Source organism: Amycolatopsis circi, assembly GCF_003385235.1.
Classification (GTDB): domain Bacteria; phylum Actinomycetota; class Actinomycetes; order Mycobacteriales; family Pseudonocardiaceae; genus Amycolatopsis; species Amycolatopsis circi.
The window spans coordinates 1-50,781 of record NZ_PQIA01000061.1 but is presented as its reverse complement, the minus strand read 5'-3'; the positions used below and the strand labels follow the sequence as shown (position 1 = coordinate 50,781).

The window sequence follows — 50,781 nt, the reverse complement described above, 5'->3', positions numbered from 1 at the left end:
CCCCAAGCACCGGCCCCGGACCGAACGTCGGCAAGCACCCGCCGATCACCGGCGGCACGGCAGATTTCGCGCAGCACCACAAGAACTTCAAGTTCACCGTCGTGCACGAAACCGGCATCATCGGCGACCTCGGCACCCGCAACGAGAACAACCGGGACGGCATCGGCGTCGTAGCCACCGTCGCGGCGACTCCGAACGACAATCTCCAGACCATCGCCGAGAAGTACTCCACCGGCTTCACCGGGAACTCCTCCGACGGGCGTTTCGCTCTCGTCATCGGCATCAACGGCACGCCAGGATCCGAACAGGCGATCAACCACAAAATCCAGCAATTCCAGAATACCTGGGACAACCGCTTCCCGGTAGCGGTAATCGGGTTCACCTGGAAGCACCCGAGCAACCCGAACATCGACCAGAAAACCATCCCCTACGGCGGCATCCGCGAAACGATCGCCCGCAACCCGGTCACGGAAAAGCTCATCGGGCAGATCCGCGAAGCCGGCGGCGACAACGAGGTCTACCTGCACACCGGAGACGCCGACGTCCACTCCCTCAACACCCGCAACGGCCCCCTGTTCGACGCGGTCAACACCGCGGTACGCCAGAATCCCGAGGGGCCGCCGGAACTGATCAGCGGCGGTTACCATGTCCGGCCGGAGGACGGGGATCTCGCGAACCGGGCCGCGCAATTAGATCTCGACGTTCGCCAGGCATTGGCCGGAGTCGATCCTCGGGCAGTGTATTTCCCGGAGCCGAACACCTTTGTCCGAATGCCGGGAAACAAGCTCGAGAACGACGCGACGTTCGGCACCAAAAACCCGAACACCGGAAACTTCGACTACGGCGCGAAGGAAGGACAGGGCCTGGCCGATTCGGTCCTGTCGCAACGCAACCCGAGCTGGCAATACAGCGATCATCCGACCGCGATCGCGAATTTCTCCTCCGATCTCGCCATCCAGACCGACGGAACGCGCATCGCGGGCAAGGTCGGCACCGACCCGAACGGCATCACCGCGCTGAACCAGAGCCACGCCAACGAGACGATCTGGTCCGACCTGATCGGCCATTACCTCGGCAATCACACGACTCTGGACCCGAATCTGGCGAAGATAGCCGCGAAAGCCGCGTTTCACGACATCACGCCGAGCGGGCCGACTCCGCCCAGGCCGGAGGTGTTCTCCGAGGTCGCCGCGAATCTGCCCAAGAACGAGCGTACCTCGCTGGGCAAGGGCATGAAGGAAAATGTCGAGGACGGCAAGAAGCTCGCCGCTCTGACGCTCGCCACTCGTCAAGCATTGGTTGACAACCTCAGCGGAAACCGTCCAGCGAACCCGCAGACTCCTGCTGCCGCACCAAAAAACAACGGCCAGGCGAAGGAAGCACCGAAGCCAGCTCCGAAGACTCTGCCGGGGCCGAAGGACTGGAACGGGCGCCGCGACACCGCGCCGGTCACGAGGTTCTCCTCCGAGCGGTTCGACCCGATCAAGAAGATCGCCGAGCAGTTCACCGGCAACCGCGCGGGGCTCAAGGGCGGGCAGCTCGCCGGCGCGATGGCGCACATCCGATTCGACGTGCGCCGGTTCGAGATCGCGCCGGGCCAGTGGGTGCGCGAGCACACCATCCCGATCGACTTGACCTCGCATTCCGGCTCGGTATCGCCTGAGCAGCGAGAGCAGTTCATCCAGGACCTGCGGGCCCACCTCGACGAATGGGTCAATCAGAACGCCCGGCTGCCCGGCGGCGACCAGGTGCACGTCCGCCTCGACGTCCGCGTCGCCGACGACATCCACCCCGGCGACACCAGCTGGCAATCCGACCCCCGCCGCCGGATCCCGGTGAACCTGCACGATTCCGCTGTGGACCCGGACACCCCGGAAACGAACCAGCTCAACTGGGACGTCCATGACTCGGCCTTCGGCGTCACGCACGAGCTGATGCATTTCCTCGGCCTCGGCGACGGCTACAAGAACAACGAAATGCTGTTCAACCGCGGCGACCAGCCTGGCGTGATGGGGCCGGACGCGTGGCACGATTCGCGGTTCAACCCGGGCAATCTCGATCAGCTCGAGCAGGTGTCGAACACCGCGAACATCCGCGACCACCACCTCGGCGACGCCCCGGCGCCGAATCCGCCGCCGCACCAGGAAAGCCACCATTCACAGCCCGAGCCGGACGGCAAGCCGAACCTGCACACCCCCATCAAAGCCCCGCAGGACCCGAACTCCGAGCAGAACCAGACACCGCAGCACTACGCGGTACTGGTCGCGGACGAGCAAACCGAGGAGCAACCCGACAACCGTCCCTTCTCCGAGCGGCTGCCCGAGTTCGTCCGCGACGGCAAAGCGCTCGGCTCAGTGGTCCCGGTCGACGTCCGCGGCGCGAAAGACGTCGGCACCGGCATCGAAAACCTGATCCGTCGTCTGAACCCGAAACAGCAGAACCCGCCGCAACCGCGCGGCATCGACGCTATCACCGATTCCCTGTCCGGCCCCGAGTTCGAGTCCTTTATGGGCGACGGCCGCAAGTCGATGGTGCGAGTCGGCGAGAAGTGGTACGAGGTGCACGTCACCGCGGAGCCGGACTTCAATGCGGTCAACGCCGACCAGATCACGAAACTCCCGCAGCCGACCATCGGCGACGTCAAGAACGAGGTCAAGACCACCCACGCGAGCCCGAACACCGACACCACCGCGAAAGTCGTCGGCAGCTCGTACTTCGGGATGTTCCCCGCTGGTCCGTACGCCTCGGTCGGCGGCACCGCGCAACTCGCCAGCCCGTCCGCGGAGCACACCGGCACCACAACCGGCACCGAACAGCGCGTGATCCGCACCGCCGGCGACATGCAGAAGGCCGACGCTCCGGTGACCTACCGGATCACGGTGCGCAACGAAACCGGCGGTCTGGTCGGATCCACTGTGGACGGCCACGTTGGACTGGTTCTCTCCACTGACCTGGCCAACCTCAAACAAGAACAGACCGTCGGGCCCGCGGAGCCTAAACCGGACTGGGCCAAGAAGATCGAGTTCCTCTCGCCGGAAGCAGTCGACTTCGACGAGAACGCGCTATTCGATCAAGTAAGCAAGAACCTGCATCCCTCGGTGACGAAATTCGGCGCGCCGGGCCGTACCTCGCTGCGGGAATTCCTCAGCCGCGGCGGGGTGCGCAGTATGCTCGGCACCGCGATGCAGGGCAGCCCGGTGGTGTCGAACGACCTGCTCAGCCCTCACGGCGCGCATCGCGACGCCGTGCAGCTGGCGGTGCGGCCAACGAACGTCGAATACCTCGGCACGATTCCTGGCGACAGCGAACTGCGGTTCAACGATTCCGCGGTGAACGGCGGAAGCACCACCGTCTCCTCCAAGTACGGAGGGGAGGTAAACGCGATCTTCGGCGGCGGGTCCTATGTGCCCGGTACCGCCGGTGGCGTCGCCGGGGTCAGCGGCAGCTACTCCCGGAAGGTCAACCAGCAGTCCACCAGCGGCACCAGCTTCACCAACAAGTCCACAGTGAACGCGAAGGGAGACATCGGCCTGTACAAGGTCACCGCCGATCTCGAAGTGACCACCTCAACCGGTGAAAAGACCACCGTACAGGCCACTTCTTACACGCGAATGGGCCTGCCCGAAGCGAAAGCCCAGGGCCTGCCGGTTCCGAAGAACACCCCGACGAAGTTCAAAGACGTCGGCGCGCGCTACGAACCGCCGTATCTGGCGGCGGCTGTGGCGGCAGGCACCGCTCGGCCTGGATCATTCGAGCCGGCGACCCGCGTCCAGCCGCAGATCGAAAACGCGCTGCGGAACCTGCCCGGCGCGGACAAGTTCCTGCCGCGCTGGGATCAATTCCAGAGCGACAAACAAGGCTCCAGCCGGGACATCGCCGAACGGTTCGCGAACCTGCGGAAGATCACGTCCAAGTTCTCGGCCGCTTCGCTGCGCGGCAAAATGGACAGTCTGTTCACGCAAGGCGTTTCCGCGCAACTGAAGCGGCGCGGGCTGTTCACCGACGAATACCTCAACGTGACGGTGAAGGCGAAGCCCGGCCCGGGTCGCCATCTCGGTCAGGCGGACGGCCGTTCGGTCAAGAACAGCAACGAAACGAGTCCGTCGCTGACCAGCGCGACCACCACCGAACGAGGCTGGTCGGCCGGTCTCGAAGGCCGGGTGATCGTTCCGGGCGGCACGACGGTCGCGAACCTCGGCATCAGCCCGACCGTCAGCCCGCTGCAGTACTCGGACAACCGGACCTGGAAGAACTCCGGCGGCCCGACGGTGACCACGACGACCGGCAAGGGCGGCAGCCCGGATTCGCAGGTCTTCGAGCACGACGTCGAGTTCGAGGTCGAGATCACCAGCTACACCCGCAACCGGCCGTGGGTGCGGCGGCTGACGCCCGGGTCGCCGTTCCGGATCACGCCGAAGGTGTCCACTGTGGCCAAAACCGGCGACCCCGATTTGCCGCCCATCTCCGGCAAAGTCGATTTGTGGATCAACGACGGCGCCGCGCTGACCAAGGACCCGTCCGAATTCGCGCCGGGCAAGCCGGGCGTCGTTTCGATGACGCCGAACGAAACCCCGAGCATCGACGACCTGCTGACCCAGCAGCAGAACCAGACGACGCCGAAGTTCCTGCACGTGGAGGCATTCGCCAACACCGAGGCCCTGCGCGACGAGGCGCTGCGCCAACTCCAGCGCGCAGCCGGCGGCGACGCCGTGCTCGGACTGTCCGGCAGCGAAGCACGCGCCCGTGTGGATCGAATCTTCTCGCCGGAGAACTTCCGCGGATTGACGCCGAAGCTGCTGAAACAAGGCGTGACGGCGAACGGATTCCGCTACGAACGCCGCGTCGCTGACCGGGTCGGCGGCCTCGGCATGGGCATCTCGCTGAGCAATCCGAAACTCGTCGCGGTCTCCGAAACCGGCGGCGGCGACCGGACGTACTCCGGCGGTTCGAAGGCCAGTTACGAAGGCTCGCACAAACAATCCATCGAAGCCAACGTGCAGCTCGGCCTCACCGTCCGGCCCACCGGCACCGACACGCACGGCCAAGGCCAGCTGTTCGGCACCGCGAAGTGGAGTCCGTGGCAGCGCAGTTCCGGTTCGTCCCATGAGGTCACCGCTAGCATCGATCACACCAACCGGTCCTCTTCGGACAGTCGCACAGTCTTGGTGCAATACGACACAAATGTCCGGCTGATCGCGGAAAGCCGTCAGGAAGGCCTGATCAACGGATCGATTTCGCGGGCGGGCGCGGACGTTCACCTGCCGGGCTCGGTCTTCGTTGCGATGACCGAAGACGAGGCTCGTGCGGAAGGGCTGCTGCCTCCCGTCGCGCCGCGAAACCCGGCCCCGGGCAAGCTTTCCGCTCCGCCGATGGTCGGCGGCAAGTCCAGCTCACTCGGCTCTGCGGTGCTGGAAGACGCTCCCAACCTGGCGAAGCTGGTGCAGGACGCCAGGCAGCAGCTCGGAAAGCTCGGCGACAAACTGCTGCCGAAATCCGTGCTGGACGATTCGGTGAACAACCTCCAGCGGACGCTCGACACCGCCTCTCCGGAAGCAGTCACCTCCCTTGTGGACGGTGCGCTGGACGGTGGCGTGTCCTTGCTGGCTCAGGATCCGGGCGTGCTCTGGACCGACAATTACCAGTTGCTGCTCAAAGCGAAGATCCTCGACACACAGTTCCTCGACGTGAAGCACGACGGCACCGAGGTCGACCACGTCGCCAACGCGACCCGCACGGACAAAGAGAATTCCGGTCACGGTTCGTCCTACGGCGGACAGATCCGCGGCGCCGGCCGCGGCCTGTTCCAGGACAGCCAGCCCAAAGTCAGCGGCTACGACGGCGCGTACCTCGGAGCTTCCGGAACGCGCGCGAAGAGCGACCAGACGGTCGAGAACAAGACCACGACCACGGCGCTGACCTCGTCCTCCAGCGGACCGTCGGCGCGGTACCAGCACCAGTTCCAGTTCGAATTGGTTGTCGCCAGGGACGGGCACACCTACCCGGTCGCTTCGCAGGAGGCGACCGTGACGTCGCGGTCGTCCGCGGACGATCACAAGATCTCCGGCGACGAGCAGTACCACACCAAGCTGTACGGATCGCGGACCACGGAACTCAACGCCGCGGAGTCCACTCCGGACCGTCTCGCCGCCTGGCAGCAGGAAGGTTTCGGTCCCCTGCCGAAGTCGTCGACTGTCGAAGGGCTCCGCGGCGCCGCGGACGTACGAGCCGCCGCGATCCGTGCTTTGCGGCTGGCCGGCGCGGGCAACGGCCTCACCGGCCCCGGGACCGGCGCGCACAACACGCTCTCGTCCTCGATCACCAACGAGACGCTGCAGGCGCATCTGCCGGACATGGTCGGCAAACCGTTCGCGATCCCGGACCTGCACTCCTCCGCGTTGACCGGCAGCAGCCACGCCTCGGTGCAGGTCTATACCCGCGTGGTGAAACCGGATCTGGTCGGGCTGAGCGATTCGGTGAAATTGGAGCGTTCGGATCAATCCGGATCCACTTTCACTGGCGAGGCCAAGGAAACCGTCACCGGCGAGCAGCAGGGCAACATCGGCACCGGCGGAATCACCGACCCCGGCCGGAACACACACGCCTGGGGCGGGGTTGACGTGCGCGGCCCGGTCGGCCAGAACGATCCGTCGTCCAGCACCGCCGCCGCGCAGCGTTCCGTCGTCGGCAAGGACAAGGGCCGGACCGGACTGGTCGGGTTGGACGTCGAGTACCGGGTCGTCGCGACGATCGACGGCAAGACCGCTGCCGTCGAAGTGCGAGTGCCGCAGTCTTCGCGGACGCGGATGAGCGAAACTGACCTGGAGCAGTCGCTCGGCCAGCCGTTGCCCGAGACTCTCTCTTCGGCACAAGACAACGTGAAGAAAGCCGCCGAGGATTGGCGCACCGCAGAAGAGGAACTGGAGAAGGCGCAGCGCGATTTCGATGACGCGTGGCTGTCCGAAAACGACAATGTGCGCACTGCGACCGACGGTGCCCGCGGGCTGAACCTCCCGGTCGACAACAACCCGGTGCAGCAGATGCGGCAAGCGGTGCAGACGGCGCAGAACGAGGCCCGCGACGTGGGCCAGGCTCTGCGCGCGGGCAACGACGAAATCACTCGGCTCAACGAACTCGACGAACAGCTTCTTTCGCTCGCTCTCGGCGAAGAACCGGGTTCTGTCGCGCAAAGCGATCTGGTCGCGCGCGCGTGGGACACGCAACGCCAGGTCCAGCAGATCCGGAACGAGCAGGCCGAACTGGTCCAGCAGCGGCAGACGGCGCAGGACCGCGCCGCCGAGATCCTGGCCGTGCTGGACGAGTACCGCAACAATCACACCGACCACTCCGCGCGGCAGGACGACGCGAACAACCGGATCCAGGAAGCCCGGGAGAAAGCCGACGAAGCCCTGCGCAAGTGGTGGCAGGCCAAGTCCGATGTGGACAACCAACTAGCTGCGCACGCCTGGCCGCGTCCGCCGGAGACAACCCCGGAGCAGCACCGCGAAGGCACTGTCGAGGCGAACGACACCGTGTCCGGTTTGGACACCGACACCGATCGCCCGTACAGCTTCGACCCGGCCGAGATCCAGGTCCGGAAGATCACCGACAGCTCCGGCCGGGTACGCGCCGTCTCGTTCCTCCCGGCGAATGAGCACACCGAGAGCGTCGAACGAGAATGGGTCGCCCACAACTCCGGAAAGGTCAGCACGCTTCCGGAAGGCGCGACGCCGGACAAGTTCGACCCGCTGTTGAAGCAGGCCAACGAGACCGGTGCCACCCCGGAACTCTCCGGACGCCGGTTCGGCGAATGGGCCGACCAGACCGCGGCTCCGTGGGACGACGACTCCCTCTTCGTCTTCGCCCATGGCCGCGAGCAGTCGGTCAAGGTGACCCTGCTGGGCGGCCGGACGGTGCGGGTCGACGGCGATACGTTCGCCCGGATCGTGGCCCAAGCCGCTCCGCTGGCCCAATCCCCTTCGGTCACGCTCATCGCGTGCAGCACCGGCCAGACCGACGGTCCGGGTGGTCTGGCCCACGACTTCCAGCGCGCACTCAGCGAACTCGGCGGACCGTCCACAGTGCACGCCCCGACGAAGCCCGCGTTGTTCGGCCGGGATTCGGCGACCCTGGGCAAGGCGATCGGCGCGACGCACGGATTCACCGCGGTCACCGATGGTGGTCATTTCCGCACCTTCGGCGATTCCCCAGTACCGTCCACAACAGACACCGCGCCACGAGCCGAGGAACACCACTACTCCTCGCCGGAAGACCTGGTGTCGGACCTGCGGCAGACCGCCGTCAACAACCCGCCGCCAGCGCCGCTGCTGGGACCGGACCTGTTCGGCCTGTACCGCGCCCCCGAACCGCCGGAATTCCTGCGCGGGCACGACTTCCGCAACCTCACCGCCGGACAGGGCATCAGCTTCCTGGACCTGCTGGACCTCACCAAGGGCTACCAGCGGAGCAGCGAACACTTTGATCCCGCGAACTTGGACGACAATCGCGATTGGACCTTGGAGAAGGAGCGCCCGGACGACCAACTGGCCAAGTGGGCGCCCGGCGACGTCGAACCGCTCGCCAAGACCACCTCGACGCCGCTGCTGATGCACGCCATCTGGCTGGGCGGCCCGCTGAAAGACACCGGCACCATGCACACCTTCCGCCGGAACTTCGGCGACGCCGCGGACCGGCTCGGCGACGGCATCGTCCCGATACTGTGGACGGACGTGCCGCGCTGGCAGACCGAACTGGCGTTGACCACCGCAGCCCCGGAAGAGGGCCCGGATCCGCTGCACGACGTCCGGGACATGCTGCGATGGGCGACGGAGCATCGCATCCAACTGGCCAATGTGGACGAAGTGTTCACCAGCGAGCACCCCATGCGGACGCAGGAGTTCTACCTGTCCGAGCTGGCCAAACAGACCGGCCCGGGCTACGCGGCGGCGAGCGACATCCTGCGGCTCGAGCTGATGCACCGGTTCGGCGGCCTCTACACCGACGGCGACAACGTCGTGCACGGCCTGGACGACGTCGTCCGCGCCGTCGAGTCCGACACCGGTTACGCGGTGCACCGGGTCGGCGGGAACATCGCGAACTCGGCGTTCACCATGTCGAAAGGACACCCGTTCGCCGCGTCCTATTTGGACCAGCTGCGGGACAACTACGGGCAGACGCAAGCGAACCTGATGCCGCGCGAAGTCGACTCGCTAGGCCAGGGTTTCTTCGCCACGCCGATGGGCCGGGTGCACCGGCAGTCGGTGATGTACCGCTCGGGTCCGGTCGCGATGACCGAAACGGCCCGGCGGATCGGCCTGAACTCCGCGCTCGAACTTCCGGGCATGACGGAGATCCGGATGAACAGCGACCACAGCTGGCTCCTGCCGCCGCAGGGCGATCCGGCCCCGCTGTCGGACCGGTTCGAGACGCTGGAACTGACCCAGCGCGTGATCCAGACGCTGGTGCGCGGCCTGCACAACCGGGACGGCGACCTGCATCTGACCGCCGTCGAGCCCGCCGTCCGCCGACACGCCAATCCGGACCTGGTGTGGCATGCGGCGTTGTCCTATATCGCGGCCGACCCGGATCTGTCCGCTCTCGTGCGTACAGTGACCGACCGCAGCAGTTACACCGGCGAGATACACGACGTTCCGCTGCCGCCAGCTGCCCGCGCGCTGTTGGCTATCGACGACAGCCGCGTGCACTACCACTTGGGCGAAGTCCAGCGCGCCGCCACGATGCAGGCCGCCGACGCCGTCCTGGTGGCAGATACACCGCTGGAAAACCTGATCTCCCGTCTTCGTTCGACCGATGGCCCGGTGCCGCCGATCGAGGTCACCGGAACCGGACCGGACGGCCGAGCGAACGCGACCGCCGCGGCACGCGATCTGGCCGGGCATCTCGCCGACGCCTTGGGCGCCGACGTGCTGGACCGCGTCCCAGTGAAGATCCGAGTGTCCGAAGGAGACGGTCGTGTCAGGATCTCTTTCCGCACAGGCGTCGAGATGTCGGTACCCACTCCGCGAGTGTTCCGAGGCCTGGACGACGGCCCGGCACCTGGGACGCCGCAGCCCTGGACGCACAACGGCCGCACTGTGGGGATGCACTACTCACCGTCCAATGTGTCCGTCCCTAATGGAGTGTCTTTCCTGACCACCGACGCGACCGCAACCCGAGCCTTCACTGAGCAGTTGCGCACCGACGGCACCGACCGCCCAGCCGACGCGGTCACCGTCCGGCTGTCAGCCGCCGAACACCCGACGGCCGACTACTTGCTCAGCGGCACCGCCGATGCGGATCTGTTGCTCGAAGAACTGGTGCGAACCGCGACGCACCGCTGGTGGTTCCGCCCGACGCCGCCAGCCGGGCCGATCGCGCTGAGCGACCGGGACGGCACCGCCAAGCTCCTCGGCTGGGTCCTCGCGGAACTCGGCCGCGGCGAATCGGCGGCGTCGATCGCCGAGGACGTCGCCCGGCACGAACGGCCGGATCTGATCTGGACCGCCGCGCGTGAACTGGCCGCGCTCCACGACGACCTCACCGAGCAGCATGCCGTCTTGCACCTGCACGGCGTGACCGACACGTTGCTGGGCAAACCGGACGCCGCCGCGGTGCTCTCCGACCTGGCCAAAGCAACCCGCGACGGCGCGGACGTCACGCGAATCGCCGAGGCAGTCGAGGTCCTGGACCGGCACGGCGCCCCGGACGCCGTCCTGAACGCCCCCGGTGGCCGGGCCTTGCTGCTCGAAGAGATCGCCCGGCTCGCCGACCACCCGAACCCCGACGGCTACGCCCGCGACCTGGCCGCCGTCATCCAGAAACTGGCCACGGAAGACCTGTCCGCGGACGCGTTCCGTACTGCCCTGCGGAATGCTCTCGACGGCCCGAGGACGCGACCGACCTTGCACCGCCTGAGCGTCGTCGGCCTGGGGTGGCTGGACCGCTGGCACACGGCTGCCGCCATCCGCCGGTACCAGGCGGAGGAACGCGCGGCGGCCGCCCGCCAAGCCGCTGAACTGGCCGGACTGGCGGACGGGAGTCCCCGCCATGGGTGAGTCCGGACCGGTAGATTCACCGGACGCGAAGGAGGTACCGGCGATGTCCGAGGACCAGTGGGTGCTGCTGGTCGACCCGGCGTGGCAACCGGCGTCGACGGCCGACGGCGCCGAGGCGCCGAGCCCGCCGCCGCAGGCCGTGGTCGGCGGCTGGCTCGCGCGCGAGGACGGGTCTGTCAGCCGCTTCGAGCCCAACCCGGCCTACGAACCGGCGGCGGAAGACTCCCCGACCGACCCGCTGGACGCCGTGCTCCGCCTGACCGCCCGCGGCGAAGCCGATTTCGACCAGCTGGCCGCCGTCTTCCGCGAGTCGGCCTTCGCGGTGGCCGTGGACACCGACGAATCCCCGCTCGTCGCGCCGTCGCCGGACAACATCCCGTGCCTGCTCGTCACGACGGCCCCGGCGCACCGCCGCCGAGTCCGCGCCGCTGGCTGGCGTCCGGCTGCCCCCGCCGAGCTGACGCGCCTGCTGGACGGTTACGACGACGTCGACCTCCTGCTGAACCCTGGCGCGCCGGGGTGCCTCCGGTTGCTGGCCGACAGCGTCCGGGAGATCACTGCCTGACCGGGTCTGCTCCATTCGGTGATTTCGCTTTGCCCGCTTCGAAAGTGCCCCCATACCGCCACTTCCCCAGCACTTCGGACCTGGCGAAGCGCGCATGCTCCGGTTTTTGTCGGTGCCGCGCGCGATGATGTCCCGGACAGCAGCCGACTTGGGGAGGAACGGCGATGCGAGTGTTGATGAGCGGCGAAGCTCCGGTGAGCTATGCGCAGATCTACGTCCAGAGCGGGCCGGGGCTCCCGGATCTCGCCGAATCCTTCGGCGGCCAGCGAAACGGACTGTGCGGCGGCGCGGTGCCGGGCGCGCTGTCGCTGATCACCGGCCGGAACGCCGGACGCGTCGGCTTCCGTGTGGAAACGCACGACGAGGCGCCGCCGCTGGACGAAAGCTGGGAGGAGATCGTCGAGGTTTCGTTCCGCCCGGCCGGCGAGGTTTCCCTGGTCGCCTGGGGCGGTGCCGCCGTTTGGCCGCTGGATCTGGACGCGATCGGCTATCGGGTCCGCTACAGCGGAACGCGCATGGAAGAGGCACGCCGGCTGGGCATTCCGGAGGGCGAGGTTTTCGAGCCGGACCGCTACCTGCTCCAATTCTGGCCTGGTCCGCCGGAACCGGACCGGGTGGTCAAGCAGACCAGTAAGACCGCCGCCTACCAGCATCGGGCAGCCAGCGAAAAGCCACCGCCTACGCCGCGGGAAGAGAAGCCCCAGCGACTCTCGCGGGCAAGGCGAGTACGAGACTCCCGGGGCACGCCTGATCGCGCCTAACGCGCGAACAACCGTCTCGGCTCACAACGGCACCGACCGCACCGCAGACACCCCGGGCTGGGCATCCACCGAAAGCCAGTCGTTCCGCGTCGCGTGCAACGCCAGCTGGAACCGGTTCGCCGCCCCCGTCCGGGCCATCAGGTTCTCCAGATACCGGAACATCGTCCGTCTGCTCACCCCGAGCACGCGGGCCGCCTGGTCGTCCGTCAGACCGGCGGCGAGAAGGGCGAGCAACCGCCGTTCGCTGGGCCGGATCGCGGGGCCCGAGGTGTCGTCGGCGAGGCCGAGGGGCAGCGCGACCTGCCAGCACATGTCGAACAGCCCGGCCAGCGCGTCGAACAGGCCGCACGAGCGGATCAGCAGCACGGTGCGGTCCGCGCCGGACAGGGCCGCGCAGTCGTCGACGATCAGGAGTTTCACCGGGACCTCCGGCAGAACCCGGGCCTCCTCCCCGCTTTTCCCGCAGGGCAGGATGTTTTCCGCGACGTACTCGGGCCGCTCCAGCGCGAGCCTGCCGTAGACGGCGCGGTAGCGGACGCCCCGGGCCAGGTTCTCCAGTTCGATCTCGTTGGCGTCCGCGTCGGCGTAGTACGGCGGTGAGTCCAATCCGCGTACCTCCGTTCGCGCCGCTCGCTCCAGCTGCTGCACCCGTTCGGCGGCCGTGGTTCCGCTGACCACCTCGATCATCGGGTCGGCGTCGTAGCGGACCGAGTGTCTTCGGTACTGCTCGTACAGCCGGGTCATCGCCGCCCGGGCTCCGGCGAGTTCGGCCTCGCGTTGCCTGGTCAGCACTTCCAGCACCGGTTCCGGGCGCAGCGCGGACATCGGCGAGCCGGGACCGTCGACCGGGCCGGCCAGTCCGATCCCGGCCAGCACCGCCAGCACGCGGCGCACCTCGCCGGGGTCGCGGCAGGTGTCGCGAGCCAGTCGATCGGGCGGAACCGGTCCCGACGAAAGTAGGTCGAGATAGATTTCTGCTTCGTCCGCTTTGAGCCCGAGCGTCAGGAGATGGCCGATTGCTTCGGGAACCATTCGGAGGCACCTCCACCGGGCTGGCCGACACCATTGCGCCACTGGCACCAGCGCGTCACCGCCAGGGCTGAACGAACTGTAGACAACGGGGCACCGAATGGCCCGACGCCGTTCGCAGGAAATTCCCTGGGAGGGATAGTGTCCCGTTCAGCCCGAAGAATCCTTGCCATGGCCGGTTTCGCGGCCTTGGCCTTGACCGCCCCGGCCCTGCCCGCCGTGGCCTCGCCCGCCGCGGCGCATCCGACCGCCCGAGTCTGCGCCGAGAAGGCGAAGCCCGGCATGGTCACGTGTTTCGCCGAACGCCAGACCGACACCATGCGCGCGCTGCTTTCCCCGGGCGCGCTGCCCGGCGGGTTCGGCCCCTCGGACCTGCGCTCCGCCTACAACCTCACCGCCGCGGGCAGCGCCTCGGCCACCGTGGCCATCGTCGATTCCAACGACGACCCGAACGCTGAATCGGACCTCGCGAGCTACCGTTCCACCTACGGGCTCCCGGCCTGCACCACCGCGAACGGCTGCTTCAAAAAGGTGAACGAAAACGGGCAAACCAGCCCGCTCCCGACCGCGGATTCCGGCTGGGCGGGCGAAATCTCGCTCGACGTCGACATGGTTTCGGCGATCTGCCCGAATTGCCACATTCTGCTCGTCGAAGCGAACCAGCCGAGCATGGCCGATCTCGGCACCGCGGTGAACACCGCCGTGTCGATGGGCGCGAAGTACGTGTCCAACAGCTACGGCGGCGGCGAGGACGGCAGCGAACCCTCCTCCGACTCCAGCTACTTCCACCACCCCGGCGTCGCGATCACCGCGAGCACCGGCGACAACGGCTACGGCATCAGCTACCCCGCCTCGTCGCAGTACGTGACCGCGGTCGGCGGCACCTCGCTGAGCCGCAACAGCAGCGCCCGCGGCTGGGGCGAAACCGCGTGGAGCGGCGCGGGCAGCGGCTGCTCGGGCTACGTGGCCAAGCCGTCGTTCCAGAACGTGACCACCGCCTGCAGCAAGCGCGCGGTCGCCGACGTCTCCGCCGTGGCCGACCCGCAGACCGGCGTCGCGGTGTACCAGACCTACGGCGGCAGCGGCTGGGCCGTGTACGGCGGCACCAGCGCGTCCTCCCCGATCATCGCTTCCGTGTACGCCCTCGCCGGCACGCCCGGCGCGTCCGACACCCCCGCCGCCTACCCCTACTCGCACACCGGCAACCTCAACGACGTGACGTCCGGCAGCAACGGCAGCTGCTCCTCTTCGGTGCAGTGCAACGCCGGCCCCGGCTGGGACGGCCCGACCGGTCTCGGCACCCCCAACGGCACCGCGGCGTTCACCTCGGGCACTCCGAGCGGCGGCGTCACGGCGGCCAACCCGGGCAGCCAGAACGGCGTCGTCGGCACCGCGGCGCGCCTGCAGCTGTCCGCATCCGGCGGAAGCGGCGGCTACACCTGGACCGCCAGCGGCCTGCCCGCCGGATTGTCGATCAGTTCCAGCGGCCTGATCTCCGGGACGCCGACCACCGCGGGCACGTACTCGGTGACCGCGACCGCCAAGGACTCCTCCGGGGCCACCGGCTCCACCACGTTCGGCTGGACGATCACCCCGACCGGCGGCGGCACCTGCTCCGGGCAGAAACTGGGCAACCCCGGCTTCGAGAACGGCACCAGCCCGTGGACCGCGTCCGCCGGAGTGATCAGCACGTCGTCCAACGGCGAACCCCCGCACGGCGGCACGTACCTCGCCTACCTCGACGGCTACGGCACCGCGCACACCGACACGGTCTCGCAGTCGGTGAGCATCCCGTCGGGCTGCCACGCCGCGCTGAGCTACTACCTGCACGTCGACACCGCCGAGACGACCACCTCGACGGCCTACGACAAGCTGACCGTCAAGGCCGGTTCGACCACGCTCGCCACGTACTCGAACCTGAACCAGGCGACCGGATACCAGCTGCACACCGTTGACATGTCGGCCTTCGCCGGCCAGACGGTGACGGTGACCTTCACCGGCACCGAGGACTCGAGCCTGCAGACGTCGTTCTGCCTCGACGACACGTCGCTGACCGTGAGCTGAAACTGAACCCGAGGAAAGGCCGTCCCGTACGCGGGGCGGCCTTTTCCGGCTGCGTTGCGCGAAACGCGCCGGTATTCGGCTCAGCTCGGTTCGACGGCAAGAAGATCAAGCCCGAGCGGAGTGCACTGGTGGCACACCGCCTTGCCGTCCCGGTGCGAAACGACCAGCCCTGCCTCGCGCAAAGTCTTGGCGTGCAAGGACGCTGTGGCGATCGAGACGGACAGTTCGCGTGCGAGGCCGGTGGTCGTGCGTCCGCTGGCCAAGGACCGAAGCGCCCCCGCGCGCGGTTCCGAGCAATGCGGCCAGCGGGTCCGGCGGCCGGTCCGCGCTCAGCAAGGGAGGCCGGGTGAGCGCGGGACAGATCAGCGTGGTGGGCCGGTCCGGGTAGTACGCCACCAGCGGGTGTCCCGACCAGGGCAACGTGGGCCGTAGGACGAGGCCGTGCCCGTGCAGCGTGCGGTCGAGGCGGCGGGGAAAGTCCGCTTCGAGAGTCATGCCCTTCCACCGGACGGCCGGTCCGAGACTGGCGAACAGAGCGCGGATCCCTTGGCGTGCCGGGATTCTCGCGCGCCACGCCGTTTCGGCGTCGAAACTCACGCGCAGGCGGTGCCACCGATCGGCGAAGATGGTCCAGTAGCCGGGCGCGGTCCAGCACCTGCCACGTCGCGGTCCTGCTCGGCCAGCCCTTTCGTCCACGAGGTCAGCGGGCGGTCGATCGCGCACCTCCGCCGCAGTTCGGCGCGCACCTCGGCACGCGGGGTGGAGAGCACACGGTTTAGTCCCTCGTCCACGGTGCGACTGGGCGGGTCGAGGAACATCGGCCCCGCCCCCAGCGGCGACACGAGGTGCAGCAACGGCCTGCCCTGGACGGGCAAGCGCCGGGCGACCTGCTCGCGCTACGGGCAAACGCCGGATCGGCGTCGCGGCGCTGCAGCATCTCCATCGCCGAGGTCAGTTCGGCCAGCGGCGCCGGACGCTCGGCGATGGATACGTGCAGAAGATCTTCGGGCGTGCGGCGCAGCCGAAGCAACGGCCTCCCCTTTTTCGCCCCTGTAATGAGTTCTAGCTTAAACCGTCGCGGCCCGTCTTCCGGTACGCGGACATCGGCTTCTCAGCGATACCGCTCCGCCGTTTGCCTGGGTCGACCATCCGTGCCCCTGAGGTGCTGATTTCTCTCGTCGGCGGCACGACGCGCGCCTCACGCGTCGAGTACCTCGGCCAAGGTCGGCAGAGAAGGATGCGCTCCGTGCCGCGTCACGACGACAGCGGCGACTTTCGCCGCGAAACCGCACGCCGCCACCACGTCCGCGGTCGTCGGTTCGCCGGGAAGCTCCGCGAGCCGGGCGGCAAGCGCTCCGACGAACGAATCTCCCGCGGCAGTGGTGTCCACCGCCCGTACGGCCACCGCCGGGACGTGCGCGGACGAGGACGCGTCGAGGACGGCGCAGCCCTCGGCCCCCAGCGTCACGATCACCCACCGGCATCCCGCGGCGAACAGTTCGGCACTGCCGCGCCGCAAACCGGTGCCGTCGAACGGGTCTTGGCCAGTCAGCTGTCGGAACTCGATCTCGTTCGACACCACCACATCGCTGAGCGGCAGCAGCTTCCCGGCCACGTCGTCGACCGGCGCGGTGTTGAGCATCGTCAGCACGCCGCGCTCGCGAGCAGCTGCGAAGGCGCGTTCCGTCGCGTCTGCCGCTGCCTCCAGTTGGCCTACGACGACCCGAAGCCCTGGCAGTTCGCCGATCGCCACTTCGGCCGCCGCGGCCGGGATGTCGGCGTTCGCTCCGGCCACGACGACGATCGAGTTGACGCCCTCCGCGTCGACGGTGATCGCGGCCCGGCCGGTAGGCAGCGCCGACCTTCGCACGTGCGCGACGTCCGCGCCCTCGGCGAGCAGGGCTTCCCGGTACTCGTCGCCGTCCTCGTCCTGGCCGACGCACCCGATCACGGCCACTTCCGCGCCGAGCCGGGCAGCGGCGACCGCCTGGTTGCCGCCTTTTCCGCCCAGTTCCCGGCTCGTCGAGAATCCCATCAGGGTCTCGCCCGGCTCCGGGATGCGCGGCGCCTGGACGATGTGATCGACGTTGAGCGACGCGACTACGGCTACCGCCGGGCTCATGCGGTCAGCCATCGGGCGGGGACGTCCCGCAGCAGCCGGGCCACGGCGTCGGCGGGCACGCCTTCGGATTCGAGCAGGTCGGCGAAGATCGTCGGCACGAACACGAGCCCGTTGCCGCCGTTGTGCGTCCACATCTGCTTCAGGAACAGGTCGTGCGACAACATGATCTGCTCCCCGAAGCCCTCGTGCACCCACCGGGCCACGGCGCGAGCGGTCTGGGAAACCGTCGGGGCCACGCCTTCGCCGGGGAACGAGATGTCGAGGCCGATCATGTCGAACTCCAGCAGCACGCCGCGTTCGAGAAGCCCGCGCTGGTAGCCCGGGTCGTCGCCGGACGGATCGCTGTGCGCCAGCGCCACTTTCGACGGCACCGCACCGCATTCCTCCAGCACCAGGTCGAGCACCTCGTGCCCGCGGCGTTGCCAGCCCGGCAGGTGGATGTTGAGCCCGACGGCCGGACGCGCCGCCTGCGCGAGGGCCGCGGCCCGCAGGGAAGCCCGCTCCCCGTCGGTGAAAAGCGGGGAGACGCCGACCTCGCCGATGACACCGGCCCGGATTCCCGTTTCGCCGACGCCCTCGTCCAGCTCCGAGAGAATGCGCGAGGTTTGCGCTTCGACGGTGACCGCCGTGATGCGCTCCCCCTCGAACTTCTCCAGGTACGCGCCGGTGCCCATGATGACGTTGACCCCGGTCGCCTCGGCCACCGCCGCCAGGGCTCGCGGATCCCGGCCGATCGCGGCGCTGCCGGTCGCGTCGACCACTGTGCCGCCGCCGGCCGCGGCGAACGCGGCCACCTCGCGCACGACGCTCTCGTGGTCCTTCGCTGCCACGTTGTCGGCGCAGCAATACGGATCCTGGCGAAGCAGGAACTGCCAGTCCGGTCCCACTTCCGCCTCGACGAGCCGCTGAGTGGAGGCGTAGGCAGGCTCGGCGACCGCGGAGGACAGGTCGTTGAAGAGGTGCTCGTGCGGGAGCACCAGCCCGAGGTCCGCCGCGTCGACCGCACCGAGGACGCCGCGCACCTCAGCCACGACGCACCTCGGCTGGCTGGGCAAGGACCGCTGGTTCCGCGGTATGCCGGGACGGGATCATCGCGATCGCCGCGGCCGCCAATGCCACGAAAGCACCGATCACGGTGACCAGGTGCAGGCTGGAACCCGCGGCGGGAGCGATGACCTCGAGCAGCAGCGATCCGATCAGCTGACCGGCCGTGGAGGCCAGCCCCAGCAGCAGGAGGCCCAAACCGCGCACCAGCAAGGCCATCAGCGCGATCGACAGGAGGCCGAGCGGTCCGCCGAAGTACATCCACCACGTGCCCGGCAAGGCGAAGTGCGCGCCCGCGGCCGCCATCCGCACCGCGTACACGAGGCCGAGCGCCACGAAGCCGATGAGGAAGTTCCAGGTGATGGAGATGAACATCGAGCCGGACAGCAGGCCGATCTCGGAGTTGCCGGCGGGCTGCCAGCCGGCGAGCAGACCGCCGACGAACGGCATGACCGCCAGCGCGATCATGTGCGGAGCCGACCAGTTCGGGGAGACGACCAGCACCGTGGCGCAGACGGCCAGGATCGCCCCGGCGACGCGCGGAGCGCTCATCGCCTGCTTGAACGGGACGCCGATGCCGAGCCGGTCGCACACCACGCCGGAGATGACCATGCCCGAGATCAGCGAGGTCTGGAAGATCGCCACCCCGAGGAAGCCCACCGTCACGCCTTCGGAGAGCACGATCACCGCACCGCACAGGCCGGCGAAGAAGTTCCACCGCGGGATCTCGCCGCGCACCAACTGACCCGGCAGCCGGAAGAACGCGGTGCGCGTGCGGGGGCGCGCCAGCACGACGATCAGCATCAGCACGAGGCCGGTGCCGAAGGACACCAGCGCGGCGGCGTGCCCGTCGCCGAGCGCGGTGCCGAGATGTCCGTTGACCAGCGACTGCAACGGGCCGAGCATTCCGGCGAAGACGGTCGCGATCGTCAGGACGACGGCCGAGGTCGCGCGGCGGGTGGGTGACGTACTCATCGAATCCTCCTTGATCCCGAGTGCGCGCGGCTCAGATTTCGCGTCCGGCGAGCCAGGTCATCGCCTGCGCGAAGAGCTTGCCGTAGCCGTCCCAGCTCATGAACTCCTCCGGAGCCCAGTGCGGGGAGATGTCCGAGGTGAACGCGAGGGTGCGGCCCTGCCCGACCTGGCGGGCGGCCAGCATGACGTCGCCCTCGACGGTGGCGAGCAGCTCGGCGTCCGGCTTGAGCGTGGTGTGCTGGTAGCCCAGCAGGATCGGCCATTCCCGGTCGAGACCGGCGACCACGGGGTGGCCGGACTGCACGACCTGCGCGCGGACGCCCTCCGGCGTTTCGACGCGGTCGTCGAACGGATCGATGTCGACCGGGAGGATCTCCTCGATCGGCGTCCGGCGGTAGTTGGCCTTGCCCTCGAAGCCCTGGAAGCTCAGGTAGCCGCCAGCCATCATCAGGCCGCCGCCGCCCTGAACCCATTCGCGCAGCAGCTTGAGCCGGTTGGGCGCCGGGCGGCCGCGGGCGAACGTGTCCGGGTGCAGCAGCAGCGTGTTGGAGCCGACGTCGGAGAGCAGGACGACGTCGTAGGCGGCGAGTTCCTCCAGCGTCTGCGGGAACTTCTCGGCCACGTCGTGCGAACGCAGGTGAGTCACCTCGACCCCTTCCGCCGCCAGCGCCGCCAGCAGCCGCTCGCACCCGATCTCCACCTGCGTGTGCGCGAACGGGTCGTATCCCTTGTGGTCGATCGTCGCACTGACCCACGACTCCCCGGCTAGCAGGACCTTGACCATCGACGACTCCTTCGGGCGAAAGCTTTAGCGTGTATTGCGCAACATAGCGCAACAACGCCAATATAGGATGCGGTTGCAGTCGCCGTCAACGCTCGAACGGGGAGGAGCCGGATGTCGCTGGCGAAGGTGGCCCGAGAGGCCGGAGTGGCCGTGTCGACGGTGTCGAGGTACGTCCGGGGGGAGCTCAACGTCGCCTCCGAGACGGCCCGGCGAATCGACGCCGCGCTGTCCGCCGAAGGGCATCCGCCGGTCCAGAAACAGGTGGCCGGGCTCAGCCTCGGCCTGGTGGTCCCGTCGCTGGACAACCCGTATTTCTCCGCGCTGGCGGACGCGGTGGCCGACGCCGCCGCCGCGGACGGCATCGACGTGTTCACCGCCCTCACCGGCTCGTCGCCGTCGCGGGAACGCGCCAGTGTCGAGCGCCTGATGCGGGTGCCGGAGGTGGGCGGGCTGATCTACCTGGGGATGAACAACACCAACGAGGCTTTCGCGAGCCGGCTGGCCGGCGATTTCCCGGTGGTCTTCCTCGACGAGTACGTCGAGGCCGCCGGACCGCGGATCGCGCACATCACCGCGAACAGCTTCGGCGGCGCGTACCAGGCGACCACCCATCTGATCTCCCAGGGCCACCGGCTCATCGCCCACGTCGGCGGCCCGGCCGGGCTGCGGACGGCGGACCAGCGCGAGGCCGGATACCGGGCGGCGATGAAGGCGCACGGGGTCGAGGTGAACGAATCGATGATCGTGCGCGGCACGTTCAGCTCGGCCTTCGGCATGAACTTCTTCGCGCACATGGCGCGGGCCGACGCGGCGCCGACCGCGGTGTTCACCGCCAGCGACATCGCCGCGGTCGGCCTGCTCGAAGCGGCCCGCCGCGCGGGGGTTTCGGTGCCGGGAGACCTGTCGGTGATCGGCTGCGACGGAATCACGCTCGGCGAATGGACCTCGCCCCGGCTGACCACCGTCGCGCAGCCGACCGAGCAGATGGCCCGCAAAGCGGTCGACGAGATCACCCGGCTCGCGGCCGGCGAGAGCCCCGCGGACCACGTGCTCTCCATGCAGCTCGTCGTCCGCGAGTCGACCCGGGAGTACTCCGCATGACCGACGAAGCCCTCTCGCTGCTGCGCGATCTGGTGCGCCAGGACACCACCTCCGGCGACAGCGTCGCGCAAGCCGCCGCGCAGGAGCTGGCCGTCTCCTACGCCACCGCCACCGCGGGCGTCCGCGTGCTGCAACGCTCCGCCGCCGGGCGGCCGTGGGTGCTGCTCGGCACCGGTTCGGGCGACGGAACGCTGTTCGTCTGCCACATCGACACCGTCCCGGTCGGCTCCCCCGACCGGTGGGACCGCGCGCCGTTCTCCGCGGACGTCGACGAGGAGTTCCTGCACGGCCGGGGCAGCGTCGACATGAAGGGCGGGCTGGTCGCCGCCTTGGCCGCGTTGCGCAACGCCGCGGAAGCCGGTGCCGACGCGCAGGTCCTCCTCACCAGCGACGAAGAGATCGGCTGCCGGGGCGCGGCCGAGGCTTCTGCGTCGCTGAACCTGACGCCGCGGATCGTCGTGGTCCCGGAGGCGACGCACAACCGCGTCTCGCTCGGACATCGCGGAGCCACGTGGCTGCGCCTCGCCGCGACGGGCAAAGCCGCCCACGGTTCCACTCCCCAGCTCGGACGCAACGCGATCCAGCTGCTCGCCGACCGGGCTCTCGGCTCGCTCGGTTCGCTGCCGTTGTCCACTGAGGACTATCTAGGCGAGGAGACCGTCAACGTCGGCACTTTCGAGGGCGGGACCGCGACGAATATCGTTCCCGCTTCGGCTGTTCTGACGCTGGACGTGCGCACTGTGGACGGTGGCGCGCCGGTGATCGCTTGGGCTTCCGCGCTCGATCCGGCCATCACTGCGGAGGTGGATCTCGATCTGCCCGCCGTCCGGACCCCGCGCTTGCCGGACGCTCTCGCTGGCCAAGCCACCGCACCAGCCGCGACGTATTTCACGGACGCCTCGGCATTGGCCGGGTCCGTGGCCGGAGCCCCGATCGTGATCTGGGGCCCGGGAGACCCCCGGCAGATGCACGCGGCGAACGAGAAGCTGGACTTGGAGTCCTGGCGGCAGGCTTTGCGCAACTACCGGGAGCTGGTCTTGTCCGCTGCGAGTTGATCCGTTCCCCGGAGCCCGCACGGGTGCGCGCCGACCGCAAGCTCCCGGTCGGCGCGCACCCGTCACCGCAGCGGGTCGTAAGCCTTGAGGTCGATCCCCGGGTCGACCTCGCGCGCCAGCCGGGCCGCGATCGAACCCGCGTACGGACCCATCGTCAGCCCGGACGCGCCGAGGCCGTTGGCGACCACCAGTCCCTTCACCTGCGGCACCGCGCCGAGCAGCGGCCGGATGTCCGGCCCGGCGGGACGGAATCCGACGCGGGTCTCCACATACGTCGCGTCCGCCAGACCGGGCGCCACGGACAACGCTTCGGCCAGCACCTCCGCCAACCCGGCCGCGGTCACCCGGTTGTCGAAGCCAGTCCCCTCCTCCCGCGTCGCGCCGACCACGATCCGCGAATCGTCGAAGGCGAGGAGGTAGTGCCGTGACCGCGGCAGAATCACCGGCCACTGCGAGGTTTCCGTCCCCGGCAACCGAAGATGGACGATCTGCCCCCGCTGCGGTTCGACCCGCACCTGCACCCCGAGCGGCTCCAGCAACGCAGGCGACCAGGCTCCCGCCGCCGCGATCACCGCGTCCGCGCCGATGAACTCCTCGCCGACCAGCACGCCGCGAACCGCGCCGTCCGCGACGATCGACGCCGTTCCCTCCACAATCCGCGCCCCACGCCGCACCGCAGCCCGCCGCATCGCGTCGCGGACCAGCCGCCCGTCCAGCCGGGCCGCGCCGGGAATGTGGACGGCCGGGCCGTCATGCGCGAGCGGCGGGAACAATTCCTGCGCCTGCCTAGCGTCGATCAACTCGACGTCTCCGGCCAACGGCGATTCCCTCGCCCGATCCGCCGTCCGTTGAAACGCTTGCGCCGCTTCGCCTTCGGAGACCAGCCGCAGCGAACCCACCCGCCGATAGCCGAGATCAGTCTCCCCGTCCTCGGCCAGTGCGGCCCGCAGATGCTCGTAATACTCAGCACCGCCAACCGCCAGCCGATACCAGTCCGGATCGTCCACTAAGGACGCCCACGGACAGATGATGCCCGCCCCAGCCGACGTCGCACGGCCGCTGGCCGCCCCGTCGACCAGCACCGTCTCCACCCCGGCCCGGGCCAGCTCATACCCGGCTGCCGCACCGACGATCCCTCCGCCGACCACGACTACGCGCATTTCGCCCCGCTCCTTCACTGCTGGTTGCCTCCGCACACCGCTCATCCGCCGCTGCACCCACTCCGGCGAAGCAGCCGATCTCGGCGTCCGCGCGGTACAACCGCACCAGTTGCGCATTGATCCCGCGAGAAACGCCCGCAGCGCAAGCTTAGTCGCCGCCGAAGGCCCCACCGGCGACAAACACATCGCCCCGCGAATCACCACGAAGCAACTCACCGGCACGTCGACCCCGTGCGGCAAACCCGTCGCCGCCATTCGACGCACCGCCCAGCAACAACCCGAGCGCGAGCTTCCGCGTCGTCGCGGGCTGCCGGTCCCCCGGCTTGATTCGCCACCAGGCGAACGTCGGAGCCAGCACGAGCGTCGCGATCGAGTTCAACGACCGGAACCCCGAGGACGGCCTTCGGGCGGGCTGGTCGGCGATCTCCTGCAGCGTCGCACCCAGCGCTCTTCGTCGTCGTCGACGCGACGGAACACCTCGGTCGCGCCGTGGTCCGCTATCAGCGCGAACGCGGCGGCACGGTCAGGGTTGGCCAGGATCAACGCCGCGGTGCCGGACGACGTGCACCAGAACGCCGGGAAACAGCGTCTTTCCCCGATGCCGCAACAGGGAGGGCCGAGCCCGCGGGCCCAGCCCTTCCCAGTCGACCGACAGACCGGTGTCAGCCCCACACCGGTTCACGCACAGGAGCGAGCAACTCGCTGACGTCGCCGGAAACGTCCTCGCCAGGCGCACCACGCCGGAACAACCGGCCCGGCGCGCCGCCGCTCGTGGACACCCCAGCCAGCTCCGCCCAGTCCCCGCGCACCCGCAGCCACGCGCCCTCGCGGAGGCCGAGCACCGGAATGTCGTTGCACTCGTGGAATTCCGCGAGCCGCTTCTCCCGGGTCTCGCCCATGTGCGTGCTGGCCGGGTCGGGATCGACATAGTGCGGATTCAGCTGAAACGGCACCAGTCCCAGCGCGGTCAGGCTCGGCGGCTCCACGATCGGCATGTCGTTCGTGGTGCGCACCGTCGGACCGGCGATGTTCGTCCCCGCACTGGCGCCGAGGTACGGCATTCCGCCGGACACCCTGTCCCGCAACGGTTCCAGCAACTCGCGCCGGTACAGCTCAGCCAGCAGACGGAACGTGTTGCCGCCGCCGGTGAACACCGCCGGAGCCGAGCGCACGGCGGCCGCCGCGTCGGCAGCGGTGTGCAATCCGCGCACCCGCACGCCGAGCGGCGCCACCGCGGCGGCGATGCGTTCGGTGTGGCCGTCGTGGTCGGCCAGCGCGAACGGCACGAACACCAGCTCAGTCCGCCCGTCCAGCACCTCGGCCACCGCGTCCAGCGCGTGTTCCAGCGCACCCCGGCCGTGGTTGGCCGAATTGGACAGCAACAACAAGTCAGTCACGCGATTCTCCTCGGTTCGCCCGCCATTGTTCAGCAAGTCCGCAGCAGCCGGTGCAGGACCCGGACGGAGAACCGCAGGGACTCCAGCGGCACCCGTTCGTCCACGCCGTGGAACAACCGGTTGTAGGGCAGTTCCGGCGGCACGCGCAGGGCTTTGAACCCGAAGCCGCGGATCCCGAGCGCGGACAGCGCCTTGTTGTCCGTGCCGCCGGCGTTGCAATACGGCGCTGGGTGCCCGTCGGGGTCCTCGGCGGTGATGGCCGCGCACATGGCGTCCGCCAAAGGACCGTCGAAACCGCTTTCCATCGCGATGTCCCGGTGGATGAACTCGCGGCGCACCGACGGCAGCAGCAGGTCGTCGATCGTGTCCAGCAGTTCCTGCTCGTACCCGGGAAGGAAGCGGCCGTCCACCGCTGCGGTGGCCCGGCCGGGGATGACGTTGACCTGGTACCCGCCGGAGATCATGGTGGGGTTCGCCGAATTGCGCAGGATCACGTTCACCAGCTCCCCCACCCGGCCCATCCGCGCCAGGCTTCCGTCCACATCGGACGGATCGAAGGGGACGCCGAGCAGTTCCGCGGCGCGTTCCAGCAGCGCCCGCACCGGTTCGATCAGCCGGACCGGGAAGCGGTGCCGGCCGATCCGGGCGAGCGATTCGGCGAGGTCGGTGACCGCGTTCTCGTCGTTCGGCGAGGAGCCGTGCCCGGCGCGGCCGGTGGCGACCAGCCGCAGCCACGCCTGTCCGCGCTGCGCGCACTCGATCGGATACAACCGGCTGCCGTTGCCGAGGTCGAACGACACCCCGCCGCCCTCGGTGATCGCCTCGCCCACGCCCTCGAACAGGTCCGGACGGTTCTCGACCAGCCAGTGCGAACCGAACTTCCCGCCGCCCTCCTCGTCGGCGAGGAAACCGAACACGACGTCCCGCGGCGGTTTCTCGCCGGTGCGGCCGAATTGCCGCGCCAGCGCGAGGATCGCCGCGTCGAAGTCCTTCATGTCGATCGCGCCGCGGCCCCACAGCATGCCGTCGGCGATCTCCCCGGAGAACGGCGGGACGCTCCACTCCTCGGCGTCCGCGGGCACCACGTCCAGGTGCCCGTGCAGGAGCAGCGCGGGCCGCGACGAGTCCGCTCCGGACACTCGGGCGAACACGCTGGCCCGGCCGGGCGCGCTCTCCACCAGCGTCGGTTCCAACCCGGCGTCGGAGAGTTTCTCCGCGACGTACTCCGCCGCGGGCCGCTCGGTCGCGCCCGGATTGGACGTGTCGATCCGGATCAGGTCCCGGCAGAGGCCGACGACCTCGTCCTGTGCGCCGGTCACCGGCCCGCCTCCTCGAGTTCCGCCGAACCCACCGGCCGGATCAGCCCGGCGCGGCCCAGCACCGTGTACAGGATCGCGGCGGTGAGCAGCGAGTTCAGCGCGGGGATGCCCCAGTGCACGAACTCGCCGACGCAGAACGCCGCCGCCCACACCGCGAGCGTGGCGGGCACCCACACCGGCATGGTCGCCGGGATCCGGCCGGCGGCCCTGGTCTCCCGCAGCGGCGTGGAGAGCCCGCGGACCAGGAAGTACTCGGCCACGATGATCCCGCCCACCGGCGGGATCGCGACGCCCAGCACCGACAGGAACGCGGTGAAGTGCTGCAGGAAGCCGATCGCGGACAGCACCGTCCCGGCGATCCCGATCACCAGGGTGACGACGCCGCGGTGCAGCGGGCGGCCGAACACGGTCCGCACGAAGTTCACCACGCCCAGCGACGAGCCGTAGAGGTTCCAGTCGTTGATCTTCGCGGTCGCCAGCACCACCACGATCAGCCCGACGAAGCCCGACGTGGACAGCACGATGTGCGTGACGTCGGAGCTGCCGACCAGGTGCCCGAGCAGCACGCCGGTCATGCCGACGATGTACTCGGACAGGACCATCGACGCCGAACTCTGCAGCAGGACGTGCCAGCCCTTGCGGTTGAACCGGGTCATGTCCGGGGCGACCACGGCACCGGTCATGTAGCCGCCGGCGATGATCGTCGCCGCGGCCGGGACGGAAATCGCCGTCGCGGTCGGCGCCGCCGACATCAGCGCGCCCACCGAATGGTCCGACAGGGTCGAGACGACGCTCCACGCCACCAGCCCGAAGAACAGCGGCACCGCGATCTTCGCCAGCCACATCATGTACTTGAAGCCGTAGATCACCAGCAGCGTCAAGACCACGCCGGACACCGCGCACCACAGCCACGGCGGCCCGCCGACGAGTGCGTGCATGCTCTTGCCGAAGATGCCGTTCTGCACGCCGAACCAGCCCACCAGGCTGATCGCGATCACCAGGCTCACCAGCGCCGACCCGTTGCGGCCGAAGCCGGTGAACCGGGTCAGCATGGTCATGGTGAGCCCCTCCCGCTGGCCGGCCAGGCCGATCAGGAAGATCACCACCTCCAGGATCACCGCGCCGAGGGTGAACGCCCAGAACGCGTCGGAGAACCGCATCCCCACGCCGAGCGTCGCGCCGAGCACGAACTGCGACAGCGAGCCGGACTGCGCGAGCCACTGCAGCAGCATCGAACCGAACCCGTAGCGGGCGTCTTCGGGGACGCGGCGCAGCGAGTAGTCGTCGTTGCCGATCCGCTTCTTGGCGTGCTTCGCGGTTTTCGTCGCGGTGCTCATCCGGCCACCTCCGTGCCCAGCGTCTGCAGGTGCGCCATCGAGCCGTAGCGGGCCCGCAGGTTGGCGAATTCGGTTTCGTCGTGGAATTGCAGCGCGCCCGCGCCGAACTGCTTGGCGACCTCGACCGCGTAGCGCGCGGCGGCCGCGATGTCCGTCTCGTGGCTGGCGCCGGTCGCGCAGCCGGCCACCGTCGCCGCCGACGTGATCGCCAGGCCGACCACCGGCGCGCCCGTCGCGGTCGCCGGCTGCAGGATCGAGTTCAGGTGGTAGACGCCGTTGCCGTAGGGAGTGATGTCCTGCGTGGTGATCGGGTAGGTCACCAGCGGCGCGCCGGTCACCGCCTCCAGCAGTTCGCCCAAGCCCTCGGAGACCCGCAGGATGTAGCCGCTGCGCACCGTCGGGGACAGGGCGAGCCCGCGGTGGTTGATCACCCGGTTGCCCTTGGTGGTGTCGATCGACAGCACAGCGGCCATCTCGTCGGACAGCTCGTAGCTGTTCATCGTGGCGATATCGACCGGCGAGTTCATGAACGGCACCGGATCGTGCGGCAAGGTGGGCGCGTCCGGGCAAACGTGCGTGCCGATCAGCACGTCGCCCGCCAGCACGTCCCCGCGCGCCCGCATGGACAGCAGCTTGGCGGCGGCGGCGAGCGCCGCGGCGGCGCCGTCCCCGTCGGACACGAACCCGGTCACCTCCGGCCGGGCGCCGACCCCGCCGAGACGTCCCACGACGCCGAGGGTGGGCGCGTCGCCGCCCGCGGTGCGGCCGCGGCTGCCCGCCACCCGCACCCGGACGAAATCGGTCTTCCCGGCGGGGCCGGGCACCGTCGTGATCTCCGCGCCGCTGCCGTCCGCGCCGGCGACGGCGTCGAGGTAGGCGACGACCTCTTTCCCGGTCACCGCCGGGTCGTCGAGGATTTCGAGCAGTTCCAGGACGTGTTTGAGCATGTGGTTCCTCTGAAGAAGTCAGGCCGCCGGGGATGGGTCCGACCAGAGTCGGTCCGGGCGCACCGGCTTTACAAACATTTCCCGTTATTCGCACAATGGCCGGATGCCGGACCCCGACGACCGCGCTACCCCGCCCGGTCTGCCGCAGACCGCGGACCGCGCGCTGCAGGTGCTGCTCGCGTTCGACCGCGCCCGCCCGGAATGGGGAGTCACCGCGGTGGCCCGCGAGTTCGGGCTGCACACGTCGATCGCCCAGCGGCTGCTGGCGGTGCTGGCCCACCGCGGTTTCCTCGTCCGCGACGACAGCACCCGCAAGTACCGGATCGGCCCGGCCGCCCTGCACCTCGGCCGGCTGTGGGACCGGGCCGGGGCGCTGGACCTGCTGGTGGTCCCGGTCCTGTCCGACCTAGCCGCCCAAACCGGGCACGCCGCCCTGCTGTCCCTCCCCGACGGCGCGCACACCCGGTGCGTGCTGGCCGCGGAAGGCGCGGACGGACGGCTGCGCGGCTACTCGCTGGTCGGCGAGTTGTACCCGGCGCACGCGGGCGCGACCAGCAAGGCGTACTTCGCGTTCCTGCCCGAAGAAGAACGCGACCGGCTGTTCGCCGACCGCCCCATGGCACGGTTCACGCCGGACACGGTCACCGACCTGGCCGTCCTGCGCGGACAACTGGCCGAGGTCGCGCAGCGAGGCTGGGCGTTCACCACCGGCGAGTACGACACCGGCGTGGCGACCCTCGCGGTACCGGTGTTCTTGCGCGGCGAACCGTACGGCAGCCTGTCCGTCGGCTGGTCCGCTTCCCGCTTCGACCACGATCCGGAGCAGTGGGTGGATTTGCTGAGGCGGGGCGCGGAGTTGATCGAACTGCGGCTTTCCCGGCCGGTTCCGCGGCGGTGACGATGACCGTCGGCCGTCGCGGGTCAGCCGGCGTCGAGGAACGCCGTCGCCACTTTCTTCGGCACGCACATCATCCAAGCGTTCACGACCAGTTCTTCGAGTTCTTCGGCGCCGAGTTCGCTCAGAGACGCGCGGACCCAGTTGAAGCGCAGATCCGACTCCCGGGGAAACTGGAACTTGCCCGGCTCGGCGGCGACGAGCCCGGCGCGATGCTCCTTCGGATACGCGAACCCCATCGTCGTCTCGTCCGGCGACAACGCGAGGTAGACAAGCCGTCCGACGCGGAACTTCACCTGATCCCGCACGACTGCCTCCTCGCTGCGCGGCAACGACCCGGCGATCGCGCGAATGTCCTCGGCAGTGACCACTGCTCCTCCAACTGTTGCCGCAGACTGGCCCTGTGGCGGGTAACGCTATCCGATTTTCACCAGCACATTCCCGTCTTACGGAAACTCCGCGCGGTCGCCGAGGGGACGACCCCGATCGTCGGGGTCACGAAGGCGGGTTATGTCGACGGGTTGGGCCGCGCTCAAGGCCTCGAGCTGACCGACGCGGAGGTCGCGAAATTGGAGTCCCTGGCGGCTGCCGCGGGGGTCGACACGCGCGGGAGATGGGAGCGCGACATGGAGCGAGATTCCTCGATTCGCTGGAACGCCTGATGCAGGGCGGAACCTCGGCGGGACGGCACTCAAGCACATCCGCGACATCTTCGCGAGGCTGCGGCCCGATACCAGGGGGTTCCGACCGGCCTGAACGACTTCACGGTAGCGCTGGCGCTACCGTGAAGTCGGGGGTTGAAGGCATGTTGGCGAGCACCGGCCGTTTCTATGTCGTCGGCATGGAAATGGAAGCTTCCCGCAGCCGCCAGGCCGGCGGTCCGGTCGGCACCGCCGTGCTCTGCCTGATCTTCACCGCCAGCGCCGCCACGAACTCGATCGGCGGTTTCACCGGGCTGGACAGCATGTTCCGGATGACCTCCGGCGGGATCGCCGTCGCGTGCCTGCTGATCCTGATCGTGCGCTTCGTCGCGCGCCGCAAGGACTGACGCCGATGTTGAACACTGTGCCGTTGGTCCTGGCCGCGTCGCTGCTCTCCCCCGCGGTGCCGGCTGCCGCTGCTCCGGACCCGGTTCGCACGCTCGCGCGGGACATCGTCTCGTCCGGCGCGACCGGCGTGCAGATCCGGACGGTCCACAACGGACACTCTCGTACCGTGACCGCCGGAGTGTCCGAACTGGACTCCCGACGACCGGTCTCGCCCACCGGACGGTTCCGGATCGGCAGCGCGACCAAGATGTTCACGTCCACTGTGGTCCTTCAACTCGTCGCCGAACACCGCCTGCAACTGGACGCACCGGTCGAGCAATACCTGCCCGGACTGCTGCCGCACGGCAAAGAGATCACCGTGCGGATGCTCCTGCAACACACCAGCGGCCTTTACGACTACACCCAGTCCCTCCCGCTGAACGGACCCGAACTGGAGAAGATCCGGTACCAGCACTATTCGCCGGAGTCGATGGTCGCGATCTCGACTGCCAGGCCGCCGGACTTCCCGCCTGGCAGCAAACATTCCTACTCCAACACCAACTTCATCGTGCTCGGGATGCTCATCGAGCGAACCACCGGGCACGCATGGGGCGCCGAAGCGGCACAGCGCATCCTTCGACCGCTCGGACTGCGCCACACGTCGGTTCCCGGGGACCGCACCGGAATCCCGGGTCCGCACGCGCACGGATACCAGGAGATGAACGGGAAGCTCGTCGACGTCACCGACCTGAACCCGAGCATGGCCTGGTCGGCCGGCGAGATCATCTCCACCACGGCGGACCTGGACAAGTTCGTCCGCGCGCTGGCGACGGGGCGGCTGGTTCCGCCGGACCTGCTGGCGCAGATGACCGAGCCGCGTTCCGCGACCGAGGAGTACGGGCTGGGGTTGCGAACCCCGACCACCGCGTGCGGAACGCGCGTGTTCGGGCATACCGGCGGGATTCCTGGTTTCCAGACCGTCGCATTCACCAGCCCGGACGGGAAACGGCGCGTCGAGGCTTCGGTGACATTGGGGCGGGGCCCGGATTTCGACTGGACCCGCACCGTGCTCGACAAAGTTTTTTGCAGCTGACCAACTCTGAACGAGGAAACCAATGCTCACCACTGTGCCCTTAGTCCTGACCGCCGCCCTGCTCGCGCCCGCCGCACCGGCCGCGGCCGACCCCGTTCGCACGGTCGCGCAAGAAACGGTCGCGGCTGGCGCGACCGGCGTGCAAATCCGCTCCGTCCGGGACGGACACGCCCGCACGGCCACCGCCGGAGTGTCCGAACTGGACTCCCGGCGACCGGTCTCGCCGACCGGACGATTCCGGATCGGCAGCACGACCAAATCGTTCGTGGCCACGGTGGTCCTGCAACTCGTCGCCGAACACCGCATCGGCCTGGACACCCCCGTCGAGCAGTATCTGCCCGGGCTGCTGCCGCGCGGCAAAGAGATCACCGTGCGGATGCTCCTGCAACACACCAGCGGCCTCTACAACTACCTCCGGACGATCTCGCTCAAGGGTGCCGATCTGGAGAAAATCCGCTACACGCACCATTCGCCGGAGTCGCTGGTGGCGGTCGCGACCGCGCAGCCGCTCGATTTCCCGCCAGGAAGCAAGTTTTCGTACTCCAATACCAACTACGTCGTGCTCGGCATGCTCATCGAACGAACCGCCGGACATGCCTGGGGCGACGAGGTGGCCAAGCGGATCCTGCGCCCGCTCGGCATGCACCAAACGATGATTCCCGGCGACCGCACCCGGATTCCGGGCAAGCACGCGCACGGGTATCAGGAGATGAACGGGAAAATGGCCGACATCACCGAACTGAACCCGAGCATCGCCGGCGCCTCCGGTGAGATGATCTCCACCACCGCGGACCTGGACAAATTCGTCCAAGCGCTCGCGGCGGGGCGGCTGGTGCCATCGGCGCTGCTGGGGCAGATGACCACCCCGCGATCGGCGTCCGAGGAGTATGGGCTGGGAGTGCAGACCCGGACCACACCGTGCGGGATCCCGGTTTTCGGGCACACCGGCGGAATTCCCGGATACGGGACTATCGCGTTCACCAGCGCGGACGGGAAGCGCCGGGTGGAAGCTTCGCTGACGCTCGGGCGCGGACCCTCGGACGACGCCTTCTACTCGTTGATCGACAAGGTGATCTGCGCCTGACCGACGCACGGCCTGGGCACCGGGCCCAGGCCGTGCTAACAGCGCAGATCGTCAAACCCGCTCGGCAGGCTCGACAGCCATCGGCCCCGGCTTGACCGGCCTCAGCGGACGAACGTTCGAGCGGCCCCAGTATTTCAGCGCTCAGTAACGCGATCCGGACTCCCTCCGTCTGTCTTGGTACAAACGAGGAGCCTGCGCAATGACCGATTCCCTTTCCGGCGGCCCCGCACCGTGGCCGAGCGCTCCACCCGCCGCGTTCCCGTGCCCGTACTGCGCACAACCCGTCCAGGCAGGCGCGGCGCTGTGCTGGCGGTGCGGCAGCCGGCTGGTTCCCGCGGCCACACCGGGCGAGACCGCTCGACGGTTCGCCGCCGCGACCGGACTGGCCGCGGGCGGCGTGCTTGTCGGGGTGTCGCCGGTCCTGCCCTGGTTTCAGGTGCTGCTGCTGGGGAACGCGAACCTGTTCGACGTCGCCCGCCTGGCAAACAGCCGGATCCTGCCGCTCGTCCTTCTTCCCGTCGCGCTGACGGTCTGCGGGGTCGCCGCGATCATCGCCGCTGTCGTGCTGCGGGAGGGCGTCGCCGCCCGGGCGACCGGTTTCGTCCTGTTCGGCGTCGCCGGAGTCCTAGGCGGACTGCTCCTCGTCAGTCTGCTGAGCGGTCTCGCCAACACTGGCGACCTCCTCCGCATCGGCCTCGGTCCCTGGGTCAGCGTCACCGGTGCGCTCTTCATGCTCCTCGGCGCGGTGGTGCCGCAACCCGCCAGCCGACAGCCGCGTGCCTCGGGCCGCGCCGTCTTCTCCAGCATCACGTGCACGGTCGCCATCGTGGTCGCCGCGCTGGGATTGACCGCCGCCGTCGGAATCGAGCGGGCAAACCGCGCCACCGCGGACAATGCGGCGGCCACGCTGACACCGACCCCGGCCGCCCCCTCGCCGGAACCCGTTCTCCCGGCACCGCCCACCAGCGCCCCGCAGTCCAGCGCGCCGACCTCCGTCACGACCGAGGATTCAGAACCACCGGCCGCCCCGCGCAACACCCTCGCCGACGCCGAAGCTGTCGTCCGAGCGAAGGGGTACCGCCCTTATCCGGGCACCTCCTGGGAATCGGCCAGCGGCTTGCAGGTCATCCTCGCCACCATCACCGAGTCAGGCGACGGCTACGCGAACCGAGCCTTCTTCTTCAACGACGGCAAGTACCTCGGCACCGACACCTCAGCCGACAGCGCCGGAATCCAAGCGTCGTGGTCCACCGACACCACCGTCGCCCTCTCCTACGAGCTATACAACGCCGAAGACCCGCTGTGCTGCCCCACCGCCAACGCGGCGGCCGTCCGCTACCACTGGACCGGAACCCGCCTCATCCCCCTCGACGCCATCCCGCCCGACGACCCCGCCGCGAACCCGAGTCGACGCTGACCGTCTGCACACCGTGGAAAACCGTGGCCAGCACAGCTATTCCCGATCTCGACCACGACACTTTCAGCGACCGGTGCAGGCAGGTGAACAACCGTTTCAAGAGCGAGAACGAGGCCGTCTTCCTCACGCGATGGCCCGCCTGTGACCGTCGTCGTGGCGCACCAGTTGCGCTGCGGCCACTTCATCTCGCTTCATTGGTGAAGCAAGGGTGAGTGCAGGATTTCACATCTGACTTCATCTTCTCATCGCCGACTTCATATCCGATTCGTTTATGAAGTGAGTTCGAGACAAGCGGTCCGACGACGTCCTCGGGCGCTCCCGCTCGTCGGCCGCCTCCGATGTCCGGGTCCGGTAGCGGCCGGTGCCGATCTCGATGATCAGTTCGGGTGCGCGACCAGGTTCCGGTGCCACGCCGGATGATCGTCCGCGTTGTCGCGGAAGCAGGCCCCAGGTTGTATGCGGGCTCCTGTCTTCCGGTTGCCGGGGTGGTCGCCGTGGCGCGGACGAGGTGCGCCTGGGTGCGGCGCACCCAGGCGCGACTCGTTGGCCGTGCGTAGTTTTCGATGCATGGAGACAACGACCGAACCACGTTCTTTCTGGGCCGCGACCCCGGCCAGGACCTCACGCCGCGGGCATTTCTGGATTCCCGGCGAACGGGTGGCCATGGACGGCAAGACGTTCCAGCGCGGGCCGATGTTCGTGGCCTGGGAGGCGCCGGAGCACGTGACCCGGCGCTACCCCATCGTGCTCGTGCACGGCGGTCTGCTGCAGGGCACGGAGTGGCTGGACACGCCCGACGGGCGGCCCGGTTGGGCGCAGCGACTGGTGGAAGCCGGGTATGCGGTGCTCGTGGTGGACCGTCCCGGGCACGGCCGCTCCCCGTACCACCCCGAGGTGATCGGCGCGATGGCCGCGCCGTTCTCCTACGAAGAAGGGCGGCACGTCTTCTTTCCGCCCGAGGCCGCCGCGGCCCAAACCCAGTGGCCCTTCGCCCCGGACGACGACGACGCGTTGGACGCGTTCATCGCGCCGTTCGGCGGGCTGCCCGGCGACCTGGCCGCCTCCCAGGAGATGGACGCCGATCGGCTGGCTCGGCTGCTGGACCGGATCGGCCCCGCGGTCGTGGTGACCCACTCGGCCTCGGGCCCGGACGGCTGGCTGCTCGCCGACCGGCGTCCCGGCCTGGTCGCGGCGGTCGTCAGCGTGGAGCCGATGGGTCCCCCGTTCGGCGCGACACCGGGCATCGGCTCGCTGGACTGGGGGCTGACCGCCGCCCCGGTGGCTTTCGACCCGCCGCGCGCCAACGCCGAGGAGGTCCGCGCCGCCGATCCGGCCACGCTGCGGATACCGGCGCTGACCGGGCTCCCGGTGGCGGTGGTGACCGGCGAGACCGCGGTGTTCGCCGCCTACGCGCCCGCCATCGTGGACTTTCTCGCCACCGCGGGCGCCGCCGCCGAGCACTTGCACCTACCCGACCACGGAGTGCTCGGCAATGGGCACGGCCTGATCTACGAGACCAATTCGGACCAGGCCCTCCAGCCGGTGTTGCGCTGGCTGGACGCGAACGCGGGCGGCGGGGCCTGATGCCCGAGATCGTCGCCAGCACCACCGTGTCAGCCGACGCGGCGGCGGTGTGGCGCGTGGTCCGCGACTTCGGCGGCCTGCCCGCGTGGCAGCCCGCCGTCACCGACAGCGCACTGGGCGAGGGCGACGCGCCCGACCGCGTAGGCAGCGTGCGCACCCTCACGACGGCCGACGGGGGCACGGTCGTCGAAGCCCTGGCGTCGCACGACGACAGCGAGCGGTCGCTGTCCTACGAGATCCTCGATTCCCCGTACTCGGTCCGCCGCTACCGGGGAGCCATCCGGGTCGCACCGGTCACGACCACCGGCGAATCGTTCGTCGAGTGGTCGGTGGTGTTCGACTGCGACGCGGCCGAGGCCGACGCGCTGGTCGCGTTGTTCCGCGACGGCGTGCTCGCCACCGGCCTGCGCGGGCTTGCCGAGCACGTGCGGAGGGCGGGCGCCGCGCACCCAGGTGGTGTCCGTTGACCCTCGGTACGGTCGGCGGCATGGATCGAGGCAACGAACTCGGCGACTTCCTCCGCGCCCGCCGCGACCTGGTCTCGCCGGGACAGGCGGGGGTGCCCGACGACGGCACTCGCCGCAGCGTCCCGGGGCTTCGGCGAGAGGAGGTCGCGCTGCTCTCGGGGGTCAGCGCGGACTACTACACCCGGCTGGAGCAGGGGCGCGAGCGACACCCGTCCGAACAGGTCCTCGATGCGATCGCGCGGGCGCTTCGCCTGGACGCCCACACCGCGGCGCACCTGTTCCGGCTCGCCCAGCCGCCGTCGACGACCGCGAGCCAGGTCTCGCCGCAGACAGTCGCCCCGCAGTTGCTGACCTTGATGGACCACTTCCTGCACGTGCCCGCCACCGTCGTCGGGCCCGCGCTGGACGTGCTGGCCGCCAACGCGCTCTCGGCCGCCCTGTACAGCGGGTTCGCCCGCCAGGACAACCTGCTGCGCATGGTGTTCCTGGACCCCGCCGCGCCGGAGTTCTACGCGGACTGGGAGCGGGCGGCCCGAGGAGTCGTCAGCAACTTCCGGGCCGCGTCCGCCCCCTTTCCGGACGATCCGCGGATCGCCCAGGTCGTCGGCGAGCTCACCGTGCGCAGCCCGGCGTTCGCCTCGTTCTGGGCGCACCACGAAGTCCGCCCGCGCGCCGGCGAGGACAAACACCTCCGCCACCCGCTGCTCGGCGACCTCCGCCTGCGGTACCAAGGCTTCTCGGTGCTCGACGCGCCCGGCCAACAGCTGTTCGTCTACACCGCCGAGCCGGCGAGCCCGAGCGCCGACGGGCTGGCCCTGCTGGGCAGGCTCGCCGCCGAGTCCGGCGCGCGGACCGAGCCGACCCGGTCGCACACCGAGGCCCAGCAGACCCGAACCGACGAGGATCACAGATGACTGTCCAGCGTGTTCCCGCGCAGGCCGCCGGGACGTTCGACCTTGGCGGCGACCTTGCGGTCAACCGGCTCGGCTTCGGGACCATGCGGCTGCCGGGGCCGGGTGTGTGGGGCCCGCCGACCGACCACGACCAGGCGATCGGAGTGCTGCGGCGCGCAGTCGAACTCGGGGTGAACTTCCTCGACACCGCCGACTCCTACGGGCCCCACGTCGCCGAGGAACTGATCCGCGAGGCACTGCACCCCTACCCGGAAGATCTCGTGATCGCGACCAAGGCCGGACTCACCCGCTTCGGCCCGATCACCCGCCCGGGCCCCGGCCAGTGGCCGCCGCTGGGACGGCCCGAATACCTGCGCCAGCAAGCGGAGATGAGCCTGCGCCGTCTGCGACTGGACCGCATCGACCTGTTCCAGCTGCACCGCGTCGACCCGAAGGTGCCCTTCGCCGACCAGATCGGCGAACTGGCCAGGCTGCGAGAGGAAGGCAAGATCCGCCACATCGGCCTGTCCGAGGTCTCCGTCGACCAGATCAAGGCCGCGCAGCAGATCGCGCCGATCGTCTCGGTGCAGAACCGCTTCAACCTGACCGACCGCACCGCGCAACCCGTGCTCGACCACGCGGCCGGACACGGCATCGCGTTCATCCCCTTCTTCCCGCTGGCAACCGGCGCACTGGCCGGCACCGGCGGCCCGCTGGCCGAGCTGGCCGCCACGCACCAGGCCACGCCAGCCCAGCTGGCGCTGGCCTGGCTGCTCAAACGCTCGCCGGTGATACTGCCGATCCCCGGCACGACGTCGGCAGCCCACCTCGAAGAGAACGTCCTCGCCGCCGGTATCGAACTCACCGACAGCGAGCACGACGCGCTCTCGGCCGCCGCCGCCTGACCCACGGTCACGCCACCGCACAGCCACCGGCGAGCACGGCCTAACCGAAGCACTCCTGGTGTCTGCTGGCATATCCGGCCGAAGCGGACCGGGACCAGCCCCGCAAGCTGCCGCCTCAACTGAGGCGACGTCAGGATGAGCCTTCGTTCGGTCAGGCACACCACAGTCAAGCAAGATCAACATGTCACCCGCAGCGAGACCCTGCAATGAGATCGGGCCGTCCGGTCGTTGCCGTGGACACGCCGGATCACTACTCGGACGAGTCCGGCACACCGCCGCGGAGAAAGGCGTGCAGTGTGTCGAGAAGTTCCGCGACGCGGTCGGGTCCGACGGCATCGAATCGGCGTTGCAGTTCTGGTCGGATGCGCCGCGCGATGAGGCCGACGATCCGGCGTCCCTCGTCGGTCAGGCTGACCGTGAGTCGTCGCGCATCGGCCGTGGCGCTGGAGCGCTGCAGCAGGCCGGCGCGAACGAGGCGGGTGATGGTGCGGCTCGTCGCGCTCGGGTGGGTGCTCAGCTGCCGCGTCAGCTCCGTTGGCGACACCGCTCCGCGGGAAGCGGCGCGCAGCACCATGAACTCGCTCACGTCCAGCTCCGCGATCTCGGCGATGTGCTGCCGGGCGTCGTCGACGATCAGCCGATTCACCCGGTACAGCGCCTCCACGAAATCGAGCACCGCACTGTCTGCTCCCATCGGCGTACGATAGCACCTGTCAATAGTTGACAGGTGTAAAGCACTGGAGGATTGTCGTGCAACGGTTCGATGTGCATGCTCATGCGGTCGCGTCGGGAACGGATGCCGCGTCCTTCCAAGCGGCCCAGGCGCTGATGAAGCGCGAAGGGTTCGCCGGCAGCATTCCGGGTGCCGGCTGGAGCGTCGACGGAGCACTGCGATTCATGGACGAGCAGGGCATCGCGTTGCAGCTGCTGTCGATGCCCGGCGCGCTGGACGCGGAGCAGGCGAGGACGTGGAACGAGCACACCGCCGGCATCGTGGCAGCGCATCCGGACCGGTTCGGGCTGCTGGCGGCACTGCCCATGGCAGACCCCGACCGTGCCGTCGACGAGATCCGCTACGCGACCGATCAGCTGCACGCCGACGGGTTCGCCCTCGCCACCAACTATGACGGCGCGTACTTGGGCGACGCCCGCTTCGAGCCAGCCTTCGCAGAACTCGACCGGCGCCGGCTGCCGGTGTTCGTGCACCCAGCGATGCCGCCGGGGTTCGACCGGCTGGGCCTCGGCCGGCCGGGACCGCTGATCGAGTACCCGATGGACACGGCCCGCACTATCGTCGACGCGATCTTCGCCGGAGTGCTGCTGCGGCACCGGAATCTCCGCCTCGTCCTCGCCCACGCCGGGGGCGTACTCCCCACGCTGCAGGACCGCATCGCCCTCCTCGGATCCGAGCCGTGGGTCGCGAACCCGTTGCAGCTGACCTCGGAACAGCTGACCGAGCAGCTCCGCAGCCTCTACCTGGACACCGCGATCGGGGGCGGCCCCGCCGGCATCGTTCCCGCCGTCGAGATGGTCGGCGCGGACCACCTCGTCTTCGGCACCGACTACCCGCCGGCGGGTACCGACGTCATCACCGCCACGTCGAAGAATCTCCGGAACACCCTCGACCGCGCCGGACAGCAGCAGATGGAGGCAGCCTTCGCCCGCCTGTTCCCGAATGCGGCCGCCCGCGCCGCCTCGGGCCCTCACTGAGCCTGCTCGCCAGGGCCGGTGACGGAGGAGGCGATGGCCCGATTTCGTACCTCAGCGATCCCCCATGTTCGGCCGGACCGGCCGAGCTGCCCGACCTGGAAAGGCGGCACTCCGGCTCTCGGCGCAGGCGACTCTGCCAGTGATACGCGAACTGACTGACGCACCTCGAGAAGACCGACCCGCCAGCGGTGCGTGCGCCGCTGTGGACAGTGGCCAGAGGATTCCACAGGAGGCGGTCAGTCGCTGACTCGCCCAGACCGAGGCGGGCCGTGCTCTGTCCAGAACTGAACAACGCGCATCGGTGCGACCATCCGGTGGCTCGAAGTCTTGTGCGTCCACATCGCACAGCCGAAACGAAGATGTGCCAGCCGACAGCTCCCCGGGGCACCGTAGACAAGTGCCGGGCCGCTCCGCCGAACGGCGCGCTCTGGCTTATTCCCCTTGCGACAGGACGCTCACCGCTATGCTCGGGAGCCACAGGAGGGGACAGGATGGCGGTCAGAGTCCGGGTTTCGCCTGGCAAGCGCGGCGCTCACCGGAGCATCGAGTCGGCACTGCGCAGTGCCGCCGGGCGGCGAGGGTCGTGCGTTGTCGAGGTGGATCCGGGGCGTTATCCGGAAAGCCTGTTCGTGCAGGGGGACGTGCGGATCACCGCGCGGCGGCCGGGGACGGTGGAGATCTGCCCGCCGACCGGTGCGGGCGTCGTGGCCTCGGGTGCCGTCCGGCTGGAGGGCCTCGTGCTCCGGGCGCGGGACAACGACGTGGTCCGCTGCGCTGCCGGCACCCTCGCGATCAGCGCGTGCACCCTCGTCGCACACGGGGACACCGCCGCGTTGCACGGGCCGCCCGGCAGCTCCGTCACGGTGACGGACACCGAGCTGCGGTACGGCCGCGCGCTCTTCACCAGTTCGCGCGCCCTGATCGAACGATGTGTCTTCACCGACTCCGCCAACAGCGGGCTGGCTGCCACCGCCGGCGCCGACGTCACCGTTCGCCACAGCCAATTCGACCGGTGCCGGATCCACGGCGTGCTCTCCCGCAGTGCCCGCGTCGCCGTAACCGGCTGCCGGTTCACCGGCACCGGCGACGCCGCGGTCGCCGCGGACCAGAACGGGCACCTCGATGTCGCCGACTGCCGTATCGAAGCCGCGCAGACCACCGGCATTCGCTACGCCCAGCGGGCCTGCGGCACGATCACCGGCACGCACGTCGACCCGACCGACACCGGGCTGGTGGTCGCCGACGGCGCCGACCCGCTCGTGCGCGGATGCACCTTCGAAAGCCCCCGGGTGGCCGGAATCGACGTGAACACCCACGGAGCCGGGCGGTTCGAGAACGTCACCGTCCGGCAGGCGCGGAAGTTCGGCATGTTCGTGGCCACCCAGGGCACGCCGGTCCTGACCGGCTGCCGCTTCGTCGGCGGCAAGGTCGGGATCTACGTCGAGAACGCCCGCCTGGTTGCCGCGGACACGGTCCTCGAGGGGTTGGACAACGTCGCCGTGCGGTTCGCCGGCCAGGGGAATTCCGAGCTGACCGGGCTGCACGTCGCGCGCTGTCCCGTCGCGGTCGAAGCCAACGGAACCACCGACGTTCACGTCACCGAAGCGCAAGTGCACGACTTCGAACTCGTCGGATTGCTCGGGCACGAGAATTCGTCGATACACGCCGCGAAGTGCACGGTGTCCGGCGGCCAAATCGCGTTCAGCGCGAGCAGCAGCGCCCATCTGGACCTGAACGACTGCCAGGCCAGCGACACCGAACTCAGCGGCGCGGGCGTTTTGGGCACGGCGACGCTGACCGCACGGCGGCTCACTGTTTCCGGGTCGGCGTCCATGGGCGTCTTCGTCGCGGAGAAGGCCAACCTGGTTCTCGCCGACAGCGTCTTCACCGGCACGACGACCGCCGGCCTGAATTTGCACGGCGCGACGGCTCTCGTCCGAAACGTCGACGTGATCGGGTCCGAGGGCTGCGCCGTTCACCACAACGGCAGCGCCGTGCTGAAAGAGTTCCGCTCGCCGCTGCGGGTGATCGAGGTCGAGCCGGAGCCCGAGCCGCCGCCGATCGTGCACAACTACCACGGCCCGGTCATCCACGGGGACGTCGTCCAGTCCGTGCTCACCTGGGGCAACACCGTCGTCCAGCAGGCAACACCCGACCACCGCACCTGACCGGGAGGAAACCCTTGCCCACCGAAGAGCACAACTACCACGGTCCGGTGATCCACGGCGGCGTGCACAATTCGCAGCTGGCCTGGAACAACCGGAACGTCACGCAGAACTTCGCGCACACCGAGCAAGTGGCACCCGGGTTCGAAACCGTCGCCCAGGTCGTCGCCGAGGTCAAGCGGCAGCTCGGCGACCTCGGCCTGCCCGAAGCGGACGCCCGCGACGCCCGCGAAACCGCCGACGCCGTCCTCGCCGAGGTGGTCAAGCCGAAGCCGGATCGAGGCATCGTCCGCACCGGCCTCACCGCGCTGAAAGGCCTGCTGGCCCAGCTCGCGATGGGCCTGCTCACCGGAGCACGCGAGGGCGCCGTCGAAACCGGCAAGAAGCTGGTGCACGCGCTCAGCCAGCTGCCCCTCTGAGCTTCGCCTGTCCCGCGCTTCACGGTCTACAGTGGACGGTCCGAAGCCGGCACCGTCCGCACCGCGTTCCCGACCGGGTGCCGTCCGACGTACTCCGAAGGCTACCGTTCGGACGTGTCGGCCAGGCAGTGCCAGCGTTGGCAGGTGTTTCGGCGCGTGTTCTGGCCGAACCGTTGCTGGCCTTGGTGATTGCGCAGGCGTAGTCCCGCAGATGCTGACAGCCGAGCGGCGACTCTGGCATCAGCCGTTGGCTTGCGCTCTCACCCGCAGATGCGCGGGTGAGCGGGCAATTCGCCGCGCCGAACGAGCCACCCGACCTGGATTCCGCAGTCGATCAGCACCAGAATGATCGCCCGGCCCCGGAGTTCGACAAACCCTTTCCTTTTCGCAGTGGCCAGCAGCGCCTTCAACTCATTTTCGCGCAAGACCGTCGGAGGATTATCCGGGACGTGGGGCAGCTCCTTTGGCGACGTAGCTGTGCTCACCGGTGCGGAAATCCGGGCCGTTGGCGGAGATATTCGAAATAACGCTCCAGCTCCCGGCGTCCAATATCGGAAGCCACCATCGAGATGTTTTCGTCGTCGAGGTAGTTGACCAGCATGGCCACGCTGTCGAGGCAGGCGTCGATCGCGGAGTCGGCGCGGTTCTTCGCCCTCAGGTGCGTTCTCCAGCCCGAGACCAGCTCGATGACATCATCGGCTCCAGCACCTCCGCGGGTGCCTCGACGGCGGTCAGGAAAACAGGCTTACTCGAACAATCCCTTGCTCTACGAGCCCTGTTCTCGTTTCCGGTGCCCCCGGAGACCTCGGACCAAGATCGTTGACGCGACCGTTTCCGCAGGTCAGACGCTATACAAGGGGAGGCAGAGTGGGCCGGGTCGGGCTCGAACCGACGGCCAAGGGATTATGAGTCCCCTGCTCTAACCAACTGAGCTACCGGCCCCTGGGTTCGCTTCCGCAGGTCGATCCCCCCAGTTCACGTCAACTTAGCACAGGGGCCGCGCGGGCCGGGGGCGTAGGCCGATCGGGTCGGGAACCCTCGCGGACGCCTCCGGTCGCCTAGATTGCTGGGGGTCGGGTCCCGAGAGGAGACCGCCATGCCCATCCCAGGACGGGTTTCGCTCGCGCTTCTCGATGCCCTCGCCGCCGGTCTCGGGCTGGGTTATCTCGCCCGCGACTACCGCGACACCCTCGTCTCGCACGGGCCGGTGCTGTCGATTGCCGCGGTCGTCGGGGTTGCGGTAATCGTGCTGGCATACCAGGGATACCGCGCGCTTCGCAGTGCGAACACCCGCCTGGACGCGATAATCGCGGACGAGCTGTCCCGACGTAGGCCGTCGCCGCGGCCTCGGCGGTGACGTACCCGGGCATCATCCACGAACAGCGCCGCCCAGTTCGAGAATGGCGCCGTACAGGCCCGGTGCGAGAGCCTCGGCCAGGCCGCCGGGCGGAACCGCTTCGCGTAACAGGTGTAGCCAGGCGAAGACTGAACCGAGCAGCATCGCGTGGACTGCGGGGATCTCGGGTCGTCGGGCGAGTTCGCCGCGGGCGATCGCGCGGTCCAGGACTTCGACCAGGTAAGCCCGTTCCCGCACCAGGAACAGTTCGCCGAGGCGGGCGGTGGGCGCGTCCTCGGTGCGGAGATCGGCCAGCAATCCGGGCAGGGCGTTGCGCACCTGTGGTCCGTCCAAAGCGGACTGAATGTCGGCGAGAACGCCTGCCACGTCGCCGCGCAAGGTACCGGTGTCGGGTGCCGTCAGGTCGTCGTCGTGCACGACCGCTGCGAAGACGAGTTCCGCCTTCGACTTCCAGCGCCGATAGAGCGCAGCCTTGCCGACCCCGGCGCGCGCGGCGATCGCGTCGACCGTGCACCGCTGGTAGCCGACCTCCTCCAGCAGCTCGTTGACCGCGGCCTGCACCGCCACGTCGATCCCCTGCTCCCGCGGCCGTCCGCGCCGGTTGTGCGTCATAGCGCACAGTTTACGAGACTGGCAGTTCCGTATATCTTCGGGGCATGACCTGGGACAAAACCTCCACCCGCACCCTCGACGTCGACCCGGCCGCGCTCTGGGATGTCCTCGCCGACGTGGAGGACTGGCCGCGCTGGGATCCGGACGTCGCGCGAGTCGTGCTCCACGGGCCGATCACGACGGGTTCGACCGGATTCCTTTACCCCAGCGGCGGATTCCGCGGCAGCGTGCACGCGAAAATCGCGAAGGACTTCACCTTCACGAGCTGGCGGCCCGGCCACGAATTCACGCTCTGCCAGCCTGTTCCGCTCGGGAAGATGGACCTCCGGCTGAGCGTCGCGGCCGTCCCCGGCGGGGCCGAACTGACCCAGCGCATCGTCCTCGACACCCCGCTGAGGGCGGTCATGGTGCTGATCATCGGCGGCGACATCGTGGCGAACTTCGGCCCGAAATGCGACGCGCTGGCCCGGCTCGCCGCCGCGAAAGCGAGCTGACCGCCCTCGCGGCCCGGGCCAGGAGCACCAGGACCGCGAGGGCGACCGCGCTAGTTCCGGTACCGGAACAGGATCCGGCCCCGGTCGAGGTCGTACGGGCTCAGTTCCACCAAAACCCGGTCATACGGCACGATCTTGATGAAGTTCTTCCTGATCTTGCCGCTGATGTGGGCCAGCACGTGGTGCCCGTTCGCCAGTTCGACGGTGAACCGGGCGTCGCGCAGGCACTCGACCACGGTTCCCTCGACTTCGATCCCGCCCTTACCGGCCATGGCGCATCAACTCCACCGTGCTGGCGGTCCGCCGCGCGCCGATGCCCTCGAACAAAGCCGTCGCCGCCGTGTTGGCCTCGTTCACCTCGGCCGACGCCTTCGTGATTCCCGCTCGGTGCAGGACGCCGAGCGTGTGAAGCAAGAGCCCGCGCGCGATGCCGCGACGTTGCCGGTCAGCGCGGACGGCGATGAGCCCGATCCGGGGCAGGCGCGTCACCTGAACCACCCGGACCAGACCCACGTATTCGCCGTCCTCGACAGCCACCGCGTACTTCGACGGATCCACGACGGTGTCGCCAGCCGGGCGAGGCAGCACCTCGGCTGGCATCTCCGACCAGCCGACGGACGTCTCGACCTCGGCGCGGACGACGCGGTCCAGCTCGCGCAACGGAGCCTCTTCAGCGGAGCCGGCGGGCAAGAACGTGACGGCCGGCGGCGGGCTGACCAGCCCGATGCCGGGCGGATCGGTGGGCACGACGTATTCCCACTCGCGCCGCCGGATCGTCAGCCCGGCCTGCTGCCAGCCGTCCAGCAGTTCGCGGTCGGTTTCGTCGACCACCGTGTGGAGCGCGTCCGGCAGCGCGGCCAGCATCTCGCGGGCGAGCTGGTCGAAGACGGAGCGGTGCCAGGCGTCGATGCTCAGGAAGACCCGTCCATCGGGCCGGGCGGTGGCCTCGCCGCGACCGGCCAGCCGGCCGTCGTCCAGCGCCTGCCACAATCCCGGTTCGACTCGGGTGATGCTCACCGCGGGTTCGCCCGCGGTGAAACGCACAGTGTCCATGATGGTCACCTTTCGGAGTGCCTTGTGTGCAAGGCGCTCCTGGCAACCCCTACGTCAGTCGCCCGACCGTGACGACACGGGGAGCACCCACATCGAAACAGCGTTCATGGGGCTCACCTCCCGGCGTCGAGTCACGGTCGGAGCGAACCATAACGGCGCGCTACGACCGCGTCCACCGATTTAATTTCCGCTCAGCCGATCCGCAGCACCACCTTGCCGCGACCATGACCGGCGGCCACGTCGCGGTGAGCGCTCGCGGCGTCCTCCAGCGGGTACTCCGCCCGGACGGTCACCCGCAGTTCGCCGCGCGCGCACAGGTCGAGCACCTCGCCGAGCCGCCGGGCGGACCGGTCGCTGGCGATCCACTGCGCGCCGAGTTCCGCGGCCAACGCCGGCTCCACAATGGATCCAATCCGGCCGCGATCAGCCACCATTTCCGCCGCAGTACGAAGATTCTCGTGCCCGGCAGTGTCGAAAGCGAGGTCTATACCTTCTGGAGCAGCTTCCCGGAGACGGTCTAGTTCGCCTTCGCCGTATATCACTGGGATGGCACCAAGCGCGCGGAGATACCCCTGGTTCTCCGCACTTCCGGTCCCGATCACGCGCAGTCCGCGGTCGCGCGCCAACTGGACCGCCATTGAGCCGACGCCTCCAGCCGCGCCGTGAATCAGAATCGTCTCACCGGACCGCGCGGCGAGACGCTCCAACGCGGTGTGCGCGGTCTGCCCGGACGCGGACAACGCTCCAGCCGTCAGCCAATCGACGCTCTCCGGCTTGAGGGTCACCTGGCTGACCGGCACATTGACGTACTCGGCATAGCAGTCCAGTACCCGGAACCCGGCAACCTGTTGTCCTGCCTCGAATTCGGTCACTCCAGTGCCGGCCTGGACGATCGTCCCGGCGAACTCGTTGCCGAGGATCTGCGGGAACTCGACGGTCGCGCCCGGCGGCGTCCAACCGTCCCGGATCGCGACGTCGGTCGGCTGAACGCCAGCGGCCTCGACGCGCACCAGCACCTCCCCCGGTCCCGCGACCGGCGTCGGCAACTGGTGGACGGTCAGCCGTTCAGCAGGTCCGAACTCGTCGATCGCGGCGGCGCGCATCACAGCGGGAATCTCGGACATCACGCCACCGCCTTCGCTGCCGACCGGACGAATTCCGCCAGCTCCGCGACACTGCGTGCGCCGGAAAGAAGGCGGTCGCCATGGACGACAGTCGGTACCGAACGAACGCCGCGAGCCTGCCCCTCTTCGTGATCCGCCAACACTTCCGCCGCGTACTCCTCGTTCTCGCCGAGCGCGACCACCTCGGCGCGCTCCAAGCCGGTTTCCAGCTTCGCCAGCACACTCCAGTCCGCCACGTCGAGGTTGTCTCGCAGATGCGCGGCGAACATCGCCTCCCACGCCGCCGTTTCGTCCAGACCTCGAGCCGCGGCCAGCTTCAGCACGCGATGAGCAGGCCGGGAATCGAGCGCCCACGCGGTGTCCATGCGCACGGTCAGCCCGTCCGCGCGCCCCGCCTCCTCGATCCGGTCCCGGCGCAGCCCCCAGTCCGCCTCGCTGATCCCCCATTCGACCGCCGCGACCTCGCCGATCCGCCGCCGCCCCGGGCCGGGCCCTTCCGGCGCCAGAAGAAAACTCCGGTGCTCGATCCGCGCCGCGACACCGGACTCCGCAATCGCTTGCGCGAGGCGGCGATGCCCCATCCAGCACCACGGACACAGCACGTCGGCCCATACCCGCAGGGTCGTAGTCGTCACAAAATCCCCTTCACGCGCGATCCTCGCCGCCGGCCGGGCGGTGCTTACAGTGGACTTCATCAAGCGGACTTGAGGTCAAGCACGGAAAGAGCTGCCATGCCCCAGATCACGCGCGAGGTCGTCTGGCTGAAGCCGGGACAGATCGCCGAACGCGCCGGAGTGAGCGTCCCGACGCTGCACTATTACGAGAGCCGCGGGCTCATCGCGAGCAGGCGCACGAGCGGCAACCGGCGCGAGTACCGCCGCGACACGCTGCGCATGATCGCCTTCATCCGGACCGCGCAGCGGGTCGGGGTGTCGCTGGAAGAGATCAAGGCCGCGCTCGCCGAACTGCCGGACCAGCGCATCCCCACCAAACGCGACTGGGCCCGGATTTCCCGCCGCTGGCACGACCGGCTCACCGTGCGGATCGAGGAACTGACGGCGCTGCGCGACCGCTTCACCGACTGCATCGGCTGCGGCTGCCTGTCGCTGAAATCCTGCCCGTATTCGAATCCGGACGACGTGCTCGGGCAGAGCGGCGCGGGGGCGCGCCGGTTCCCGCACTGAGCGGCGCGCCCTCTCGTTTAGCTGGCCGTGAGGGGAACCCTGAGGGACTCAGAGTCCGTGAAGGTGGCCCTCACGAACCTACCCAGCGAATCGGCGCTTGCTGCCGAGCGCGGCCCGGAAGTACCGTCCCGTGGCCCCGTCGTGCTCCGCGAGTCCCTTCGGGGTGCCGGTGTAGAGCACCTGGCCGCCGTTGTCGCCCGCGCCGGGGCCGAGGTCGAGCACCCAGTCCGCCGCGGCGACCACGTGCAGCGAATGCTCGACGACCACGAGCGTCCGGCCCTCGTCGACGAGCCGGTCCAGCAGCGCCACCATCCGCGTGGTGTCGCTGGGATGCAGGCCCGCGGTGGGTTCGTCGACGAGCAGGTCGTCGCTGGTCGAATCGAGCTGGCGGGCGAGTTTCAGCCGTTGCCGCTCGCCGCCGGAGAGCGTGTCGAGCGTGCGGCCGCTCGCCAGGTGCCCGAGCCCCAGTTCGCCGAGCAGCGCGGCCAGCCGGACCACGTCCGGATGCGGCACGTACCGGGCCAGCGCCGACACCGGCGTGCCCAGCACCTCGAGCACGGTGCGCCCTTCGAGCCGCGTTTCCAGTGCCTCAGCCCGGAATCCGGTCGCGTCGCACTCCTCGCACGGCGTGTCGACGTCCTCCAGGAACGCCAGGTCAGTCCGCCGGACGCCGGTGCCGCGACAGGCCGGGCAGCCGCCCTGCGAACGCGGGTTGAACAGCTTCGGCGACTCGCCGCTCACCTCGGCGAACGCGCGCTGCACCGGGTCGGCCAGCCCGAGCCAGGTGCCGACCGTCGACCGCGACGTCGCGACGATCTGGCTCTGATTGACCACAGTGAACCGCGGGTGCCGCTCGGCGAGTTCGCCCGCCAGCGTCGACTTCCCGGACCCGGCCACCCCGGTGATCACCGTGAGCACGCCTGTCGGCACGTCGACGTCGATGTCGCGCAAGGTGTGCCGGTCCAGCCCGCGCAACGGCAGCCAGCCGGTCGGCTCCCGCAGCGTGTCCTTGAGCCGGACGCCCGTGCGCAACGCCCGCGCGGTGGTCGTGTCCGCCTTCCGCAACTTCGCCGGCGGGCCGTGAAACACCACGCGTCCGCCCGCTTCTCCCGCTCCCGGGCCCAGGTCGATCACGTGGTCCGCGGCCACCATCACCGCTTCGTGGTGATCCACCACCAGCACCGTGTTGCCGTGATCACGCAACCGCCGTAATACGTCAACCAGGGACGCGACGTCGGCCGGATGCAGCCCGTCCGTCGGTTCGTCCAGCACGTAGGTGAGGTCGGTCAGACTCGATCCCAAGTGCCGCACCAGCTTCAGCCGCTGTGATTCGCCGCCGGACAACGTCGGCGTCGCGCGGTAGCAGTGCAGATGGCCGAGGCCGAGCGTGATCATCGACTCCAGCCGCAACCGCAGCGCCGCCACCAGCGGGCGCGCCCATTCGTGGTCCAGCCCGGCGCAGAACTCCAGCAATCCCGCCGCGTCGCGATACCCGAGATCCACAATGGACACACCGTTGATCCGGCTCTCCCGCGCGGCCGGAGCGAGCCTGCTGCCGCCGCAGTCCGGGCACGGCCGCTGCCGGGTCACGTCGGCGAGCGCCGCGCGCACCGCCGGCCCCATCTTGGCCTCGCGTTCGACCAGCAGCCGCCGGATCCGCGGCACCATCGACTGGTACTTGGCACTGGCCGGGAACCGCGGCAACGGATTCGGCGGCTTCTGCGTCGGCCCGTGCAGCAGGAACTGCACCAGTTCCTCAGGCCATTCCCGCAACGGCAGATCGTTGTCGAAGAATCCCGAGTAGACATAGCGCTTCCAGATCCAGCTGCCGACCGCGAAGCTGGGGAAGACCATCGCGCCGTCGTTGAGCGAACGGCTGCGGTCGATCATCAGCACGCCGTCGATGTCGGTGACCGTGCCGAGCCCCGCGCAAGCCGGGCACATGCCGGACGGGTCGTTGAACGAATAGGCGGGCGAGTACCCCGCGGACGGTTCGCCCAAGCGGGAGAACAACATCCGCAGCATCGTCCACACCTCGGTGGCGGTGCCGACCGTCGAGCGCGAATTCGTTCCGAGCGGCCGCTGATCGACCACGACGACAGTGGTCAGCCCGCTGAGCGAACTGGCTTCCGGAGCCGGATCGTGCGGCAGTTTGGTCCGGACGAACGCGGGCATTGTCGAGTACAACTGCCGCCGCGACTCGGCCGCGAGCGTCGCGAACGCCAGAGACGACTTGCCGGACCCGGAGACGCCGGTGACCGCGACCAGCTGATGCTTCGGAATGTCGACGTCCACGTCGGCGAGGTTGTGCGTGCGCACACCGCGGAGGCTGATCATGTTCGACGGCATGTACCGCAGCGTACGTCCCGGTGGGGGTTCGGGCGGGGCGGGTGGAGCCGGGTTGCGGCTGGCGAAGTTCGGCTGGACGGGTCGGCGCGGCCCGCGACCGGACGAGCACCGGCTGAGCGGACCGGCGATCGCTGCCGGACGAGTTGCAGTCTCGGCGGGTTGCGACTGGCGCGGCGCGACTGGGCGAAGAGCGGCTCGGCGGTCGGGGTCGGCAGGCCGCTGCTGAGCGGCCTGCAG

General features: G+C 69.2%; 43 protein-coding genes and 1 tRNA gene. 21 read left to right on the top strand and 23 right to left on the bottom strand.

The features are described from left to right. Positions 1-101: 101 nt before the first annotated feature. The 3 genes from D0D37_RS24745 to D0D37_RS24735 all read left to right on the top strand — a co-directional run bounded on the left by D0D37_RS24745 (position 102) and on the right by D0D37_RS24735 (position 12,377). Positions 102-11,051 (top strand): TcdA/TcdB catalytic glycosyltransferase domain-containing protein, encoded by a 10,950-nt coding sequence (locus D0D37_RS24745; protein WP_208720130.1) that lies wholly within the window; start codon positions 102-104, stop codon positions 11,049-11,051. Between the two features lie 43 nt (positions 11,052-11,094). Next, positions 11,095-11,616 carry a type VII secretion system-associated protein gene (locus tag D0D37_RS24740; protein ID WP_208720129.1) on the top strand — a complete coding sequence of 174 codons (522 nt, stop codon included), beginning with the start codon at positions 11,095-11,097 and terminating at the stop codon, positions 11,614-11,616. Between the two features lie 164 nt (positions 11,617-11,780). Further along, the gene (locus D0D37_RS24735; RefSeq protein ID WP_208720128.1) at positions 11,781-12,377 is read left to right on the top strand and encodes a hypothetical protein; all 597 of its coding nucleotides are present in this window, start codon (positions 11,781-11,783) and stop codon (positions 12,375-12,377) included. A 21-nt stretch (positions 12,378-12,398) separates the two neighbouring features. Here the strand turns inward: D0D37_RS24735 and D0D37_RS24730 are convergent, their stop codons facing one another. Next, positions 12,399-13,409 carry a LuxR C-terminal-related transcriptional regulator gene (locus D0D37_RS24730; RefSeq protein WP_116202953.1) on the bottom strand — a complete coding sequence of 337 codons (1,011 nt, stop codon included), beginning with the start codon at positions 13,407-13,409 and terminating at the stop codon, positions 12,399-12,401. 168 nt (positions 13,410-13,577) lie between these two features. Here D0D37_RS24730 and D0D37_RS24725 point away from each other — a divergent pair, with 168 nt between their 5' ends. After that, complete coding sequence (locus D0D37_RS24725; RefSeq protein ID WP_116202952.1) at positions 13,578-15,470, top strand: S53 family peptidase; 1,893 nt, start codon at positions 13,578-13,580, stop codon at positions 15,468-15,470. An 80-nt stretch (positions 15,471-15,550) separates the two neighbouring features. On the opposite strand, the gene D0D37_RS24720 is transcribed toward D0D37_RS24725, so the two are convergent. From D0D37_RS24720 to D0D37_RS24700, 6 genes are all read right to left on the bottom strand, one after another. Then, positions 15,551-15,733: an ArsR/SmtB family transcription factor gene (locus tag D0D37_RS24720; RefSeq protein WP_116202951.1), complete on the bottom strand. Its 183-nt coding sequence runs from the start codon at positions 15,731-15,733 to the stop codon at positions 15,551-15,553. A 330-nt stretch (positions 15,734-16,063) separates the two neighbouring features. Further along, a complete protein-coding gene (locus D0D37_RS46820; protein WP_162834452.1) occupies positions 16,064-16,345 on the bottom strand; it encodes a hypothetical protein in 282 nt (93 codons plus the stop codon). 323 nt (positions 16,346-16,668) lie between these two features. After that, a complete protein-coding gene (locus D0D37_RS24715; RefSeq protein WP_116202950.1) occupies positions 16,669-17,604 on the bottom strand; it encodes a ribokinase in 936 nt (311 codons plus the stop codon). Then, positions 17,589-18,623 carry a phosphotriesterase family protein gene (locus tag D0D37_RS24710; RefSeq protein WP_116202949.1) on the bottom strand — a complete coding sequence of 345 codons (1,035 nt, stop codon included), beginning with the start codon at positions 18,621-18,623 and terminating at the stop codon, positions 17,589-17,591. Before D0D37_RS24710 ends, D0D37_RS24715 begins: the two co-directional genes overlap by 16 nt. Continuing rightward, a complete protein-coding gene (locus D0D37_RS24705) occupies positions 18,616-19,611 on the bottom strand; it encodes a DMT family transporter (protein ID WP_116202948.1) in 996 nt (331 codons plus the stop codon). Before D0D37_RS24705 ends, D0D37_RS24710 begins: the two co-directional genes overlap by 8 nt. A gap of 31 nt (positions 19,612-19,642) precedes the next feature. After that, positions 19,643-20,395, bottom strand: coding sequence for a glutamine amidotransferase (locus tag D0D37_RS24700; RefSeq protein WP_116202947.1), 753 nt, complete (start codon positions 20,393-20,395; stop codon positions 19,643-19,645). A gap of 111 nt (positions 20,396-20,506) precedes the next feature. On the opposite strand from D0D37_RS24700, the gene D0D37_RS24695 reads away from it, so the two are divergent. Together D0D37_RS24695 and D0D37_RS24690 are read left to right on the top strand one after the other, a co-directional pair. Next, the gene (locus D0D37_RS24695) at positions 20,507-21,496 is read left to right on the top strand and encodes a LacI family DNA-binding transcriptional regulator (protein ID WP_116202946.1); all 990 of its coding nucleotides are present in this window, start codon (positions 20,507-20,509) and stop codon (positions 21,494-21,496) included. Then, entirely contained in the window at positions 21,493-22,551 is a 1,059-nt protein-coding gene (locus D0D37_RS24690; RefSeq protein WP_116202945.1) for a M20 family metallopeptidase, read from the top strand. Before D0D37_RS24695 ends, D0D37_RS24690 begins: the two co-directional genes overlap by 4 nt. Before the next feature lie 62 nt (positions 22,552-22,613). Here D0D37_RS24690 and D0D37_RS24685 read toward each other — a convergent pair whose 3' ends face one another. The 6 genes from D0D37_RS24685 to D0D37_RS24660 all read right to left on the bottom strand — a co-directional run bounded on the left by D0D37_RS24685 (position 22,614) and on the right by D0D37_RS24660 (position 28,711). Continuing rightward, positions 22,614-23,711, bottom strand: a complete 1,098-nt coding sequence (locus D0D37_RS24685; protein ID WP_116202944.1) for an NAD(P)/FAD-dependent oxidoreductase — start codon at positions 23,709-23,711, stop codon at positions 22,614-22,616. A 148-nt stretch (positions 23,712-23,859) separates the two neighbouring features. Beyond that, complete coding sequence (locus D0D37_RS24680) at positions 23,860-24,090, bottom strand: hypothetical protein (protein ID WP_116202943.1); 231 nt, start codon at positions 24,088-24,090, stop codon at positions 23,860-23,862. Between the two features lie 283 nt (positions 24,091-24,373). Continuing rightward, positions 24,374-25,108: a dipeptidase PepE gene (gene pepE, locus D0D37_RS24675; protein WP_116202942.1), complete on the bottom strand. Its 735-nt coding sequence runs from the start codon at positions 25,106-25,108 to the stop codon at positions 24,374-24,376. Positions 25,109-25,137: 29 nt separating this feature from the next. Next, positions 25,138-26,427, bottom strand: a complete 1,290-nt coding sequence (locus D0D37_RS24670; RefSeq protein ID WP_116202941.1) for a M20/M25/M40 family metallo-hydrolase — start codon at positions 26,425-26,427, stop codon at positions 25,138-25,140. Beyond that, positions 26,424-27,764 (bottom strand): cytosine permease, encoded by a 1,341-nt coding sequence (locus D0D37_RS24665; RefSeq protein ID WP_116202940.1) that lies wholly within the window; start codon positions 27,762-27,764, stop codon positions 26,424-26,426. The genes D0D37_RS24670 and D0D37_RS24665 overlap by 4 nt, the downstream gene beginning before the upstream one ends. Then, on the bottom strand, positions 27,761-28,711 hold the full coding sequence (locus D0D37_RS24660; RefSeq protein WP_116202939.1) for a DUF1177 domain-containing protein: 951 nt from the start codon (positions 28,709-28,711) through the stop codon (positions 27,761-27,763). The genes D0D37_RS24665 and D0D37_RS24660 overlap by 4 nt, the downstream gene beginning before the upstream one ends. Before the next feature lie 103 nt (positions 28,712-28,814). Between D0D37_RS24660 and D0D37_RS24655 the strand changes: the two genes are divergently transcribed. Next, positions 28,815-29,609: an IclR family transcriptional regulator gene (locus D0D37_RS24655; RefSeq protein ID WP_116202938.1), complete on the top strand. Its 795-nt coding sequence runs from the start codon at positions 28,815-28,817 to the stop codon at positions 29,607-29,609. Positions 29,610-29,632: 23 nt separating this feature from the next. On the opposite strand, the gene D0D37_RS24650 is transcribed toward D0D37_RS24655, so the two are convergent. Further along, on the bottom strand, positions 29,633-29,977 hold the full coding sequence (locus tag D0D37_RS24650; protein WP_116202937.1) for an MmcQ/YjbR family DNA-binding protein: 345 nt from the start codon (positions 29,975-29,977) through the stop codon (positions 29,633-29,635). A 434-nt stretch (positions 29,978-30,411) separates the two neighbouring features. On the opposite strand from D0D37_RS24650, the gene D0D37_RS24640 reads away from it, so the two are divergent. From D0D37_RS24640 to D0D37_RS24605, 8 genes are all read left to right on the top strand, one after another. Further along, positions 30,412-30,654 (top strand): hypothetical protein, encoded by a 243-nt coding sequence (locus D0D37_RS24640; protein ID WP_244223658.1) that lies wholly within the window; start codon positions 30,412-30,414, stop codon positions 30,652-30,654. A 5-nt stretch (positions 30,655-30,659) separates the two neighbouring features. Continuing rightward, positions 30,660-31,727 (top strand): serine hydrolase domain-containing protein, encoded by a 1,068-nt coding sequence (locus D0D37_RS24635; protein ID WP_116202936.1) that lies wholly within the window; start codon positions 30,660-30,662, stop codon positions 31,725-31,727. A 22-nt stretch (positions 31,728-31,749) separates the two neighbouring features. Then, the gene (locus D0D37_RS24630; RefSeq protein WP_116202935.1) at positions 31,750-32,811 is read left to right on the top strand and encodes a serine hydrolase domain-containing protein; all 1,062 of its coding nucleotides are present in this window, start codon (positions 31,750-31,752) and stop codon (positions 32,809-32,811) included. 199 nt (positions 32,812-33,010) lie between these two features. Further along, positions 33,011-34,228, top strand: coding sequence for an LppP/LprE family lipoprotein (locus tag D0D37_RS24625; protein WP_116202934.1), 1,218 nt, complete (start codon positions 33,011-33,013; stop codon positions 34,226-34,228). 567 nt (positions 34,229-34,795) lie between these two features. After that, positions 34,796-35,812, top strand: a complete 1,017-nt coding sequence (locus D0D37_RS24620; protein WP_116202933.1) for an alpha/beta fold hydrolase — start codon at positions 34,796-34,798, stop codon at positions 35,810-35,812. Continuing rightward, on the top strand, positions 35,812-36,279 hold the full coding sequence (locus tag D0D37_RS24615) for an SRPBCC family protein (protein WP_116202932.1): 468 nt from the start codon (positions 35,812-35,814) through the stop codon (positions 36,277-36,279). The genes D0D37_RS24620 and D0D37_RS24615 overlap by 1 nt, the downstream gene beginning before the upstream one ends. A 20-nt stretch (positions 36,280-36,299) precedes the next feature. Next, entirely contained in the window at positions 36,300-37,193 is an 894-nt protein-coding gene (locus D0D37_RS24610) for a helix-turn-helix transcriptional regulator (RefSeq protein ID WP_116202931.1), read from the top strand. Next, entirely contained in the window at positions 37,190-38,077 is an 888-nt protein-coding gene (locus D0D37_RS24605) for an aldo/keto reductase (protein ID WP_116202930.1), read from the top strand. The genes D0D37_RS24610 and D0D37_RS24605 overlap by 4 nt, the downstream gene beginning before the upstream one ends. Positions 38,078-38,327: 250 nt before the next feature. On the opposite strand, the gene D0D37_RS24600 is transcribed toward D0D37_RS24605, so the two are convergent. After that, positions 38,328-38,771 (bottom strand): MarR family winged helix-turn-helix transcriptional regulator, encoded by a 444-nt coding sequence (locus tag D0D37_RS24600; protein ID WP_116202929.1) that lies wholly within the window; start codon positions 38,769-38,771, stop codon positions 38,328-38,330. A 56-nt stretch (positions 38,772-38,827) separates the two neighbouring features. On the opposite strand from D0D37_RS24600, the gene D0D37_RS24595 reads away from it, so the two are divergent. From D0D37_RS24595 to D0D37_RS24585, 3 genes are all read left to right on the top strand, one after another. Continuing rightward, positions 38,828-39,787: an amidohydrolase family protein gene (locus D0D37_RS24595; RefSeq protein ID WP_162834451.1), complete on the top strand. Its 960-nt coding sequence runs from the start codon at positions 38,828-38,830 to the stop codon at positions 39,785-39,787. A gap of 491 nt (positions 39,788-40,278) precedes the next feature. After that, the gene (locus D0D37_RS24590) at positions 40,279-41,955 is read left to right on the top strand and encodes a right-handed parallel beta-helix repeat-containing protein (RefSeq protein WP_116202927.1); all 1,677 of its coding nucleotides are present in this window, start codon (positions 40,279-40,281) and stop codon (positions 41,953-41,955) included. A gap of 14 nt (positions 41,956-41,969) precedes the next feature. After that, a complete protein-coding gene (locus tag D0D37_RS24585) occupies positions 41,970-42,371 on the top strand; it encodes a hypothetical protein (protein ID WP_116202926.1) in 402 nt (133 codons plus the stop codon). 481 nt (positions 42,372-42,852) lie between these two features. Here the strand turns inward: D0D37_RS24585 and D0D37_RS48510 are convergent, their stop codons facing one another. After that, the gene (locus D0D37_RS48510; RefSeq protein ID WP_279630335.1) at positions 42,853-42,978 is read right to left on the bottom strand and encodes a hypothetical protein; all 126 of its coding nucleotides are present in this window, start codon (positions 42,976-42,978) and stop codon (positions 42,853-42,855) included. 261 nt (positions 42,979-43,239) lie between these two features. Beyond that, positions 43,240-43,313 (bottom strand) — tRNA-Ile (locus D0D37_RS24580). 154 nt (positions 43,314-43,467) lie between these two features. Here D0D37_RS24580 and D0D37_RS24575 point away from each other — a divergent pair. Beyond that, positions 43,468-43,728, top strand: coding sequence for a hypothetical protein (locus tag D0D37_RS24575; RefSeq protein WP_208720126.1), 261 nt, complete (start codon positions 43,468-43,470; stop codon positions 43,726-43,728). A gap of 12 nt (positions 43,729-43,740) precedes the next feature. Here the strand turns inward: D0D37_RS24575 and D0D37_RS24570 are convergent, their stop codons facing one another. Beyond that, positions 43,741-44,340 carry a TetR/AcrR family transcriptional regulator gene (locus D0D37_RS24570; RefSeq protein WP_116202924.1) on the bottom strand — a complete coding sequence of 200 codons (600 nt, stop codon included), beginning with the start codon at positions 44,338-44,340 and terminating at the stop codon, positions 43,741-43,743. Positions 44,341-44,384: 44 nt separating this feature from the next. Between D0D37_RS24570 and D0D37_RS24565 the strand changes: the two genes are divergently transcribed. Further along, the gene (locus tag D0D37_RS24565) at positions 44,385-44,834 is read left to right on the top strand and encodes an SRPBCC family protein (RefSeq protein WP_116202923.1); all 450 of its coding nucleotides are present in this window, start codon (positions 44,385-44,387) and stop codon (positions 44,832-44,834) included. Positions 44,835-44,884: 50 nt separating this feature from the next. On the opposite strand, the gene infA is transcribed toward D0D37_RS24565, so the two are convergent. The 4 genes from infA to D0D37_RS24545 all read right to left on the bottom strand — a co-directional run bounded on the left by infA (position 44,885) and on the right by D0D37_RS24545 (position 47,646). Further along, on the bottom strand, positions 44,885-45,106 hold the full coding sequence (gene infA, locus D0D37_RS24560) for a translation initiation factor IF-1 (RefSeq protein ID WP_116202922.1): 222 nt from the start codon (positions 45,104-45,106) through the stop codon (positions 44,885-44,887). Beyond that, complete coding sequence (locus D0D37_RS24555) at positions 45,096-45,887, bottom strand: GNAT family N-acetyltransferase (protein ID WP_116202956.1); 792 nt, start codon at positions 45,885-45,887, stop codon at positions 45,096-45,098. Before D0D37_RS24555 ends, infA begins: the two co-directional genes overlap by 11 nt. A gap of 191 nt (positions 45,888-46,078) precedes the next feature. Then, positions 46,079-47,011 (bottom strand): NADP-dependent oxidoreductase, encoded by a 933-nt coding sequence (locus D0D37_RS24550; protein WP_244223657.1) that lies wholly within the window; start codon positions 47,009-47,011, stop codon positions 46,079-46,081. Next, positions 47,011-47,646, bottom strand: coding sequence for a DsbA family oxidoreductase (locus tag D0D37_RS24545; protein ID WP_208720125.1), 636 nt, complete (start codon positions 47,644-47,646; stop codon positions 47,011-47,013). The genes D0D37_RS24550 and D0D37_RS24545 overlap by 1 nt, the downstream gene beginning before the upstream one ends. A gap of 96 nt (positions 47,647-47,742) precedes the next feature. Here D0D37_RS24545 and soxR point away from each other — a divergent pair, with 96 nt between their 5' ends. Then, positions 47,743-48,195, top strand: a complete 453-nt coding sequence (gene soxR, locus D0D37_RS24540; RefSeq protein WP_116202920.1) for a redox-sensitive transcriptional activator SoxR — start codon at positions 47,743-47,745, stop codon at positions 48,193-48,195. Positions 48,196-48,273: 78 nt separating this feature from the next. Here the strand turns inward: soxR and D0D37_RS24535 are convergent, their stop codons facing one another. Continuing rightward, complete coding sequence (locus D0D37_RS24535; protein ID WP_167493566.1) at positions 48,274-50,544, bottom strand: ATP-binding cassette domain-containing protein; 2,271 nt, start codon at positions 50,542-50,544, stop codon at positions 48,274-48,276. Positions 50,545-50,781: the final 237 nt, after the last annotated feature.

What these genes read in the sequence shown, in the direction of transcription:
- D0D37_RS24740 (WP_208720129.1), top strand. Translation starts at nt 11,095, where the DNA reads ATGTCCGAGGACCAGTGGGTGCTGCTGGTCGACCCGGCGTGGCAACCG.
- D0D37_RS24735 (WP_208720128.1), top strand. Translation starts at nt 11,781, where the DNA reads ATGCGAGTGTTGATGAGCGGCGAAGCTCCGGTGAGCTATGCGCAGATC.
- D0D37_RS24730 (WP_116202953.1), bottom strand. Translation starts at nt 13,409, where the DNA reads ATGGTTCCCGAAGCAATCGGCCATCTCCTGACGCTCGGGCTCAAAGCG.
- D0D37_RS24725 (WP_116202952.1), top strand. Translation starts at nt 13,578, where the DNA reads ATGGCCGGTTTCGCGGCCTTGGCCTTGACCGCCCCGGCCCTGCCCGCC.
- D0D37_RS24715 (WP_116202950.1), bottom strand. Translation starts at nt 17,604, where the DNA reads ATGGCTGACCGCATGAGCCCGGCGGTAGCCGTAGTCGCGTCGCTCAAC.
- D0D37_RS24705 (WP_116202948.1), bottom strand. Translation starts at nt 19,611, where the DNA reads ATGAGTACGTCACCCACCCGCCGCGCGACCTCGGCCGTCGTCCTGACG.
- D0D37_RS24700 (WP_116202947.1), bottom strand. Translation starts at nt 20,395, where the DNA reads ATGGTCAAGGTCCTGCTAGCCGGGGAGTCGTGGGTCAGTGCGACGATC.
- D0D37_RS24695 (WP_116202946.1), top strand. Translation starts at nt 20,507, where the DNA reads ATGTCGCTGGCGAAGGTGGCCCGAGAGGCCGGAGTGGCCGTGTCGACG.
- D0D37_RS24690 (WP_116202945.1), top strand. Translation starts at nt 21,493, where the DNA reads ATGACCGACGAAGCCCTCTCGCTGCTGCGCGATCTGGTGCGCCAGGAC.
- D0D37_RS24685 (WP_116202944.1), bottom strand. Translation starts at nt 23,711, where the DNA reads ATGCGCGTAGTCGTGGTCGGCGGAGGGATCGTCGGTGCGGCAGCCGGG.
- D0D37_RS24665 (WP_116202940.1), bottom strand. Translation starts at nt 27,764, where the DNA reads ATGAGCACCGCGACGAAAACCGCGAAGCACGCCAAGAAGCGGATCGGC.
- D0D37_RS24660 (WP_116202939.1), bottom strand. Translation starts at nt 28,711, where the DNA reads ATGCTCAAACACGTCCTGGAACTGCTCGAAATCCTCGACGACCCGGCG.
- D0D37_RS24655 (WP_116202938.1), top strand. Translation starts at nt 28,815, where the DNA reads ATGCCGGACCCCGACGACCGCGCTACCCCGCCCGGTCTGCCGCAGACC.
- D0D37_RS24640 (WP_244223658.1), top strand. Translation starts at nt 30,412, where the DNA reads ATGTTGGCGAGCACCGGCCGTTTCTATGTCGTCGGCATGGAAATGGAA.
- D0D37_RS24635 (WP_116202936.1), top strand. Translation starts at nt 30,660, where the DNA reads ATGTTGAACACTGTGCCGTTGGTCCTGGCCGCGTCGCTGCTCTCCCCC.
- D0D37_RS24630 (WP_116202935.1), top strand. Translation starts at nt 31,750, where the DNA reads ATGCTCACCACTGTGCCCTTAGTCCTGACCGCCGCCCTGCTCGCGCCC.
- D0D37_RS24625 (WP_116202934.1), top strand. Translation starts at nt 33,011, where the DNA reads ATGACCGATTCCCTTTCCGGCGGCCCCGCACCGTGGCCGAGCGCTCCA.
- D0D37_RS24620 (WP_116202933.1), top strand. Translation starts at nt 34,796, where the DNA reads ATGGAGACAACGACCGAACCACGTTCTTTCTGGGCCGCGACCCCGGCC.
- D0D37_RS24615 (WP_116202932.1), top strand. Translation starts at nt 35,812, where the DNA reads ATGCCCGAGATCGTCGCCAGCACCACCGTGTCAGCCGACGCGGCGGCG.
- D0D37_RS24610 (WP_116202931.1), top strand. Translation starts at nt 36,300, where the DNA reads ATGGATCGAGGCAACGAACTCGGCGACTTCCTCCGCGCCCGCCGCGAC.
- D0D37_RS24605 (WP_116202930.1), top strand. Translation starts at nt 37,190, where the DNA reads ATGACTGTCCAGCGTGTTCCCGCGCAGGCCGCCGGGACGTTCGACCTT.
- D0D37_RS24600 (WP_116202929.1), bottom strand. Translation starts at nt 38,771, where the DNA reads ATGGGAGCAGACAGTGCGGTGCTCGATTTCGTGGAGGCGCTGTACCGG.
- D0D37_RS24590 (WP_116202927.1), top strand. Translation starts at nt 40,279, where the DNA reads ATGGCGGTCAGAGTCCGGGTTTCGCCTGGCAAGCGCGGCGCTCACCGG.
- D0D37_RS24575 (WP_208720126.1), top strand. Translation starts at nt 43,468, where the DNA reads ATGCCCATCCCAGGACGGGTTTCGCTCGCGCTTCTCGATGCCCTCGCC.
- D0D37_RS24570 (WP_116202924.1), bottom strand. Translation starts at nt 44,340, where the DNA reads ATGACGCACAACCGGCGCGGACGGCCGCGGGAGCAGGGGATCGACGTG.
- D0D37_RS24565 (WP_116202923.1), top strand. Translation starts at nt 44,385, where the DNA reads ATGACCTGGGACAAAACCTCCACCCGCACCCTCGACGTCGACCCGGCC.
- infA (WP_116202922.1), bottom strand. Translation starts at nt 45,106, where the DNA reads ATGGCCGGTAAGGGCGGGATCGAAGTCGAGGGAACCGTGGTCGAGTGC.
- D0D37_RS24555 (WP_116202956.1), bottom strand. Translation starts at nt 45,887, where the DNA reads ATGGACACTGTGCGTTTCACCGCGGGCGAACCCGCGGTGAGCATCACC.
- D0D37_RS24550 (WP_244223657.1), bottom strand. Translation starts at nt 47,011, where the DNA reads ATGTCCGAGATTCCCGCTGTGATGCGCGCCGCCGCGATCGACGAGTTC.
- soxR (WP_116202920.1), top strand. Translation starts at nt 47,743, where the DNA reads ATGCCCCAGATCACGCGCGAGGTCGTCTGGCTGAAGCCGGGACAGATC.
- D0D37_RS24535 (WP_167493566.1), bottom strand. Translation starts at nt 50,544, where the DNA reads ATGCCGTCGAACATGATCAGCCTCCGCGGTGTGCGCACGCACAACCTC.